Source organism: Vibrio gazogenes, assembly GCF_002196515.1.
GTDB lineage: Bacteria > Pseudomonadota > Gammaproteobacteria > Enterobacterales > Vibrionaceae > Vibrio > Vibrio gazogenes_A.
This window is the reverse complement of record NZ_CP018835.1, coordinates 2,709,489-2,767,159: the sequence shown is the minus strand read 5'-3', so window position 1 is coordinate 2,767,159 and position 57,671 is coordinate 2,709,489. Positions and strand designations below refer to the sequence as shown.

Sequence of the window (57,671 nt, the reverse complement as noted above, 5' to 3'; positions counted from 1 at the left end):
GTATTTTGCAGATGTACTGCCTGCCGAAAAGACTATTGGTGGATCTTCGCCTTCACTTGAAGCTTTTGAAATACAGGAATAATGCTTGTGACCATGTAAAATTAGCCATGGACCTTGATCTACTTTCTGCAATGAGTTAAGTAACTTTTGTCCGCCGCTCATTTGTTGACCGTCATAATCATCATGTGCATGTTCCATTCTTTGTGGATGATGGTGGCAGATAAGAATGTTTATTGCTTTGGGACTTGATTGGTTGGCAAGTCTTTTCTCTATTTGGTCGACTGTTTCGAGAGCCACTCTGCCATGATGTGATTCATTACTAAAGCCATGATAAGCGCTTGTATTTAGTAAAACTAAGTTTGACTGGGGGTCACTATCGTCTAAAACCCAGTTCCATGCCCAAAAATGTGTATTCTTTTCATGACAATCAAACGGGAAAGGTGGTTCACAAAACTGCAATTGATGTTTTGGAGAAAAACCATCTGGGTCATTAAGGTCTGGTCTTGACTGATGGTCATGATTACCTGGTACACATACTAATTTTGCGTTGGGTAACGCTTTACTCAAATTGTTAAGAAACGTCCACCCAGCCATGAAAGATGCTTTAGATCCTTTGTTAGCAATATCCCCGCAGCAGACTATTAAGTCATATTCGATGTTAAGTGTGCTGATGTAATCTATAAGTGCGTTACCCCATTCACCATCTCCATTCTGATCAAGGTGAAGCCTTGAGTTGCTTAGATTTTGGCTGTCATTTTCTAAAACGGCATGTAAATCTGATAGAAGTAAAATTTTCATATAATCTGTCAAATAATAAATTTTTAATAGTTCGCTACATTATTGGTGTCTACAGCCTACAAATTTGATTTTGATATTACTAAAGCAACCCGACTCACAACCTTCACATCACCCTCATCAACAGTAATCGCCATTCCATTAAAACTGATAGATAGTTTTTTACCCAGAATGCGTTGGATTTCGTTTAGGGAGAGCCGGTCGTCCATGTCTACTAGGTAGGTTCCGGCTACGGCTTGCTGTGAACTCTTATCCATGATAAAGGTAGAGTCACCGTCATAGATTGCTATAGCACTCTCAATAGCTGTTTCTTATAAAAGTGCTTTATCGAATGTGAGAGAGTTCGTAATTTCGTTAGTTCGCCATTGAGAATTTTAAATGATTCAATATCGATAAGATATTTCTCTTCTGGACTTTCGAACTACTCTTCAGTCATTTGCCTATTCGGAAATGGCTCACCTTCTACAAGCGTTTCACATAGTCTTTCGGTCACATTTTTACCACCTTCATAATCAAAAGGCAGTAATTGGTACTGTTTTCTTGCATATACGATCAGTAATTCTCGCATTCAGACGTTTAAAGCGGCAGCTCTATGATCCTATATTAAAAATTAAATGACTTACGAGAATAGCACCATGCTTTCATATCAAATAGTAATAAATATGCCTTTTATGACCTATGAACGGTATTTGCAGCTTTTGGGCATGCCGAAATGCACCATCATAGATGGGTGGCAGAAGGCAAACTTCCTCTTAAAATCAAAGATAGAGCAAAAGAAACACCCATGATCAATATGTGATAAAGCCTGATACTCATAGCCAAGCCAAAAATGACTGGTCGTTGATGATTAAGTCGTAAGTAGTCGAATGAGAATTCGAAGGTATAGTCTTATCTGCTTTTGAAAACTGTTCTACTGAATTATGGTGGGTGACTGGTTTCGGCCTACCGATTAGAGGTTTTGCTATATCTCTGGTAATCCGTCAAATGACAGTTTAGTTAAACCCGTAAAACAGTTTTGTCCAGAAACAAGTTACAGCTTCACACTAATCAGCCATATGTATATGGAAATGCGGGCCGGTGCACCATCACCGGCCCGTGTGCTTTCTAACTACTTGCGGCGGCCAGCGTCTCATTTTGTCGATTTGAGCGACCGATCTCGTCATGACCTTGTAAGCACGCCCGGCCAACCTGTTTTGGAATACCTCCATTTTGTCGGCAATGGCTTTCATCTTCGGGCCGTGTCCGGTGTTGTGCAGCCACTGATCCAAAAATAGAAGACCAGCATCACAATGAACATCACTGCGAAGAAACCAATTACCTCCGCAAGGTTTTTAGGAAAGTAAAAAACCATAAAAAATGCCAGTCAGTATTATTCCTGACTGGCATTACATTTATTGGCTTAAGGCTTTAATCGCTATTGATAATCAGCCCTACTCCCACTCAATTGTTGCCGGTGGCTTACCTGAAATATCGTAAACCACGCGCGAGATACCATCGATCTCATTGATAATGCGGTTTGAGACTCGGCCTAAGAATTCGTAAGGCAGATGCGCCCAATGTGCCGTCATAAAGTCGATCGTTTCCACGGCACGTAGCGATACGACCCAGTCGTACTTACGGCCATCGCCCATCACACCGACTGAACGAACAGGAAGGAACACGGTGAATGCTTGTGATACTTGGTTATACAAGTCCGCTGCACGGAGCTCTTCAATAAAGATGGCATCTGCACGGCGCAGTAAATCACAATATTCTTTCTTGATTTCACCTAAAACTCGGACACCCAGACCCGGCCCCGGGAATGGATGACGATATAGCATGTCATATGGCAGACCGAGTTCTAAACCAATTTTACGCACTTCATCTTTAAAGAGCTCACGTAATGGTTCAACCAAGCCCATTTCCATATCTTCGGGTAATCCACCCACATTGTGGTGTGATTTAATCACATGTGCTTTACCGGTCTTGGAGGCAGCTGATTCGATGACATCCGGATAAATGGTGCCCTGTGCAAGCCATTTGGCATTTTGCAGCTTGCTGGCTTCTTCATCAAAGACTTCAATGAACTCGTGCCCGATAACTTTTCGTTTCTCTTCCGGATCAGACTTGCCAACCAGTGCATTGAGAAAACGTTCTTCAGCATCAACTTTGATAATATTCAGCCCGAAATGGTCACCGAACATTTCCATCACCTGCTGGCCTTCGTTGAGGCGTAATAAGCCGTTATCAACGAAAACACAGGTCAGTTTGTCACCGATAGCACGTTGAACCAGCATCGCAACAACCGATGAATCGACACCACCGGAAAGCGCCAAAAGGACTTCATCGTCACCGACAGTCTCTTTAATTCGGGCAACCGCATCTTCAATAATTGAGCTAGGCGTCCACAAGCGTTCACAACCACATGCACCAAAAACGAAGTTTTCCAGCATTTGCAGGCCTTGCTTGGTGTGAGTCACTTCAGGATGGAACTGCACGCCGTAGTATTTTTTCTCTTCATTTGCCATTGCTGCATACGGACAGGTATCCGTTTGCGCAACTTGGGTGAATCCCATTGGAATCTCTACGACTTTATCACCGTGGCTCATCCAAACATCTAACAGCGCGCTGTTATCGTCAGTGACGCTATCACGTAGGCCTTCAAACAGCTTCGATTCCTGAACAACCTTCACCTGAGCATAGCCAAATTCACGCTCAGTCGAACCGGAGACTTTCCCGCCCAATTGTTCTGCCATGGTCTGCATCCCATAGCAAACGCCCAAAACAGGCGCACCACAATCAAAGACATATTGTGGTGCGCGAGGCGAGTTTTCCTCGGCTACACTTTCAGGGCCACCTGATAATATGATGCCGTTCGGATTAAATTCTCGAATGTCGGCTTCATCGACATCCCAGCTCCATAATTCGCAATATACGCCAATTTCACGGACACGACGTGCGACAAGCTGCGTGTATTGTGAACCAAAATCGAGGATAAGGATCCGTTGGTCATGAATGTTTTTGGTCATGTTGAGTCGTCTTCAAAGAAAAGTTTATAGAACGGAGGCGAGTTTACTCGCCTCTCATGTCATCATCAAGCAAAAAGCAAACGTTTTCGTTGCGGGATTATGACCCTAAACGATAGTTTGGTGCTTCTTTCGTAATTTGAACATCGTGGACATGGGATTCTTGAATGCCAGCACCAGAAATTCGTACGAATTGAGCCTTGGTACGCAGATCTTCAATCGTTGCAGAACCGGTCAATCCCATACAAGAGCGCAGACCACCCATTTGTTGGTGAACGATTTCTTTCAGCAGACCTTTGTATGCAATACGTCCTTCAATCCCTTCAGGAACTAGTTTATCGGCCGCATTATCTGACTGGAAGTAACGATCTGAAGAGCCTTTTGACATCGCGCCCAGTGAACCCATACCACGATAGGCTTTATAAGAACGACCTTGATAAAGAACCACTTCTCCCGGAGATTCTTCTGTACCGGCAAGCATCGAACCAACCATCACGCAAGATGCGCCAGCAGCGATTGCTTTACAGATATCACCGGAGAAACGGATACCGCCATCCCCAATCACTGGAATGTCATATTCGTTGGCAACAGATGCGGCATCACCGATGGCTGAAATCTGTGGTACCCCGACCCCCGTGACAATACGCGTGGTACAAATCGAGCCAGGGCCGATGCCCACTTTGACTGCACTGACACCCGCTTCAATCAGCGCACGCGCACCTTCAGCCGTTGCAACGTTGCCACCGATAATATCTAAATTAGGGAAGGTTGCGCGTGTTTCACGAATCCGTTGCAAGACCCCTTCAGAATGACCATGAGAAGAATCAATCAACAACACATCAACACCAGCTTCAACCAATGCTTTGACTCGTTCTTCATTGCCTGCGCCGGCACCGATAGCAGCCCCCACACGCAAACGACCCAACTCATCTTTACACGCATTGGGTGCAATTTCTGCTTTATGGAAATCTTTTGCAGTGATCATGCCTGTCAGTTGGAATTCATCATTCACAACCAGAACTTTTTCAACACGGGCCTGGTGCATTTTTTCCTGAACGTCCGCACGCGATGCGCCTTCTTTTACCGCAGCTAAACGTTCTTTGGGTGTCATGACTACAGAGACTTTTTTGGTCAAGTCCGTCACGAAACGAACATCACGGCCAGTGATAATACCAACCAGCTCATTATTCTCTGTCACGACAGGGAATCCGGCAAAGCCATGTTTTTCAGTCAGAGCCATAACATCAGCGATGGTTTGGTCTGGTTGAACCGTCACAGGAGAAGTAACAACTCCGGCTTCATAGATTTTCACCTGACGAACCTGAGCAGCTTGTTGTTCGATTGACATATTCTTATGAATAAAGCCAATGCCACCTTCCTGAGCCAAAGCAATCGCAAGACGCGCCTCTGTGACTGTATCCATGGACGCAGAAATCATTGGAATGTTCAGCGTGATATTTTTGGTCAGCCGAGTTTTCAGGTCAGCAGTATTTGGGAGAACAGTTGAATGGGCGGGGACGAGCAATACGTCATCAAAAGTCAGGGCTTCTTTGGCGATTCGTAGCATTTGCAATATCTCACAGCTAGGGTGTTAAAAGAAATAACCCAATCCCTCAAATGTTTTTATCAAAGTGAATTGGATTTGATATTGCGGAGGGATTATACCGAGCGATTAATCGTTTTACTACACATTTATTCAATTTTTATTTGCAATTGCCCCCTTGATATGTATTATATTGCGGCTAATTTCCATTCCTACGGCCACGACATTCTCCTGTGCTATCTGCAAACAACCAAAACATTTATACGGTATCCCGCCTTAATGCAGAAGTTCGTCTGCTCCTCGAAAATGAGATGGGCATCATCTGGCTGCTCGGTGAAGTCTCCAATTTTTCCGCACCGGTTTCAGGGCATTGGTACTTATCGCTGAAAGACGCCCGGGCACAGGTCAAGTGTGCCATGTTTAAAGGCAATAATCGTTTTGTCTCTTTCAGGCCCCAAAACGGACAGCAGGTTTTAGTCAGAGCACGTCTGTCGTTATACGAACCACGGGGTGACTATCAGTTAATCATCGAAAGTATGCAAGCCGAAGGTGATGGACGGCTTCAACAAGAATTCGAGCAATTGAAGCAAAAGCTCACTGCGGAAGGGTTATTTGCTCCCGGTAATAAGAAACCTTTGCCTGAGCACCCGCAATGTATTGGTATTATTACCTCCAAAACCGGTGCTGCCCTGTTTGATATTCTCGATGTGTTGAAACGCCGAGATCCGACACTGCCTGTGATTATTTATCCGACGATGGTACAGGGAGAAGATGCTGCAATTCGAATTGCCCAAGCGATTGGCCGGGCTAACGCCCGTCAAGAGTGTGATGTGTTAATCGTTGGACGCGGAGGTGGCTCTCTGGAAGACTTATGGTGTTTTAACCATGAAATTGTCGCCCGAACAATCGCTGCCAGCCAAATCCCGATTGTCAGTGCAGTTGGTCATGAAATTGATATCACGATTGCTGATTTTGTTGCCGACGTGCGAGCTCCGACACCTTCAGCCGCAGCCGAGCTAGTGAGCCGTGACAGTAGTTATAAACGAACCGGCCTGCTCAATTATCGCCACCGTCTGAGCCAAGCGATGCGCTATTATCTGGCAGAACAACGTCAGAAGAGTCAGACACATCAATATGCCTTGGAAAAACAACACCCAAGTTATCGTCTGGAACGACAAATTCAGCAGATGGATGAGTTAAGTATTCGCCTGCAACAAGCTATGCAGCATTATTTAGCCAGACATTCGCAAATGATCGAGCGAACGACCAACCAACTCAGATACAACTCGCCACAACAACAGATTCAGCAACAGCATTATCTGCTGAAAAAATATGAACAGCGTTATATTGATGCGATAGAAAGAAGATTGCTCAGTTCACGTCATCAATTGGCACTCGCAGCCGAGACATTAGATGCTGTCAGCCCGCTTTCGACGTTGAGACGAGGTTACTCCGTCACTCAAAACCAGTCCGGTCAGATCATCCGGAGTCTGAACGATGTCAAACCCGGTGAATGCATCACCACTCGCCTTGCCGATGGCACGATTCGCTCAACCGTCATTCAGTCTGAGTAAACACTATCCTTCAGAGTCTTGGCCTATCGGTTGAAATATCAAGCGTAGTTTAGGATTTCGTTTTGACTTCTGTTCGTTACACTGTGGACAAAAGTAGCTGACCGCACCACAGGCTTGTAATCGCTCCAATTCAGTTCGGCAATCAGGACAGTACGCGACTTTGCGGTAATGTATCGCACATACCGGGCAATAATACTGTCCATCCCATTCAAGAGTTTCATCACACGTTGGACATTGATTCAGGCTCATCTCTTCTCCTCTTTTTTGGAATAGCACGATTTCACTCGCTGTCGATCTGATCCACATCTCAGATCTGTATAGCTGATCGTATATGGAAAAAGATCAGATCTGAAATCACTCGATTGATTGTATACTCAGTGAAGCAGACATGTATAAGTATTTGCTTGCACTGGTAAAACGGAGGATAACGTGGATCCTGACAGCAAAGAGCAAGATCTTTGCTTGATCTCATGCTTTATTCACACTGATCAGCGATCAATACCAAAAAGAACATTTATATAACCACACACCGAAAGCATAAGTTACATGTTCTGTTTTTGAATTTTAAACGATATATTATAAATAAAAATACCTATCAAAACACCGTATAAAGCATTTCATAAAAAGATCATATACCTTACATTGTCTGTTGTTTGTAAAGATTGTCGGTGACAGAGACCAAATGCCAGACATGAAAAAGCCCGGCTTGTTTGCCGGGCTCTTGATACATCTACATAACGAAAAACTATTTTTTGCGATGCTTCATCATCGACATCAAGCGTTTTTTCTGTCTCTCTTGAGACAAGGTTAACTTAGAGGACTTATTCTCATACGGGTTTTCACTGCTCTGGAACTGGATCCGGATCGGTGTCCCCATAATCTCTAAAGACTTACGATAGTAATTCATTAAATAACGTTTGTAAGAGTCTGGCAGCTCATTGACCAAGTTGCCGTGAATGACAATGAGCGGTGGATTATAACCACCAGCATGCGCATACTTTAACTTGACGCGTCGACCACGAACCATCGGTGCCTGATGATCTTCCGTTGCCATTTTCATAATACGTGTCAACACTGATGTGCTCACTCGTGTTGTCGCTGATTTGTAGGCCTCTTCGACAGACTCAAACAAATGACCGACACCTGTACCATGCAATGCTGAAATAAAGTGGATACGGGCAAAATCGACAAATCCCAACCGACGGTCGAGTTCTTTTTTCACACGATCTTTAACATCAATGTCCAATCCATCCCACTTGTTTACAGCGAGAACAATCGAACGTCCGGCATTCAGGGCAAAACCAAGCAAGCTTAAATCCTGATCAGAGATATTTTCCCGGGCATCAATCAACAGCAATACAACGTTCGCATCTTCAATCGCTTTGAGTGTCTTCACAACCGAGAATTTTTCGACAGTCTCATGAATGCGCTTACGACGCCGTACGCCTGCTGTATCGATCAAGACATATTCACGTTCGTGACGTTGCATCGGAATGTAGATCGAATCGCGGGTAGTTCCGGGCATGTCATAAACAACGACGCGTTCTTCACCCAGAATACGGTTGGTGAGCGTTGACTTACCGACATTGGGACGTCCGATAATTGCCAGCTTGATCGGTTGCTCTTGCAAGCGCTGATATTCAGCTTCCGCATCTTCTTCGGTGTAATTCTGTATGGCAGGTTGTTCAACTGTTTCGATGTCAGTCAGGTCTTCGATTTCAGCCTGTGCTTTTAACGATTCAATCGTTGGCGTTAAAACCCGTTCAATCAGTGCACTGATACCTCGTCCGTGGGCTGCCGCAATTTGGAACATTTGCGCCATCCCCAACTGCCAGAATTCAGCACTGGCAGCATCGGCATCAATGCCATCGACTTTATTTACAACCAGAAATGAAGTCTTTTCAATTTTACGTAAATGCGATGCAATCCCTTCATCTGCTGGCGTTAATCCGGCACGGCCATCGACCATAAATAGCACAACATCGGCTTCTTCAATTGCAGCCAGAGATTGTTGTGCCATTTTGCTTTCGACACCTTCTTCACCACCATCAATACCACCAGTATCAATCACGATGAACTCTTGCTCGCCTACTTTGGCATGACCATACTTACGGTCTCGGGTCAGACCGGGAAAGTCTGCAACCAATGCATCGCGAGTACGGGTTAATCGGTTGAATAATGTAGATTTACCGACATTCGGACGCCCAACCAGCGCAACAACAGGAACCATAACAACCTCTAAATCGTTCAATACTCTGTGTATAACCACATGACGGCGTCCATTCATTTTGATGAATCCAGCCGGTATCACACAAAGCACAACTGCTTGGAAAAAGCAGTCTTTCAAAACCACAATAAAATGGCTCCTAACTGTTTCCAGCCAGGAGCCGATTATAAATTATATCACGAATTCTTAGCGGATCGTCAGTTTCTTCAGATCGCCATTTCGAGTGATCGACAGATAACTATTGTCAGGCAAAGCGATAGGAGAAACAGCAAATCCACTGCTATCAACAAACTGTTGAGCAACAAAATCACCACTATTCCGGTCAATCCAGTAGAGGTAGCCTTCGCTATCGCCAACAACAACATAGTTACTGATCACGACGGGAGCGGTCACCAAGCGGTGTTCGAGTTTACTGTTAGTCCACAGTTCTGTTCCGCTACGCGCATCAACTGCGACAATATGGTCTTCATCCGTCGCGATGAACAGACGGCCACCATCCGTTGCGATATTTTTTGCTGAAGAATAGGTACGCTTCCAGACCGGCTTGCCCGAACGGAGATCAATATCAACCAATTGACCATTATAACCAATGGTATAAAGGGAATTGCCGATAACCAGTGGCGATGAATCAACATCCACAAGTCGATCAATTTCTGTCGCCCCTTTCGGTATCCCGATAGGTTGTTGCCAAATCATTTGTCCCCGAGACGTAATCGCGGCAGCCAGACGCCCACCAGCCGTTCCCCAGAATACACCGCCAGATACAGCAACCGGCTCACTCACGCCGCGCAACGTCAGGTTTGGTACCTCGGTACTAATCACCCATTGTTCTTTGCCACTGCTTTGATCCAGTGCCGTTAAGTTGCCATTGCTGGTATTGATGATCAATAGGTTGCTATCAGTTGTCGGGGATGCCAGAACTTCACCGCCGATGTTCTGCTTCCACTTCAGTTCACCGCTTTTCGCATCCAGCGCATAAACCATCCCATTTTCACTACCAACATAAATCTGATCAAATCCAGACTCAATTCCGCCGGCCAAACGAATAGGATCATCCACTTCAAGATCATGATGCCAGAGTTCTTTACCATTTTCCGGATTCAGCGCTTTGACTAAACCATCCCGATCAGCAACAAAAATGGTGTCATAAGCATACTTCGGCTTGAGTTTTGAGAAATAATGACCGACCCCACTACCTACAGAAGCATGCCAATCCGAATGTGGCGTAAACTGACTTTTGACGACAGGAACAGGCGCCATGACGACCGACTCTTCTTCTCCGGAACATCCAACCAACCCGCTCGTCATTGCAGCCATTAAAAATAAGTTGCCAAACCACTTTTTCATTCACTCACGCCCTTATTTGGCAAGATCATCTAACTTCATTTGTAATGTCTGGCTGGCATCTTCTGCCTGCTGAGCTTCAGTATAAGCAACATAAGCAGCTTCCTTATTGCCCTGACGCAGCGCAATATCACCTTTCAGCTCAGCAACGCGACCAACCCAGCCTGAGTCGGTAATCTGTTTCAAAGATGCTTCCGCACTCTCATAATTGCCTTGTTCAGCCTGAATCCGGGCAATTCGGTAGTCAATCAACGTATCCAATGCTTTATCATCGGTATGCGTTTTAGCCCACTCAAGCTGAGCAAGCCCTTCATCCAGATGCTTGGCTTCAATTTGAGATTTCGCTAACTGCATGGCGGCCAGCACGGCATAATTGCTGTCTGAATGTTGTTCAATGAAACTCTGAACAGTTTTTTCTGCGTCGAGCCCTTGCTGAGAAAGTGAAGCAACCACATCAGAATACTGATGAGAGGCAGCCACCTGAGCCGCTTTCACTGATGACTGATAATAATTCCAGCCTAGAATCGCAGCTAAACCGACAACGGTGCCGACAATGACGGCTTTGCCATTCTCTTGCCACCAATTCTTAATCGCTTCAACTTGTTGTTCTTCGGTATCGTAGAGTTCCACGTTTTTCCCTCTTTAATTAAGCATCTCAGCTGAACTGCCAACTATCAGCACTTGAAAAAATAAGCCAGTTTTTCAATGATATCTGACTGTAGAACCGTGTCCTGAGTTCCACCATTCAGATCTTTAAAGACAACCATCTGTTGTGCCATTTCATCCTCTCCGAGAACTAATGCAACAGAGGCGCCGACTTTATCGGCCCGCTTAAACTGTTTCTTGAAATTACCACCACCAAAGTGGTTCATAATACGCAGCGTCGGTAATGATTCCCGGATAGATTCGGCCAATTTCATTCCCGCCGATAATGTGCCTTCGCCAGCCGTCACAACATAAACATCGACTTGACGGGCAATATCATCAGTCAGTTCCAGTGCTTCAACCATCAGAACCAGACGTTCCAATCCCATCGCGAAACCAACCGCAGAGGTCGCTTTACCGCCCATTTGTTCGACGAGGCCATCATAGCGACCACCGCCACAGACCGTGCCCTGAGCGCCGAGACTTTCTGTCACCCATTCAAAAACGGTACGATTATAGTAATCCAATCCGCGAACTAAACGCTCATTGACCGTGTATTCGATACCTGCAGCATCAAGAAGTTCACATAAACCAGCAAAATGAGCACGGGAATCACTATCAAGATATTCGGACAACTTAGGTGCCTCACCCAAAATTGCCTGAATTTCTGGATTTTTGGTGTCCAACACCCGCAGCGGATTGGTATACATCCGACGTTTACTGTCTTCATCCAACACGGATTCATGCTGCTCCAGAAAGGCGATTAACGCGGTCCGGTATTCAGCTCGCGCCTCTGGTGATCCAATTGAATTGAGTTCGAGTTTTACATAGGGTGCGATCCCCAACGCCTGCCACATCCGGGCGGTCATCATGATTAACTCTGCATCAATATCTGGTCCATCAAGACCAAACACCTCGACGCCACACTGATGGAATTGGCGGTACCGTCCTTTCTGAGGTCGCTCATGGCGGAACATCGGCCCCATATACCACAAACGCTGTTCCTGATTATATAGCAGGCCATTCTGAATACCGGCTCGGACACAGCCAGCCGTACCTTCAGGACGTAAGGTTAGGCTATCACCATTCCGATCTTCGAAAGTATACATTTCTTTTTCAACCACATCGGTCACTTCACCGATCGCGCGACTGAACAGATGTGTCATTTCAATGATCGGCATACGAATTTCACTATAGCCGTATGCATTGATAACTTGTTTTACCTTGCCCTCAACCTTTTGCCAGAGCGGTGATTGTGTCGGGAGGCAGTCGTTCATGCCTCGAATTGCTTGAATTGTTTTTGTCACAAGGATTACCGTAAATTCATCATGATATTAATTGTTGTCTTCGACTTGAGTGACCTGAATGCGATTTTGCTGGTCGAGCATTGACGCTTTTGCCCGGATTTTTGCTTCAAGCTGATGAATTAAATCATCATTGTCGAACCGTTCTTTCTGGCGGACCCCATCTTCATAAAATGCACTTTTGCGATTGCTACCCGCAATGCCCAAGTGTGAAGCTTCAGCTTCTCCGGGGCCATTGACAACGCAGCCAATAATCGAGACATCCATTGGTGTGAGGATATCTTCAAGACGCTCTTCCAGTGCATTGACGGTGCCGATGACATCAAATTCTTGACGGGAACAACTCGGACAGGCAATAAAATTAATTCCCCGGGAACGGATCCGCAGAGACTTGAGGATATCAAATCCGACTTTAATTTCTTCGACCGGATTTGCCGCCAGCGAAATACGCAACGTATCGCCAATCCCCTCAGCAAGCAACATGCCCAGCCCAACGGATGATTTAACCGCACCCGCGCGCGCACCACCAGCTTCGGTGATCCCTAAATGTAAAGGCTGATCGATTTTCTGAGCCAACAAACGATAAGAATCAACGGCCAGAAAAACATCGGAGGCTTTCACACTCACTTTAAATTGGTCAAAATTGAGCCGGTCAAGAATATCCACATGACGCATTGCGGATTCCACCAGCGCTTCGGCTGTTGGCTCCCCATATTTCTGCTGAATATCTTTCTCTAATGATCCACCATTGACACCAATTCGGATGGGAATGCCTTTATCGCGAGCGCAATCGACAACGGCACGAATTCGCTCTTCACGACCGATATTTCCCGGGTTGATCCGTAAACAATCCACACCGTATTCCGCAACCTGAAGTGCAATGCGGTAATCAAAATGAATATCGGCAACCAAAGGAATCGATACGCGCTTCTTAATTTCTCGGAATGCTTCCGCTGCATCCATTGTCGGAACTGAAACCCGAACAATATCTGCACCGACTTTTTCCAGTGAATGGATTTGAGCAACCGTTGCCTCGACATCGGTCGTTCTCGTATTTGTCATCGACTGAACTGCGATGGGCGCACCATCGCCGATAGGAACATCGCCAACGTAGATACGTGTCGAACGGCGACGCTTTATTGGAGACTCATATTGCATATTTTTGTCTAAGGTAAGCTAAATCTGGCTACTTTGCCTGAAGTATACCCAGAAAGGTCAACAGGTTCACCTGCAAATGTCATAGAAACACTTTCCGGAGCCCCTAAAATAACCTTAAATGGCGCTTCTCCCTGAAGCTGAACAGATTGATTCGCTTTTTTCAGTCCGATCGCTAACGTTTTACCGTTTGTATCCGTGACTCGAACCCAACAATCATTCTCAAAATTCATGGTCAGAGCCGTCAATGCAGCTGAAGATTGCGGTTCATCTGCGGGAGGCGTGGCAGAATCGGAAGCAACAGGTTCTGCTGACGCGGTATCAGTTTCATCTGCCGCCGCTTCCTGCTCGTCTTGCTGAGGTTGTGCTGATTCACGTTCAGCAGCTGTTGTGTCATCAGCGGCATTGGCTTCTGGCTCTGCAGGTGAGGCAGCATTCTCAGTATCAGATGACTCTGGGGATGACAGAGTCAGATCACGTACCGTCGTAAAATCATCAGTCTTCTCATCTCCCGACGAACTTGCGACCGGATCCTGTTGTGATGATGTCTGAGTCTGAGCTGGAATCAGTGTGTCCTGTTTTTGGTTTTGATACCACCAGACCGATGAAATACCGATCACAATGGCAACAATGCCAACCGTAATCAGATTAATTCGGCTGTTATGCTGCTCTCGGGTGGTTTTTCTTGAAAAGCTGGTCATCAATAAATCAGGAGCAGCCATACCACAATAATGATCGTACGCTGCGAGTATTTCTGGCTCATCAATCCCAACCACTTTGGCATAAGAACGAACATAGCCTCTTGTAAATGTTGATACCTTGTCGATATCAAAATTATTTTCCTCGAGCGACTGTATAATCGTCAGACGTAGCCGAAGCTTGTCCGCGATCTGCTTTTGAGTCAGCCCAAGCGATTCGCGCTTCTGTTTCAGAAGTGTCCCAGGACCGACCTGGTTATCTTCTTCTTTTACTATTTCTGATTCTGTCATCACGTCGCGTCTATCTCTTGTCTCTTTGCTGTAACTCTATAATAAGCATAGCGCTTTATTTATTTTAGTTCTTCTGGGATCGCTTATTTCCGTTCCAGCACCAAATAAAGTTCATCTTAGCGTCAAAATCATCAGTAACTCAAATGATTTTGATACGCACAATCGTCATTCTAAAGGATATTAAAACTGAAACAACAATGAATTAAGGAAGAAGACTCGGCCAAAACTAAGTTTTTCGTAAAATTGACACAAAACAGAGCTAAATGTTAAGTGGAATCGGTAAGAAGACGACTTTTATCAACTCATCGCACTTCTTGAGCAGAGATGAAACACACGCTCAAAAAGTACCAATAAGGCTAATTAAGTATATAAAATAGAAGAGATTTCGACGCGGGAATGTTTTAGCCGTAAAAATAAACACCCGCGTCAGAGAAAGTTATCGGTAATCGCAATCAGTGAACCGCTTTAATCGGAATTGCATTTTCCTGCTCAGTCAATAACCGAGTCCGTTTAGTCCGATCAATGACATCTCCGACAAGCTGGCCACAGGCTGCATCAATATCATCCCCGCGCGTTTTACGGACCGTTACTGTGTATTCATGTCCCATTAAGGTCTTCATGAATCGATCGATACGGGAGTTGCTTGGCTTCCGATATGGCGATCCCGGATAAGGATTGAATGGGATCAGATTTATCTTACATGGCGTATCTTTCATTAATTCCGCCAGTTCGTGAGCGTGCTCCGTGCCGTCATTAACATGATCAAGCAGGATATATTCAACCGTTACTTTGCCACGGTTCGCATTTGACGAGGCGATATAACGACGTACAGAAGACAGAAAATCCTGAATATCCCAGCGGTCATTGATCGGCATGATTTCACTGCGCAGTTTATCATTCGGTGCATGAAGAGAGATCGCCAGCGCGACATCAATCCGTCCGGTCATCTGTTCCAGCCCGGAAACAACACCAGATGTCGATACCGTCACTCGACGCTTGGATAACCCAAATCCTAAATCATCCAGCATAATCTCCAATGCAGGAAGCAGGTTTTTCATGTTGAGCAAGGGTTCACCCATACCCATCATCACAACGTTAGTGATAGGACGTCGGCCCGTCTCTTTTTCCATACCGATTTCACGAGCAGCACGCCAGACTTGCCCAATAATTTCGGAAACGCGTAAGTTGCGGTTGAATCCTTGTTGTGCTGTAGAACAGAACTTACATTCCAGTGCACAACCAACTTGAGATGACACACATAGTGTGGCCCGATCATCTTCCGGGATATAAACGGTTTCAACGTCTTGGTCACCAACCCGCATCGCCCATTTGATCGTACCATCCGATGAATGCTGAGCTTCTGAAACCAGTGGCGCTTTAATCTCACAGCGGTTTTTTAGTTTTTCTCTCAGCTTTTTATTAATGTTGGTCATTTGTTCAAAGTCATCACAACCAAAGTGATAAATCCACTTCATGATTTGATCAGCACGAAACGCTTTCTCGTTCAGCTCTTCAGTAAAAAACTGACGTAAAGCTGTACGATCAAAATCAAGCAGATTAATTTTTTGTGTGGTCATGGCGCCTCTCAGAAAAGCCGTACATCAAATTCAGGGCGCGAATTGTACAGCCTTTGAGCACTGACAACAAGCCCTATGAATAAGCAACAAAACCCCGCTTGAAGCGGGGTTTTCAATTACATCTTTCAGTGATAACAATGTTCAATTATGACTGAGATTCTCTTGGACAAATTTCTGCATCAGGGAAGAAAAAAGCGATTTCCCGGGCAGCTGAATCTTCACTATCACTGCCATGCACAGAGTTCAAACGCATATTCAGCGCATAATCTGCACGTAGCGTGCCGCAAGCGGCTTCTTCCGGGTTGGTTTTTCCCATCAGTTCACGATAGCGAGCAATGGCATTTTCACCTTCAAGTACCTGTACCATGATTGGTCCGGAAGTCATAAAATCTCTGAGCGACTCAAAAAATGGTTTGCCCTGATGCTCAGCGTAGAAACCACTCGCCTGCTCTTCAGTCAGATGCACCATCTTCGCTGCAACAATCTGCAATCCCGCTTGTTCAATACGATGATAAATTTCACCAATCAAATTACGCTCTACAGCATCGGGCTTTATGATAGAAAATGTTCTCTCTAACGCCATAAAATTGTCCTTCTTTTCTTTCTCTATTGTTATTCAAATATCAAGATCTGAATTTTATTTTAGTCAACCAATAAACGAGCCAAAGTACGGATACCAATCCCCGTTGCACCTGCTGCCCACTTATCGGTGGCTGATTTACGGTAAGTCGCGGCACAATCGAAATGTAGCCAACCTTTGCGGTAATCTTTAACAAAATGCGACAAAAATGCAGCTGCGGTACTGGCACCCGGCGTATAGTCAGAAGCGCTGATATTCGATAGGTCGGCAAAACTAGAAGACAACATGTCACGATGGAATGATTCAAGTGGCAGTGGCCATAAACGTTCATCTTCCATTTTCGCGACTGAAAGTGCCTGATGACTCAAGCTTTCGTCAAAACTCATCAGAGCATGATAGTCTACGCCCAATGCAGCCTTCGCCGCCCCGGTCAGCGTTGCACAGTCAATAATCATCTCTGGGTTTTGTTCACTCGCATAGATCAAACCATCGGCCAACACTAAACGCCCTTCCGCATCGGTGTTCATGATCTCAACCGTTTTACCATTCTTATAGGTAATCACATCGCCCAACTTCAGTGCACGTCCGGACACCATATTTTCCGCACAGCACAGAATCAGCTTCACTCGTTTATTCAGACCGCGTAAAATGGCCAACCCTAAGCCACTAGTGGCCAGCGCAGCACCACCCATATCAGACTTCATTGATGACATGAAGTTCGACGGCTTCAGGCTATAACCACCTGAATCAAATGTAATACCTTTGCCGACAAGACAGGCGTACACCGGGGCATTCTCATCACCTGTTGGATTAAAATCCAATTGCAGCATCGCTGAAGTCCGTTCAGAACCCCGCCCGACCGCAAAAATGCCTGCCCAACCATCAGAAAGTAAATCTTTATCTTTAACAATACGATAAGAAACCGACTCAGGCGCGAGAGACTTCACAAACTCAGCAGCCATCGTTGCCAACTGCCGAGGAGCCACCTCTTCAGCACTCTTATTGATGACATCTCTTGCCCAGTCAGATGTTTTGATCCGAGCTTCTAGTTCTCGCTGCTCATCTTCAGCAAGCGCTTCCCATGTCAATGTGTTTAATTTTTTCGGGTCACGATATCCTTGATAAAAAGCCCAAATTCGCTCTAAATCCCAATCACTACCAATTAATGAAATATTACGTAAGCTTTGCCCATCCATTTTTCGGGCAGCTTTCTGAATCGTTGCTAGTGGGGTAGATAATGGATCGATATGAATGGTCACACCGGATTCGGAATAAGAAACTGTCGCCTTTTCTCCCCACTGTTCAGGGGCTTTCTCTTGGCTAATTGATACTGACATATTTACAGACATGGCCTCTCCTTGTCTTTTTTCACTTTTTGCCACTTATTTTTCTGGTTCACTCAGACAATTTACCATTATATCTGGCAAACATGTCAAATTGATAAAAAGCGGACCTGTAAAGATCCGCTTTTGACGAGATTTATTTTACAAGCATTCTTCATGCAAGGATGGCGACCTTAATCGACTTCGTCCATCCAACACAGAATGATTGCTTCCAGAATTTTTTCATTCGAATGATTTGGATCATCATCAAAATCATCCAAATCCATGACCCATTGATGCAAATCGGTAAAGCGTACATTTTTCGGGTCAACATCAGGATAAAGGTCGCATAGTTCGATAGCAATATCCCGTGAATCAATCCACTTCATCATTCGTTCCTATCAGATACGGAGCAACGGTAAAATTAATGCTCTTCCGCTGCATGGTTCAATGTATATTTAGGGATTTCAATGACCAGATCTTCATCGGTCACTTTCGCCTGACACCCCAGACGAGACTCAGGCTCAAGCCCCCAAGCCTTATCCAGCATATCATCTTCCAGCTCGTCACTTTCATCCAGTGAATCAAACCCTTCCCGAACGATAACATGGCAAGTTGTACACGCACATGACTTCTCACACGCGTGCTCAATCCCAATCCCATTTTTCAATGCCACATCAAGAACCGTTTCTCCGGCTTCTGCCTCAAGGACAGCACCTTCAGGACATAGATCTTCATGAGGTAAAACAATAATCTTTGGCATGTTTGTATCTCAACTACTCAATATCATCTACAGACTGACCAGCTAGTGCTTCACGAATTGATTTATCCATACGGCGTGAAGCAAATGGCTGACTCACTTTATCAATATCTTTGATGCCCTGTTCAATCGCATTGGCATCCTCACCATTTCTCAAAGCAATCAGCATTTCAATCGCTCTCAGCAGCTCAGATTTTTCTTGCTCATCCAATAGTTCATCACCATCAGCCTGCATTGCTGCAATTAATCCTTCGATCACACGGTCAGCTTCAACACGCTGTTCCATCAGCGCCCGGACCTGCATGTCTTCGGCTGCATGAGCCATTGAATCTTTAAGCATCGAGGCAACTTCATCTTCACTTAAACCATAAGACGGTTTCACCTGAATCTCAGCCTGAACCCCTGTGCTTTTTTCCATGGCAGTGACAGAAAGCAAACCATCGGCATCAACCTGATAAGTCACTCGGATGTGTGCGGCTCCCGCCGTCATCGGTGGGATCCCTTTTAAAGAGAAACGCGCCAAGGAGCGACAATCAGCAACCATCTCCCGCTCTCCCTGCACTGTATGAACCATCATTGCAGTTTGACCATCTTTAAACGTCGTGAACTCTTGTGCCCGGGCAACCGGAATTGTTGTATTACGCGGAATGATTTTTTCCACTAATCCACCCATGGTTTCAATGCCCAACGACAGCGGAATCACATCTAACAACAACATTTCCGAATCCGGTTTATTACCAGCCAGAATATCAGCCTGTGTTGCTGCACCAATTGCCACGACTTCATCGGGATTAATACTGGTCAGCGGTTCGCGACCAAAGAATTCACCGACCATTTCTCGGACGAATGGCGTTCGGGTCGAACCACCGACCATCACCACTTCGATCACTTCGTCTGCATCAACCTCGGCATCTTTCAACGCACGGCGACATGACATCAGTGTCTTTTTCACCAATGGTTGAATCAGCGCTTCAAACTGTTCACGGCTCAATTGTCCATGCCAGCCAAGCACCGAAATATCAACTGATTCAGCGTCCGACAAATCTATTTTTGCCTGTGATGCTGCATCTAGTAATGTACGATACTCTTCAGCATTGAGCGTTTGTTCAATACCGATACGTTCTTTGAGATGTTCTGCGATCAAATGATCAAAATCATCTCCACCAAGGGCAGAATCACCGCCAGTTGCCAGAACTTCAAACACCCCTTTTGACAAACGCAAAATGGAGATATCAAAGGTTCCGCCACCGAGGTCATAAACCGCAATCACCCCTTCACGTCCTGAATCCAGACCATAAGCAATTGCGGCAGCAGTCGGTTCATTCAATAAACGTAATACATGGAGTCCGGCTAACTGGGCCGCTTCTTTCGTGCCTGCTCGCTGAGCATCATCGAAATAAGCCGGCACAGTAATGACCACACCCGCTAATTCGCCACCCAGTGATTGTTCGGCGCGATGGGCCAAGGTTCTGAGAATATCGGCAGACACCTGAATCGGGTTTTTCTCCCCATGTTCTGTTTGGATGACAGGTAAGCCATTCTGGCTCGATTTAAACCGATAAGGTAAATGAGGATAACGTTGCTGAACGTCATGCAGTGAACGACCGATCAGTCGTTTGACGGAAATAACTGTATTTTCAGGGTCTTGTTGCGCTTTTTTTCGGGCATCAACACCAACGGTGACTGCGTCCTGGGCATAATTCACCACCGAAGGGACAATCGCCCATCCATGTTGATCGGGGAGCGTTTCAGCAGTACCACTGCGGACCGAAGCCACCAGTGAGTTTGTTGTACCTAAATCAATGCCTGCAGCCAGCTTGTGTTGATGAGGTGTCGCACTCTGACCAGGCTCAGCGATTTGCAGTAATGCCATAGGGCTTTCCTTTGTTCTGAACTAGCCGAGAAGTTTCTCTTCGGCGCGTTCGATTTCATTTCTTAGTTTGGCAATAAATTTGAGCTTGCGGACAGTATCCGCAGCCGACTCCCAATGGGATTGCGCCAGTTGCTCTTTCAGGGTCGTCAATTGTGTTTTGTACATTTTGCTGACTTTCCCTTCAAAATCGATCAGTTGTTCCTGAGCATCTGCCGCACTTTCAAGCGCTTCCAACTCTTCACGTAACAACATCTGTTCCATCAGGAATTCAGGATCCTGCATGGTCTGTTGTTCACCCCGTAGTTCAATGCCATGGAGCATTAAAAGATACTCAGCTCGACGGATTTCATTTTTCAGAGTCTGGTAAGCATCATTAATTTCAGAAGCTTTCTGGACCGCGACTAAACGCTCACGCTCTGACGCAGAAGCAAAGTTATCTGGGTGAAAAGTCTTTTGCAACTCTCGGTACTGAGAAGAAAGAAGGCTACCATCCAGATCAAACTGAGTTGGTAGCCCAAATAATTCAAAATAATTCATGTTCATATCAGTCCTGATTCATCGGCTATCCAATTCAACATTCATCAATCCTGACTTCCGATGCCTTAAACATTAAAGCTTTCACCACAACCACATTCACTTTTGACATTTGGGTTGTTGAATTCAAAGCCTTCGTTCAATCCTTGCTTCACATAGTCTAACTGAGTGCCGTCAAGATAAACGAGACTCTTGGCGTCAATAATAATTTTCACACCATGATTTTCAAAGACTTGGTCTTCTTCATTGAGATCATCAACAAACTCCAGCACGTACGCCATGCCAGAACAACCTGTTGTTTTAACACCTAAACGCAAGCCGATTCCTTTTCCGCGATTGTCTAAAAAAGAACGAACGCGATCTGCTGCCGTTTCAGTTAAGGTGATGGACATACAACTCTAACCTCAAATCTAAGTGGGTTTCAGAGGGAGTCCGTCAGACTCCCTCAATCAATGATCAATGCTCGTGTTTTTTCTTATAATCCGCAACAGCTGCTTTAATCGCATCTTCTGCAAGAATCGAACAATGAACTTTCACTGGTGGCAACTCAAGTTCTTCAGCAATTTCAGCATTTTTGATCGCTGCCGCTTCATCAATCGATTTACCTTTCACCCACTCGGTAACTAATGAGCTGGAAGCAATCGCACTACCACACCCATATGTTTTAAACTTCGCATCTTCGATGATGCCTTCCGATGAAACTTTGATTTGCAGTTTCATCACGTCACCGCACGCAGGCGCACCTACCATACCACTACCAATACTTGGATCTTCGTTGTCAAAAGAACCAACATTGCGTGGATTCTCGTAGTGGTCAATTACTTTATCACTATATGCCATGATGATTACCTCATATCCTCTATCGCTGCGAAGAAATTAATGATGAGCCCATTCAACGGAACTCAAATCAACGCCTTCCTTGTACATATCCCATAGAGGAGACATGTCGCGTAATTTATCTACAGCTACACGGATTTGCTCGACCGCGTAGTCTACCTCTTCTTCCGTCGTAAAACGACCAAATGAAAAACGAATTGAGCTATGAGCCAGTTCATCGTCCATCCCTAGCGCACGCAGTACATAAGATGGCTCTAAACTGGCAGAAGTACATGCACTACCAGACGAGACGGCAAGGTCTTTTAAAGACATCAGTAATGACTCACCTTCAACATAAGCAAAGCTAATGTTCAGGTTATTCGGCAGACGCTGCTCAAGATCACCATTGACTGTGACCGCTTCCATCCCTTCAAGGCCAGCTAACATCCGATCACGTAACTTTTTCGCATGATCATAGTCTTGTTGCATCTCTTCCTTGGCGATTCGGCAAGCCTCTCCCATACCAACGATCTGATGTGTAGGAAGCGTTCCTGAACGGAACCCGCGCTCATGTCCGCCACCATGCATCTGCGCTTCAAGACGAATACGAGGTTTACGACGAACATAGAGTGCACCAATCCCTTTCGGACCGTAGATCTTATGCCCGGATAAAGAAATCAGGTCAACCTTAACTTGTTGAACGTCAATCGGTAATTTTCCGGCCGACTGAGCAGCATCCACATGGAATACAATTTTATGCTCACGGCACAGCTCACCGATCGCTTCAATATCCTGAATCACACCGATTTCATTGTTAACATGCATAATGGAGACAAGAACCGTCTCATCACGCATCGCAGTTTTCAGCTTGTTGAGATCGATCAAGCCATTTGGCTCAGGCTCAAGATAAGTCACTTCAAAGCCTTCACGTTCAAGTTGACGACAAGTATCCAGAACGGCTTTATGCTCGGTCTTACAGGTAATGACATGCTTGCCTTTCTTACCATAAAAATGAGCAGCACCTTTAATCGCAAGGTTATCCGACTCAGTAGCACCCGAGGTGAAAACAATTTCTCTTGAATCGGCATTCAGTAATGCTGCGATCTGCTCACGAGCCGTATCAACAGCTTCTTCTGCCTGCCAGCCATAACGGTGAGAACGAGATGCCGGATTACCATAAATACCATCAACCGTCATGTACTGAACCATTTTCTCAGCAACACGATGGTCAACCGGACATGTTGCTGAATAATCAAAATAAATAGGCAGTTTCATTTTCTACTCCAATGTAAAACTAGCAATTATGACCGAGCATTCGCTCTAAGAGACACGGGTTCGGCTCTCACCGAAGGCGGCTTTTGCTGCGTGCGTCCCTGATTGATTGCAAGGTCTACATTCTGTCGATCTGAAATTTCTATTACTTCGTTATCATTCATCAGATCACCCAGGGTGATATTATTGAGAAAATCACTAATACGAGAACTTAAATCGCACCAGAGTGTATGTGTCAGGCAGCGAGTTCCCCCCTGACAATCACCTTTCCCTGAACATTTCGTTGCATCGACGGATTCATCAACAGCGCCGATAACATGTCCGATAGAAATCGCGTAGGCTTCGGTTCCTAAACGGTACCCGCCTCCCGGACCTCGGACGCTTGCAACCAATCCGGCTTTACGCAGTTTTGCAAACAACTGCTCCAGATAGGACAAAGAAATACCCTGACGCTCGGAGATATCAGCCAGCGGCACTGGATTTTGTTGCGAGTGCAGAGCCACATCAAGCATGGCTGTCACTGCATATCTTCCTTTTGATGTTAATCTCATAATCACTTGTATCCACACCGTTTATGTGGATAGGAGTGTGTCATACCCGACTAAATAGGTCAAGTATTTATTTGACCTATTTAGTCGGGTATTTAACCATTCCATAAAGAGGGTTATTTGGCACGCCGTTCAATCGACGTCAAAATGCCTCTTAATATATTGATTTCCTGAGATTCCGGGCGGGCACGACTAAACAAACGACGTAACTTATTCATCACCAGATTGGGCTGTTCTTCGGTAATAAACTGGGTCTGAAACAGCACCTTCTCCAGATGTTGATAGAATCGTTCTAACTCATCATGCCGCGGATACTCTGGTTGTGCTTCTTGAGGAAAAGCCTGTGCTTGCCGATCCAGATAAGCAACTCGAATCTCATAACACAGCGTTTGGACCGCCATCGCCAGATTCAAAGAGCTATACTCCGGATTCGCCGGAATCGCGACATGATAATGGCACTTCTGTAATTCTTCATTCGTCAGGCCCGTTCTCTCCCGACCAAATACTAACGCAACCGGAGCTTGCTCCCCTTCCTGAACAAAACGTTCTCCGTTCTCTCTGGGGGTCAACATGGGCCAAGACAGTGTTCTCGAACGAGCACTACTGCCAACCACTAACTGACAATCTTCTACTGCGGCGTCGAGAGAATCGACGACAGTCGCATTTAACGCAATTTCGCTGGCACCAGCAGCCATTGCAATGGCCTGTGCATCAACCTCACATTGAGGTGCAACCAAAACCATCTGGCTGAATCCCATCACTTTCATTGCCCGAGCCGCTGAACCGATATTACCTGAATGAGAAGTGCCGACGAGCACGATTTTCACTTGACTGAGCATGGGTGATTCTACTTTATTGATTATGGGATGATGACATCATTGAATAGCTGTCGATGTTATCATAAAGCAGATAAAAATGGTCAGGTTCTAAGTGAAATAATCCCCTGTAGAACAGAATTTAACCACTTCCTTTTCTGAATATCTCTGGTATACTTCAGCCCGCTTTTTTCGTTCTTTAACATCCGTTGGGAAACTTGTATGCATCCAATGCTTAATATCGCTATTCGTGCCGCACGAAAAGCTGGCAACCATATTGCTAAATCACTAGAAAATTCTGAAAAAATTCAGTCAACTCAAAAAGGTACGAATGATTTCGTGACTAATGTAGACCAAGAAGCTGAGTCTATGATTGTCGATGTCATCAAAACCTCTTATCCAGAACATGTCATTATCGCTGAAGAAAATGGTGTGATTGAAGGAAAAGATCAAGACGTACAATGGATCATCGACCCACTGGATGGCACAACCAATTTCCTCAGAGGAATACCTCACTTTTCTGTCTCTATCGCTGTACGTATCAAAGGCAGAACAGAAGTCGCCTGTGTTTACGACCCTATGCTAAATGAACTGTTTACCGCACAACGTGGTTCAGGCGCACAGTTGAACAATTCCCGAATTCGCGTCAATGCGCTCAAAGATTTACAGGGTACGGTACTGGCAACCGGTTTTCCTTTTAAACAAAAACAACACGCTGAACCTTACCTGAAAATTGTTTCTGCTCTCTTCACTGAATGTGCAGACTTCCGCAGAACAGGCTCTGCCGCATTGGATTTATGTTACGTTGCCGCAAATCGTGTCGATGGTTTCTTCGAACTCGGATTGAAACCATGGGATATGGCAGCAGGCGAGCTCATCGCTCGTGAAGCCGGGGCTATCGTGACTGATTTCGCAGGCGGAACAGATTACATGAAATCAGGCAATATCGTGGTATCTAGCGCCAAAGGAACCAAAGCGATTCTGAAACATATCCGTGAACAAGGTAATGATGCGATTCTGAAATAATCATTGCTATGCACTACACATAAAAAACCGCTGAATATCAGCGGTTTTTTTGTTTAACTCAATACACGTTAGTTAAGGGCGTTCATCAAACTCTGCACCTTCTTTCTCAACTTGTGGTTGAAGTAAGTGCTCACGTTTAATCCCTAGTTTTAAGGCCAGCGCAGAAGCAACGTAGATTGAAGAGTATGTCCCGACAGTGATACCAAGTAACAGTGCCAGTGCAAACCCATGAATCATCGCCCCACCTTCAACGAACAAAGCAATCACCACAAATAACGTTGTACCAGAGGTAATTAAAGTCCGGCTCAGCGTCTGTGTAATTGAATTATTCATCACTTCGTCAGATTCTCCTTTCCGCATTTTACGGAAATTCTCACGAATCCGGTCAAAGACAACGATGGTATCGTTCAATGAGTACCCCACCACCGTCAGCAATGCTGCGACGATCGTCAGATCGACTTCGATCTGTAAGAACGAAAATACACCGAGGGTAATGGTCACATCATGCGCCAAAGATAAAACTGCCCCGGCAGATAAACGCCATTCAAATCGCATCGACACATACATCAGGATACAAAGAAGCGATACCAGGATTGCCATCCCGCCTGCTTCAGTCAGTTCATCACCCACATTAGGACCGACAAACTCGATACGACGCATTTCAACATGCTGCCCTGTCGCAGTATTGATTGCGCTAATGATCTGGTTGCCTAAAGCTTCACTGGCAACATTATCACGCGGACGGAGGCGAACCATCACATCTTTGGCAGAACCAAAGTTTTGCACCGTTGCATCGCCAAAACCTTTCGCCTCAAGCGCACTCCTGACCTGTGCAAGATCTGCCGGTTGCTCAAAAGTGACTTCAATCAGCGTACCACCGGTAAAATCGAGCCCCCAGTTAAATCCCTTCATCGAGATTGTCACTATAGACGCCACAATCAGTAACGTGGAAAGGACGAAGGCAAACTTCGACCAACGCATAAAGTTGATCGCTTGCTTTGCTTTTAGAATTTGAAACATATCTATTCCCAGCTTTTAATCATGACGACGATTAGATCGACAATTTCTTAATCCGCTTGCCGCCATAAAGCAAGTTCACCACACAACGTGTCCCAATAATGGCAGTAAACATTGAAGTCAGAATACCAATGGACAACGTCACAGCAAATCCTTTGATTGCACCTGTTCCGACCGCAAACAAGATAATCGCAGTGATTAACGTTGTGATATTCGCATCAGCAATGGTGCTAAATGCGTTGGCATATCCCTGATGAATCGCCTGTTGCGGATTACGCCCTTCAACAAGTTCTTCACGGATCCGCTCAAAGATCAGCACGTTCGCATCCACTGCCATACCGACAGTCAATACAATCCCTGCAATGCCCGGCAATGTCATCGTTGCTCCGGGGATCATCGACATCACTCCGACAATTAAGACTAAGTTTGCCACCAGCGCTAAATTAGCAATCAGACCGAACTTACGATAGTAAAGTGCGGTAAACAGCATGACAGCAAGCAGCCCCCAGACACATGCCTGAACTCCCATGTCGATATTCTGTTGTCCCATAGACGGACCGATTGTCCGCTCTTCAACAATAGAAATCGGCGCGATCAGAGCACCGGCACGAAGCAGCAATGCCAGATTGTGTGCTTCTGCAGAAGAATCGATTCCCGTAATCCGGAAACTACGTCCCAAAGCCGATTGAATCGTCGCTTGGTTAATCACTTCTTCGTGCTTCGTCAGGATGACTTTTCCTTTCGGTGTCTTACGACCACTGTCTTTATACTCAGCAAAAACAGTTGCCATCAATTTACCGATATTCTTCTCGGAAAATGCAGCCATTTTACTGCCACCTTCACTATCGAGAGAAATATTCACCTGAGGTCGGCCATATTCATCAGCACTAGAGCTTGCATCGGTAATACTGGAACCACTCAGAATCACCCGTTTTTTCAGCACAACCGGACGACCTTGACGGTCAAGTTTGACCTCTGTTCCCGGTGGGACACGTCCGGCAGCAGCGGCTGCCAGATCAACACTGGTATCAACTTCACGGAATTCCAATGTTGCCGTCGCACCCAAAATCTCTTTTGCGCGAGCAGTATCCTGGACACCAGGCAGTTCAACCACAATACGGTTGGCTCCCTGACGCTGCACTAATGGCTCGGCAACACCAAGTTCATTCACCCGGTTTCTTAAAATCGTAATGTTCTGCTCAACCGCGTAATTACGGATTTCTTGCAGACGAGCTTCGGTATACACCGCTTTCAGCACATAACGACCTTTGCTTTCAGTCGCTGAGATAGTCATGTCCCGATGTTTTGGTTGAAGAATATTGACAGCCTCATTGGCCTGCTCTTCATTACGTAACACGACTTCCAAACGTTTGTTGTCAACCGTATGAACCGCGCGATAACGAATCTTTGCTTCCCGAAGTTCGGTTCGGAAGGCATCTTCTTCCTGAGTCAGCAATTTGTCCATCGCGGCATCCATATCCACTTCCATCAGGAAATGTACGCCACCGCGTAAATCCAGCCCCAGCTTCATCGGTGTCGCACCGATAGACTCCAGCCAATGGGGGGTCAATGGTGCAAGGTTCAACGCCACGATCATATTACGGTCAAGCGCTTCCCGAATCGTATCCCGAGCACTCAGTTGGGTATCGGTACTATTGAACCGGACAAGAACAGAGCCGTTTTCTAAAGCAGCTGATTTGTATGAAAGGTGCGCTTTGTCAAGCGATTGGGTGACAGTATCCAGCGTTGCCATATCAACGGAGGCGCCACGCGCCCCTGTTATTTGAACAGCTGGATCTTCACCGTAAATATTCGGAAGTGCATACAATGCAGAGATGGCAATAATCAATGCCACCATCAGATACTTCCATAATGGGTAACGGTTCAGCACAGCGAGGATCCTCTAGCTGTTATAGAGATTTAAGCGTACCTTTTGGCAACACTGCAGTAACGAAATCCTTTTTAATTACAACAGGATTATTCGGGTTCAATTCGATCGTGATGAAATCATTATCATCAGCAATTTTAGTAATTTTGCCAATCAAACCACCACTGGTTAATACTTCATCACCCTTTGTCATCGAAGACATCAGATTTTTATGTTCTTTGGCACGTTTGGCTTGTGGTCGATAGATCATGAAATAGAAGATGACAGCAAACACAGCCAGCATGATCAGCATTTCAAAACCACCACCTTGTGGTGCGCCTTCGCCCGCCGCGTGGGCAACAGAAATTAAACTCATTGAGAAACGTCCTCTCGGGTTATTGTTGTTAAATCATATTAGTCTTATTGTTGGGGTGCGCCATTGGAATTTCAACCACTTGGTGATTATCTCTCGCTGACGCAACCCGTTCAGGCTTTTGCAAGTGGCGGAACAGCACGCTCTCTACGAGCATAAAATTCCTCGACAAACGCATCAAACCGATCCGCTTCAATCGCCTGACGAATACTTTCCATGAGTCTCTGATAATAGCGAAGATTATGGATAGTGTTCAAACGAGCTCCCAAAATCTCATTACAACGATCCAGATGATGCAAATAAGACTTAGAATAATGTTTACATGTATAGCAATCACAATGTGGATCTAACGGTGTTGTATCCGTTTTGTGCTTCGCATTACGAATTTTTATCACACCACCAGTCACAAACAAATGACCATTTCTGGCATTACGAGTCGGCATCACACAATCAAACATATCGATCCCACGCCGAACCCCTTCGACCAAATCTTCCGGTTTTCCGACGCCCATCAAATAACGAGGTTTATCTTCAGGTAATTGTGGACACGTATGTTCCAGAATGCGGTGCATATCTTCTTTGGGTTCACCGACAGCCAAACCTCCGACAGCATACCCGTCAAAATCGAGCGCTGTCAGGCCTGCAACAGAAACATCGCGTAAATCTTCATACACGCCGCCCTGCACAATACCAAATAGTGAGTTCGGGTTTTCCAAATGGTCAAAATGGTTTCGCGAACGCTTTGCCCAGCGCAATGACATTTCCATCGACTGTTTTGCTTCAGCGTGTGTGGCCGGATACGGTGTACACTCGTCGAAAATCATCACGATGTCAGACCCGAGATCGTTCTGAATTTCCATCGACTTTTCCGCATCCATAAAGATTTTTTCACCATTCACCGGATTACGGAAGTGCACCCCTTCTTCGGTGATTTTACGAATATCACCCAGACTAAAGACCTGAAAACCACCAGAGTCAGTCAGAATCGGGCCTTGCCAATTCATGAAATCATGCAAATCACCGTGCATTTTCATCACTTCCTGCCCCGGGCGCAGCCAAAGGTGGAATGTGTTGCCTAATAAGATTTCTGCACCTGTATCTTTGACCTCTTCAGGGGTCATGCCTTTAACGGTGCCGTAAGTACCGACCGGCATAAATGCAGGGGTCTGTACGGTTCCTCGTTCAAAAGTAATCTGCCCGCGCCGGGCATTTCCTTGTTTCTTTTTCAGTTCAAATTTTAACTTCACAATGCCTCCAAAGTGCCAGAGAAACAATCTGACGGTCTACGAGAAATTCTCTCTTGGATGTTTGTGTTTCACAAACATCATCGACTAGCGTTTGTATACGCTCTGTTCATGTTCTTTCATGCTGACGCTTTTCAATAAACATCGCATCACCATAACTAAAGAAGCGATATTTTTGCTCAACAGCATGACGATACGCTGCCATCACATTTTCATAACCGGCAAAAGCACTCACCAACATGATCAGCGTTGATTCCGGCAGGTGAAAATTGGTAATCAGACAATCAATCACCTGATATTCATATCCCGGATAAATGAATATCTCGGTATCCCCAAAGAAAGGCGCCAACGCTGTACCGTTTTTTAACGCCTGCTGTGCGGCACTTTCTAACGAACGAACCGACGTGGTTCCGACCGCAATGACTCGACCACCTCGTTGACGCGTCGCGTTAATTGCATCCACAACGGCGGGAGGCACTTCAACATATTCAGCGTGCATGTGGTGATCATTGATGTTTTCAACCCGGACAGGCTGAAAGGTACCGGCACCGACATGGAGCGTAACATAAGCCATTTCGACACCTTTTGCCGCAATTTGTTCAAGCAAATCAGTATCAAAATGTAACCCTGCCGTTGGCGCGGCAACTGCACCCGGTTTTTCGTTGTAGACGGTTTGATAACGCTCTTTATCTGCGTCTTCATCAGGCCGGTCAATATAAGGTGGTAAAGGCATGTGCCCGATAGCATTCAAAACATCCAGCACTGTTACTTCAGTCTCCAGACGAATCTCGAACAAGGCATCATGACGCGCAACCATTGTAGCCGGATAGTCGTCATTCTCTCCCAGCAATAATGCACTGCCGGCACGTGGCGCTTTTGAAGATCGGACGTGAGCCAGTATGCTGTGTTCATCCAGCATTCGCTCAACCAGCACTTCAATCTTGCCACCCGAAGCTTTTCGACCAAACATGCGTGCCGGGATAACTCGTGTGTTATTGAACACCAGTAAATCTCCCGGCCGCACCAGATTCAGAACATCGGTGAAGGTTCCATCTTCAACGGCTCCCGTCTCGCCGTTGAGCTGTAACAGACGACTCGATGTCCGTTCCGCTTTTGGGTATCGAGCTATCAGCTCATCAGGTAAGTCAAAATGAAAATCGGAAACTTGCATAACTCTTTTCTGTCTAGTCATTCGCAGCGCGGTAGTATATACGGAAATCAGCGAGGACGGCAGCGTATTCCATTGATTCAGACAAAATCCGGAATAATTTTTTAACAAAAACCAGAAATCGGTTTCGATCTCTCATCTCTGTCTTGCAGAAATAACTATAGTCAGGGTATTCACCTTCTTGTATACGCTACAACAGATGATTACTGCTTCAGTAAGGAGTTCACTATGATCAAGATTGAAGACATGATGACTCGCCATCCACATACCCTGACCCCGACAGATACCATAGAAGATGCCCGGGCATTTATGGAGAAGTATGAAATTCACCATATTCCGGTGGTCGATCAACACCAGAAAATTCTGGGTATCGTGTCACAGAGAGACATTTTACAAGCTCAGCATTCCTGCCTGAATCGTGATATTTCTCCTTCAACAATCTTACTCTCTCATCCATTATCTGAAATCATGCATACGCATATGATCACGGTTTCCCCCGATGCAGGGCTGAAAGAAAGTGCCTTGTTTATGCAAAAACACAAGGTCGGTTGTCTCCCCGTGATCGAAAATGATCGCTTGGTTGGGATCATCACCGACAACGACTTTGTTGCGATTGCCATTAATCTACTCGAATTACAAGAAGAAGCCGAACCCGATGAGATCGAAGGCGAGAATATGGATACCCTTTAGCATGTCCCTTTATCATGAGGAATGGCTGCCAAATTGAACGCGTTACCACAAAACAGATGGGTTATCACAAAAATGGGTTACCACAAAAAAAGAGCAGCCTGAGCTGCTCTCTTTGCAATCAGACGCGATGAATTGCAAAGTAAAATGGCAAGGTTCGTGGTAAAAACCTTCGTTCGTAATATTCAGAATTGATCTTCTTCCGTTGACCCCGTCAGTGCGGTCACCGAGGACTGCCCCCCCTGAATCGTATTGGTCACACGGTCAAAATAACCGGTTCCGACTTCCTGTTGATGAGCAACGAAAGTATACCCTCGCTCTGCGGCTTCAAACTCTGGTCGCTGAACTTTTTCAACGTAGTGGCGCATCCCTTCTCCCTGTGCATAAGCATGGGCTAAATCAAACATGTTGTACCACATGTTATGAATCCCTGCTAAAGTGATGAATTGATAGCGATATCCCATATCAGCAAGAGACTGTTGGAAGTGACGAATCGTTTCTGCATCGAGATTTTTCTCCCAGTTAAAAGAAGGAGAGCAGTTGTATGCCAGTAACTGATCCGGATACTGCTCATGAATCGCCTGCGCAAAACGCCGCGCTTCTTCTAAATCAGGCTTAGCTGTTTCACACCAGACTAAATCAGCGTAAGGCGCATAGGCCAAACCACGAGAAATAGCTTGTTCAATCCCCGCTTTCACCCGATAAAACCCTTCAGCCGTCCGCTCTCCGATAATAAAGTCCTGATCATAAGGATCACAATCAGAGGTCAATAAATCGGCTGCATTCGCATCGGTTCGCGCAATGACCAGTGTCGTCGTGCCAGCCACGTCAGCAGCAAGGCGGGCTGCAATTAACTTTTGGACGGCTTCCTGAGTCGGCACCAACACTTTACCGCCCATGTGACCACATTTTTTCACCGATGCCAGTTGATCTTCAAAATGGACCCCAGCCGCGCCAGCTTCAATCATATGTTTCATCAGTTCGTAAGCGTTAAGAACGCCGCCAAAACCAGCCTCTGCATCGGCAACAATCGGCAGAAAATAGTCGATCCCGCCCTCATCTTCAGGTGTCATATCATTTGACCACTGGATTTGGTCGGCACGCCGGAATGCACTGTTAATTCTTTTGACGACCGCAGGCACAGAGTCCACCGGGTAGAGGGATTGATCCGGATACATTGCTGAAGCGGTATTATTATCTGCAGCCACTTGCCACCCCGACAAGTAAATCGCCTCAATACCGGCTTTGGCTTGTTGAACCGCCTGTCCGCCGGTCAACGCTCCCAAACAGTTGACGTAGCCTTTTTTCGCCTGACCATTAACCAACGACCAAAGTTTATCAGCACCACGCTGTGACAGGGTATACTCCGGCATAACCGATCCCCGTAATGCGACGACTTCCTCGGCTGAATAAGTCCGTTTCACATGTTGCCAGCGTGGATTGGTTGCCCAGTCTTTTTCTAGCGCTTCAATTTGTTGACGACGAGTCAAAGTCATAGTCTTATCCCTCATGTTATCCCGAATGATATCGGTGATCCTTGTTTCTTTTCTCTATCAATTTGCGTTGTTCAACGCCATGTTGAACAATCGACATCGAAAAGCTTGTTTCACGTTTTATTCATTTATTTTTATTGTCTTACGCCAGATAGTCGTATCCCGGCACCGTTAAAAATGCCGTTAACTCATCACTGGTCGTCAGACGTTTCATCAGTTGAGCCGCTTCACTAAATCGCCCCTGATCAAACCGCTCTGCTCCGATTTCTTCGCGCACAATTTCAAGCTCCTCAGCCAGATAACGCTCGAACAAAGCTTTCGTCACAACCTCCCCGTTATCCAATGTTTTATGATGCTGAATCCATTGCCAGATAGACGTCCGGGAAATCTCTGCTGTTGCCGCATCTTCCATCAGGCCATAAATCGGTACACAACCATTCCCGGAAATCCAAGCCTCGATATATTGCAATGCGACCCGAATGTTATGTCGCATTCCCTGTTCGGTTCGCTCTCCTGCACAAGGCTGAAGTAATTCTTCCGCGGTAATCGGAGCGTCATCCTCGCGCATGACGTTTAATTGGTTGGGATGACGACCAAGCACCTCGTTAAAAACAGCCATGGCGGTATCGGCAAGACCAGGATGAGCCACCCAAGTCCCGTCATGGCCATTGGTGCCTTCCAGCAATTTGTCCTGACGAATTTTTTCCTGAACCTGAAGGTTCTGGGCAGCATCTTTGGCCGGAATGAAAGCCGCCATGCCGCCCATCGCGAATGCACCACGTCGGTGGCACGTCCGAACCAACAGACGGGAATAGGCACTGAGGAAAGGCTTATCCATCGTCACGACCTGACGGTCAGGCAATACGCGATCCGGATAGTTCTTCAACGTTTTGATATAGCTGAAAATATAGTCCCAGCGGCCACAATTCAGGCCGACAATATGCTCTTTCATAGCAAACAGGATTTCATCCATTTCAAATACGGCCGGCAGCGTTTCAATCAACACAGTGGCTTTGATCGTACCGGTATTCAGGCCGAAATACGCTTCGGTGAAATGAAAGACATCACTCCACCACTTTGCTTCCTGATGGCTTTGCAGTTTAGGAATATAGAAATAAGGACCACTCCCTTTTTTCAGTAACGCCTGATAATTGTTGAAAAAATAGAGTGCAAAATCGAATAGCGCACCGGGAATCGGCTGTTGTTCAAAAGTGACATGTTTTTCTCGCAGATGCAGGCCACGCACCCGGCATATCAGTACCGCGGGGTCATCACATAACTGATAAGATTTACCGGTTTCCGGTTGTACATAACGGATGGTGCCATTGACGGCATCCTGAAGGTTAATTTGTCCTTCCAGCATTTTGGACCAGACCGGAGACATTGAGTCTTCAAAATCAGCCATAAACACTTTTACATTCGCATTCAGTGCGTTAATCACCATCTTCCGGTCGGTCGGCCCGGTAATTTCAACCCGCCGATCCTGCAAATCTTGGGGAATACCTAAAATTTTCCACTGCCCGTCGCGAATAGACTGAGTTTCCGGTAAGAAGTGAGGTAATGTCCCCTGATCAATGCTTTGCTGACGGTCGAGACGACGCTGCAATAAGGTTTTGACGTGAGGCGCAAAACGAGCACAAAGCTCAGCCAAAAAGAGCTGTGCCGCCGATGAGATAATGTAAGACTGCGCTTCAGGCACACTGCCGTGAATATTGAGTCGTTCAAGTACTTTTTGTTGCTCACAAGAGAGCGTGTTTTCATCAGCAAGTGGTTCCATCATTATTGCATCCCTCTTTTTCCGTCATCATCCAATCACACATTGATTTTCATTTGTAAATTTAAAACAACATTTAAATACCATTCAAACAAGACATTTCAACGTTGATATCATCTACCATGTGCCAGAATGATCCAGTTTTCAACCTTTCCCAAGCTAGACATAAGTCTTAACCAAGCTAGGTAAACTCTAGGAAATAAATAGATAAATGAAAAGACGGTTGAACAGCAAAAAACAAAATTCGAAGTTTCATACTGTGGGAAACAGAGAGACAAAAAGTAATTTAATTTCGTAATTAAATTACCTAAATAATGACACACGAAACCCGCTCATAAAAAGCTATATTTTCAATAGTACTTGGTGAGTCATTGATTTGATTACAATTCATTCAACATGTCAGCCACAACCCTCTTGTAGATTTGTGTAAAATTGACATTGTGAATATTTTTGATTTTATGAAAGCTTCAATCGATAGGTGCTGTAAAATTTGACAAAAAATTGCAATCAATCAAGATAAAAAACTGTGAAAATATTTTTCTACAGTATAAATATCTGGTTAAGACCAATTGCTAAAGGAGTTCTGAAACGACTTCAGATAATTGATGAAAAACCTGAGTGCGAGAAGAGCTCGGCCGCCAGACTAAACCAATCAGACGAAATGCACTTTGACCGGGCGGCTCAACAACCACCAGATTCTGGTTATCCAGCAAACCATGCTGAATAGCCATCTGTGGAATAAACGTCGTGCCCAACCCATTCGCGACCATTTGTACGAGCGTGTGCAAACTGGTTGCCATGAAGGGATTAATTTTTTCTTTTTCCGTTAACTGACAAGCTGACACCGCGTGCTCAGTCAAACAGTGTTCGTTCTCTAACAGAAATACAGATTCATCCGGCAAGTCATCATAACGAATCGGTACCGGAATGCGATCCGCCTGACTTTTACTGATAATCATTCGGAAGGGATCTTTACCGACAATTCGGCTTTCCATATTGCCGATATCAACAGGTAAAGCTAAGACCAGTACATCCAGTTCGCCATGGCGCAGGCCTTGCAGCAAATTGGTTGTGGTATCTTCTCGCAATAATAAATGAAGTTTAGGAAAGCGAATATTGACTTCTTGAACCAGATCACCCAAGAGAAACGGAGCAATGGTCGGGATACAGCCGACTCTGAGCTGGCCTTCCATTAAATCGCCCTGACAGAGTTTCCCCATCTCAATCAAATCTTGCCCTTTGGCGAGTAATTCTCGGCCCTGACGAACCACCTGCTCACCAGCATGAGTAAAGACAAGTGGGCTCTTCTTATCCTTTTTCTCATATAAAGGACACCCAATCAGCTCTTCCAGCGTCTGAATACCTTTACTCAGCGTAGACTGACTGACAAAACAACGTTCAGCGGCTTCGCTGAAATGGCGTGTTTCATACAGGGTTACCAAGTAATGAATTTGCTTTAAACTCGGCCATTTATTCATAAAATCATTAATATATGAGTTAAGTCTGTATAAACGCTAGGATATCCTAGTTCATCGCTTTTTTCGATAAACTTAATCTATTTATTTCTCTTTTTCCTATACAAGGATTTGACTATAGTTGATTGGAAACAAACATGGACCGGGCCGTTTTTTAACAGTCTGGAATTTTTCATATTATTAGGAGCAAAAAAAATGGTACTAGTTGGTCGTAAAGCCCCTGATTTTACTGCTGCTGCTGTTTTAGGTAATGGTGAAATTGTTGATGCATTCAACTTTGCAGAGTTTACTAAGGGTAAAAAAGCTGTTGTTTTCTTCTATCCACTAGACTTTACATTCGTTTGCCCATCAGAGTTAATCGCATTTGACAAGCGCTTTGAAGACTTCAAAGCGAAAGGCGTTGAAGTGATCGGTGTATCAATCGACTCTCAATTCTCACACAACGCATGGCGTAATACCCCAGTTGATAAAGGCGGTATCGGTGAAGTGAAATATCCACTGGTCGCTGATGTCAAACATGAAATCGTAAAAGCATACGATGTTGAACATCCAGATGCAGGTGTTGCTTTCCGTGGTTCTTTCCTGATCGATGAAGAAGGTGTTGTTCGTCACCAAGTCGTGAATGATCTGCCACTTGGTCGTAACATCGACGAAATGCTGCGTATGGTTGATGCATTGAACTTCCACCAAAAACACGGTGAAGTTTGCCCGGCACAATGGGAAGAAGGCAAAGCAGGCATGAAAGAATCACCAGACGGTGTTGCCGCTTACCTATCTGAGCACACAACAGATTTAGATAAGAAATAATACAGACTTGCCAGTTCTCAACACTGGTCAATGGTTGGATAATAAATAAAGAATGACTTACCCCAATCATGAAAAAGTAAAGTCGATACAAAACCGGAGCTTTGCTCCGGTTTTTTTATGTGTCGGAATCAGTGTTTAACACGTCATCCAAAGATTGATCGCCCAAATGACGGACATCTTTTCCTTTCACAAAATAGATAATGTATTCACAAATATTCTGACAACGATCACCGACACGTTCAATCGCCCGAGCCGACCACATCACTTGCAGAATATGCGGGATGTTCTTGGTATCTTCCATCATGTAGGTCATCAACTGACGGATAACCGCTTCGTATTCTGAATCAAGCCGATCATCAAGTTTGTGAACCTGAGCCGCAGCCTCAACATCCATACGAGCGAATGCATCGAGCACTTGATGCAACATGGCAATGGCTTGGCGACACAAGGGCTCCAAAGACACCTGAAACCGCTGCTCTTTCGAAGCCGGGCTTTCGATAGCAACGTGAGCCATTCTCGTCGCAACATCACCAATTCGCTCTAAATCAGTGATGGTTTTGATAATGGCAATAATCAAACGCAAATCTTTCGCGGTCGGTTGTCGCTTAGCAATAATCCGGGTACAGGCATCGTCAATAGAGACTTCCATGGCATTGACTTTGTGATCTCCGCGGATCACCTGACGCGCCAGCTCCAGATCTTGCTTATGCAGCGCCTGCATTGCATAGGATAACTGCTGCTCGACCAATCCGCCCATTGTCAGAACATGAGTCCGGATCGCTTCAAGCTCAGCGTTGAACTGTCCGGAAATATGGCGACCAAACTGCATAATGCCTCTCTTCAATTGTATTGTCGTAATAACAGTCGTAACAACAAACCTTTATCCGTAACGTCCCGTAATATAATCTTCGGTCTGTTTTTTCACGGGCGATGTAAAAATAGTATCGGTATCAGCATACTCAACCAACTTCCCCATATGGATAAAGGCCGTATGATCACTGACTCGCGCTGCCTGTTGCATATTATGTGTGACAATCACCACCGTATATTTGGTTTTCAGATCGTTAATCAGCTCTTCGATCGTCAGGGTCGAAATCGGATCAAGCGCTGATGTCGGTTCATCCAGTAACAGAATTTCCGGTTCAATCGCAATTGCCCGGGCAATCACCAAACGCTGCTGTTGCCCACCGGACAAACCGAATGCATTCTCATGTAAACGATGTTTAACTTCTTCCCACAGCGCTGCTGCCCGCAACGAACGCTCGACCGCATCATCCAATATCCGCGCATTGCGCACGCCTTGTAAACGAAGCCCATAAATCACATTTTCATAGATTGATTTCGGGAACGGATTCGGACGCTGAAACACCATCCCCACTCGCCGGCGCAGCGTTGCAACATCCACGGATGGCGCATAAATGTCCTGACCATGCAGGGTCACTTTCCCTTCGACGCGGCAGCCTTCAACCAAATCATTCATTCGGTTCATACAACGCAATAACGTTGACTTACCACAGCCGGAAGGCCCGATAAACGCAGTCACTTGCCCTTTGGGGATCCGCATTGAAATATGGCTGAGCGCGACTGTTCCCTGATAAAACAGACTGAGATCATCAATCTCAATCGCTGTCTGTTTATCACTGAGGTGATTGACATCAATTGATGGCTGGAACCCAAGCGTATGATTCAGCGGCATTTAATCCTGTCCCATTGTTCTGTATTTCTCCCGCAGATTATTCCGGATACTAATAGCTGTCAGATTGAGCGCAACAATCACAGCCACAAGTAAAAATGATGTCGCAAACACCAGCGGACGAGCCGCTTCAATATTGCTGGTCTGGAAACCGACATCATAAATATGAAAACCCAGATGCATAAACTTTCTTTCTAAATGAATAAATGGAAACTCATTATCGACCGGTAAACGAGATGCCATTTTGACCACCCCGACCAACATGAGTGGCGCCACTTCACCAGCCGCTCTGGCAACAGCCAGAATCAACCCAGTAATCATAGCAGGCGTAGCCATCGGTAAAACCACCCGCCAAATCGTTTCAAATTGAGTCGCTCCCAGTGCCAACGACCCATGACGTACCGCGAGTGGAATTCGACTTAACCCTTCCTCCGTCGCAACAATCACAACCGGTAACGTAAGAACGGCCAGCGTCAACGCGGACCATAACAGACCGGGGGTGCCAAACGTCGGTGCCGGTAAACGCTCTGCATAAAAAAGCGAATCGATAGTCCCGCCAATGGTATAAACAAAAAAACCAAGTCCGAAAACACCATAGACAATTGAAGGAACACCAGCCAAATTCATGACCGCGACGCGGATCAAGTGGGTGAATGCATTGTCTCCGGCATATTCATGTAAATAGATCGCAGCAACCACGCCTAGCGGCATCACGATGACAGACATAATAATCACCAGCAAAATGGTGCCGAAGATCGCAGGGAAAACCCCACCTTCTGAATTCGATTCTCTTGGGTTATCGGCAACAAAATGCCATACCTGTTGCGCCCAATGAACCATCTTTTGCGGCAAGGACATATCGTTGGGATACCATATGTTCAAGATCTGGCTGACCGGAATACGAATCTTATCTCCCCGCATATCCACCACCACCAGCGCCTGCATTCTGAGTTGCTCCCGCAGCGTATCCAAAGTCTGAGCAACCGTGGTTAACTGTTGCTCCAGCGCCGATTTTTGCTGTTCATACTGTGCCAGATAAGCGGCATTGATCTGATGGTTCAATTCCCGCTTACGTTTCTCTAGCCGGAGTTTTTCAAGCTGTTGGCTCCAAACCTGCACTTTGTCATGCATCAGGGTTTGAATCTGCTGATGGCGTTGTTCTGCTTCACGCAGTCCGGTCTGTAAAGCAGCATCAATGTTATCCGCCATCACCCCATCAGCAAGCTGATAACCGATTGGTTTGCCAAAAAACTGACCATCCCGTACCCGATCAATGACAGCCCATCCTTGTGGCTTCGAGGGTTCAGAAAGCTGACGCTTGAGAACGGAGATAAAATCTGACGGATAAATATCCCGGTTCGCAACCTTGATATGCAAACGCGTAATTGAGTCCCCTTCTCCCATGGTTTTGGCATTCTTTGATGAGGATAAATGGGAGGCCAATACTTTGTCCTGGTCATACAGCTGACCAATCACACGCTCACCTGACGATGTCTGCCATGATAACAACGGTGTCGGCCAGAAATAGGTTAACCCTTTCCAGCCAATCAGCAGCAATAGCCCTAATACGGCAAGTAAACTGAAACTCACCGCACCACCTGTCAACCATATCCACGGAGAGCCGGATTTGATCCAATTCACCATTTAATCCAGTCCTAACATTACAATGCCCGATACTTTTCTCGCAGACGCAATCGAATCCATTCCGCCAACGCATTCACTAAAAAGGTGAAAACAAACAGCAGCAATGCGCCCAAAAACAACAAGCGATACTGACTACTCCCGACTTCCGCTTCCGGTAATTCCACCGCGATGGTCGCTGCCAGTGTTCGCATTCCTTCAAAAATATTCCAGTCCATAATCGGTGTATTGCCTGTCGCCATTAATACAATCATGGTTTCACCGACTGCGCGTCCGAGCCCCATCATAATTGCTGAAAAAATGCCCGGACTTGCAGTCAGCAATACAACATGAGTCAAGGTCTGCCAAGGCGTCGCGCCCAATGCAAGCGACCCGTCAGAAAGATGTTTCGGCACAGAAAAAATCGCATCTTCCGCGATAGTAAAAATGGTCGGGATCACCGCAAATCCCATGGCAATACCAACCACTAACGCATTGCGCTGATTGAAGTCGATACCATATTGCGCCAGAAACACTCGGATATCGCCATCAAATAACCAAGTCTCAAGGTTAAAGCCGACAGGCAGCATCAGAGCCATGACACCAGCGAGTACCGGCACCAAAAGCGCCGCGTGCCAGCCTCGCTGCACCGTACTGCGCCATCGTTCCGGTGAAAAATGCCAAATCAGTCCGAACCCTATCGTCGATAGCGGCAATAAGATGATCATGACTACCGCGGCGACCAGATGCCGCTCTAAAATCGGCGCCAGCCACAGCCCGGCCAGAAAGCCGATAATAACGGTGGGCAACGCTTCCATCAGTTCGATTGTCGGTTTCACCTTACGCCGCATCTGAGCAGACATAAAATAAGCCGTATAAATCGCCGCGAGAATGGCCATCGGCACAGCAAAAATCATCGCATACAACGCGGCTTTAATCGTGCCAAATGCAATGGGCACCAAACTAAACTTCGGTTCGAAGTTATCTGAAGCCGATGTGGATTGCCAAACATAGTCCGGCTCCGGATAATTTTCATACCATATTTTCTGCCACAGCGCTGAAAATGAGATCTCCGGATATCCGAGATCAACATGAGCCAGAGTCAGACGCCCCTGATGATAAGCCACCAGATATTTTTCATTTTCAGACAACGCCACACTCTCAGGCATTTGATCAAACAGCTTTTGGCTCAGAACAAGCTTATGATTTGTTGCCTGATAATTGCGTACTTGACCGTCACGATGTAATGAGAAAAATCCCTGATGATAAATATCCGCGACAATCAGGCGAGTCTGCTCACCGGTATTGAATGCGCGGATCGGCATAAACTGTCTTTTTTGATCGCGGATGACGTCAAACCATTGGGTGACCATCCCCTGTTGGTCACGCACTAACAATGAGTCGCCACCCGGCAATAAAACCATTTGAGCAATCGTTCGCTGTGTATCGCCCCGGGTTAGGTCAACCACTTCTCTGACTGGGTATGCATGACCGTGACGCTGGGCAATGACAAGATGACTACCTTCACGGATATATAGCGTATGACCATCCGGTGACAATAATAATGCGTCCGCGGCAACCTGCTCAGGAAAGCGAAAAGCGCTTACTTGCTCCGAATGCCGCGAAAAAGATAAAACCGTCAGTGTACCATTTGGGGCAACCAGTGCGATGGTCACTTCCTGAGCAGACACCGTAAACGTCAAGCGCTGAACATGCTCCGGAAGCACAGAACGGAGAGATGAAGGCAATGGTAATTGTTCAAAATTCGGGACGAAAATCTTCTTTCCCCCACGAAACCGATGGGTGAATTGAGGACGACCAATCACCAGTTGTTTATCGGCACCGAATACTGCAAACCAATGTCCGGCGACCGCACTCTGCTTGGGTTCAAACCCGAGTTGCTGCTGCCAGACCGGAGACGACTGTGTTTTTTGAGTCGGCCAGAAGGTCATTTTTCCACGATGATCGAGCATAAAGACATACTGACCATAATCATCGACAGCGAATTGGATTGGAATCTGCTCAGAGTCTGCAACATGAGGATGAGCGGGAGACATTGTAATTTCAGCGCTGGAAAACAAGGGAAATGCCACCCAAATCAGATACACAAAAATTAAGATCAACGCCCCAAGCACACTGACGCCACCAGCACGAACGGTCAAACGAATCAGCCGGTCTTTAATAAGACGCTTTTTATCCGCTGCTTTGAGAGAAAACTGAGGGTATGACATGTTTGTCCTAATGAATCTGACCGATATACCAATGACACAAACAGAGAATAACACCCGTCCTCAGCCTGCAACAGACCCACGAGATCCCGAGCTTTGATATCTCCGACCCATAAGCATATGTCAATGACGTGACATTTATATTACAACAAGCACCAACCACCTGAAATAACAAGTGGCACACGAACTCGATTCTCTACTTGATTTATCAGCATTTTTTCCGGTGTGTTCCACTCGTCCAGATGAGACAAAATTCAACCACGAAAGGTCAACAGCCCCTAGTCTGCTCCACGAATAAGCAAATGTCTTATATACTTTGAAATAAAAATGTAACACAAAACACCTAACTTTCTTTTTTATTACTGATAGTTATATTTGCATTGTATGAGGTGAACGCCATATACAACGCCATTATCTCACTGATGGTCATTTCACAGTGAATTCGTTGCCATGACGGGTTCTCCTGGTACTGAATAGATCGCCCTGAGTTACATGAAAGGTCTGATTGTATGAGTGTTGAGAAGTTATATATTGAAAAAGAATTAAGCTGGTTGTCGTTTAATGAACGGGTGCTTCAAGAAGCTGCGGATAAGTCAGTGCCACTCATTGAACGGATACGTTTTCTAGGCATTTTTTCTAATAATTTAGATGAGTTTTACAAAGTCCGTTTTGCCGATGTAAAACGGCGGATCCTGATTGACCGGGAACACGGCGGCAACAGTTCCTACAAACATCTCCTCTCGAAAATGCAAAGTAAGGCGCTCAAACTCAATCTGGAATTCGAAGAACTGTATAACGATCTGATCAAGGAGATGGCTCGGCGGAGAATCTTTTTAGTCAATGAAACCCAGTTGGACGAGTTTCAGGGGCGATGGGTCAAAAAATATTTTAAAAGTGAAGTTATTCAGCACATTACGCCTTGGCTACTCAATGAAGAAGCCGACATGCTGCAATTTCTTAAAGATGAATATGCTTACATTGCCGTCGAGCTGAACACCGATGAACACTCTCACTATGCGCTGATTGAAATTCCGACCAACCATCTGCCTCGGTTTATCATGGTACCAGAGCAAAAAGGGAAGCAACGTAAAACAATTATGCTGCTGGATAATATTATCCGCTATTGTCTCGATGATATTTTCAGAGGGTTCTTCGAGTATGATCAACTCAATGGTTACGCCATCAAGATGACTCGGGATGCCGAATATGATCTTAGCCATGAGGTAGAACACAGTCTGCTGGAACAGATGTCGGAAGGTCTCAGTCAGCGTTTAACCGCCATGCCGGTGCGCTTTGTCTACGAAAGTACCATGCCGAAAGAGATGTTACATTTTCTGTGCGATAAGCTCAAAATTTCCAATTATGATAGCTTGCTCCCCGGTGGCCGATATCATAACTTCAGAGATTTCATTTCATTTCCGAATGTCGGGCGGAACTACCTGGAAAATAAGCCGCTGCCACCGCTCAAGTGTTCTGACTTTCTCGGTTTCGACAACAGTTTTGATGCGATTAAAGCGCAAGATATTCTGCTGTATTACCCTTATCACACTTTCGAACATATTTCCGAACTAGTCAGGCAAGCCTCATTTGATCCCAAAGTTCTGAGTATCAAAATCAATATTTATCGTGTCGCCAAAGACTCCAAGTTGATGCATTCCCTGATCCATGCCGTGATGAATGGTAAACAAGTGACCGTGGTGGTTGAACTACAAGCCCGCTTCGATGAAGAGGCGAATATCGAATGGTCCAGAATCCTGACTGAAGCCGGTGTGCACGTCATTTTTGGTGTTCCGGGGCTCAAGATCCATTCAAAATTACTTTTGATCAGTCGTAAAGAGGAAGAAGACATTATCCGCTACGCACACATTGGTACCGGTAACTTCCATGAAAAAACCGCTCGGATTTATACCGACTTTTCATTGCTAACCGCTGATCCGGAAATCACCAATGAAGTCCGCAGTGTATTTGACTATATTGAAAATCCATATCGGCCGGTAAAATTCCGCCATCTGATTGTATCGCCCCGGAATTCCCGCTCTCGTCTCAATGAATTATTGGACAATGAAATCGCCAATGCCAAAGCGAATAAGAAAGCCGCCATTACCTTGAAAGTGAATAATCTGGTTGATCGCGAGTTAACGAACAAACTTTATGAAGCCAGTTCTGCCGGAGTTCAGATCAAAATGGTCATCCGTGGCATGTGTTCTCTGGTTCCGGGCATAGAAGGGATCAGCGACAACATCCAGATCATTAGTATCGTAGACCGCTTTTTGGAGCATCCTCGCGTCATCATTACCCACAATGACGGGGATCCGCAGGTGTATATTTCTTCTGCGGACTGGATGACGCGCAACATCGATCACCGGATTGAAGTTGCGACGCCAATTCGTGACAAGCGCCTGAAAAAACGCATTATTGACCTCATCAACATTCACTTTACCGATACGGTTAAAGCTCGCTGGATAGACAAAGAGATGAGTAACCGATATGTTAACCGTGGTAACCGTAAGAAAATACGCTCCCAGATAGCGATTTACGACTATCTGAAAAATGTCGAAAGACAAACACGCAAGCAAAAGGCAATAGAAGTAAAATCCCATGAAAGCACCCAGTGAACCCCGGCACATCGCTGCAATTGATTTAGGTTCCAACAGTTTCCACATGGTGGTCGCACAGGTCATCGATCAGGATCTCCAACTGGTCAGCCGCCATAAACAGCGTGTCCGGCTGGCATCAGGGCTGGATGCCAAGAAGAAACTCGATAACGAAGCGATGGCCCGTGGGCTGGATTGCCTGGCGATGTTCGCTGAACGTATTCAGGGGTTCGCACCGGAAAATGTCCGCATTGCGGCAACCCATACCTTACGCCAAGCAGCCAATGCTCAGAAATTCATTGAATGTGCCCGAACTATTCTGCCCTACCCGATAGAGATCATTCCGGGTATGGAAGAAGGCCGACTCATTTATCTGGGCGTGGCTCATACCCAACCGCAATCAGACTCAATGCTCGTCGTTGATATTGGCGGAGGAAGTACCGAAATGGTGATTGGTCAGGGATTTGAAGCACAACTGGTCAACAGTCTCCAAATGGGCTGTGTCAGTTACAATCAGCGTTTTTTCCCACAAGGTAAACTCTCCAAAAAACGGTTTGCCCAAGCATTCGTTGCCGCACAGCAAAAGCTGGAATCCGTCGCCCGACAGTATCGTAAAAAAGGCTGGCAAGGTGCGTTCGGAGCGTCTGGTACAATCAAAGCAGTCCGGGAAGTGTTGATCGGCATTGGCTATGACGATGGCATCATCACTACCGAGCGATTGGAGACACTGATCGACAAGCTCTGTGAAAAAACCCAGATTGAAGAATTGGATCTCAAGGGCCTCAGTGACGAAAGAAAACCGGTATTTGCCGCAGGCGTTGCGATTCTGTATGCCATTTTAAAAGATCTGAATATCAAAGAGATGCATTTTTCACAAGGTGCCCTCAGAGAAGGTTTGCTGTATGAAATGGAAGAACGCTTTAAATGTTCGGATATTCGCTTGAGAACAACCGAAAGCCTCGCCCAGAAACATCGAGTCGATCTGGAACATGCCGCAAAAATAAAAGGATTGGCTCGGCAGTTTTTTGATCAAATCCATCACGGAGCCAATATATCGGCTCAGCAACACGAACTGGTCGATTTGCTGGAATGGAGTGCTCTGTTACACGAGGTCGGTCTTAGCATCAGCCTGCAAGGGTATCACCGCCATTCGGAGTATATTCTTCGCTATACCAATATGCCGGGATTTAACAGCGAGCAGCAATTGGTCCTCTCTACATTGGCCCGTTTTCAGAGAAAAGCCTTAAAGCTCAATGAAATGCCGGACTTCACGCTCTACAAGAAAAAACAGATCATCCAACTGATCCGCATTCTCAGATTGGCAATTGTTCTTAACGGACAAAGAAGTGATGAATTACTACCGGAGATCTATCTGACAGCAGAGGACAACGTTTGGACACTTTCCAGCCATGATGCCGAATGGTTGGAAAACAACAAACTGCTTCATGCCGATTTACTCAGCGAGCAGCAATACTGGGAAAATATCGGTTGGACATTGATCTTCTAACCATTGATTTTTAAATATTAAACACAACAACGTCAATGTGTGAAAGGCGATGATGTTGTCACCTCACCGTCTTTTGCATTTCAATTTAATCCGACTTTCGCCAACTCTTGTCTGGCGATTTGTGGCGATACCGGGACATAGCCATCTTTCGCAACCAGCGCCTGCCCTTCCCGGGAAAAAATAAAGCGAATGAATGCTTCCTCAACCGGTGAGAGTGACCGCTCCGGATTTTTATTGATATAAATATAGAGATAGCGTGATAACGGATAGTTTCCGGACAAAATATTATCCCGGTTAGGGAAAATATAATTTGTCCCCTCGCGAGATATCGGAACCAACCGAACCCCGGAAACCGAATAACCAATACCAGAATAACCGATGGCATTCATCGAGGACGCAACCGACTGCACCACAGAAGCAGAGCCGGGCTGTTCGTTCACTCTCGGGCTGAAATCACCGCCACACAACGCATGATTTTTAAAATAACCGTAAGTCCCAGACACTGAGTTACGCCCGAATAACTGGATGGCACGCAGCGCCCAGCGCGCTTTGATGCCGAGCTGAGACCAGCTTGTCAGATGCTGAGTTTCCCCACATCGTAGTGTCGTAGAAAACATCGCATCGATTTGCTGAAAACTGAGTCCCTTAATCGGGTTATCCTGCCGGACGAAAATCCCAATGGCATCAATCGCCACGCGCAGAACCGTCGGTTTATAGCCATATGTTTGTTCAAATGCCCCGACCTCCCGGTGCCGCATTACCCGACTCATCGGACCCAATTGAGCGGTCCCTTGTATCAATGCCGGTGGTGCCGTTGACGAGCCGGAAGCCTGCACTTGAATATTAATATTCGGATAATAAGACTGGAATGCTTCCACCCACAAAGACATGACACCCGCCAGCGTATCGGACCCGACCGACAAAAGGCTACCGGAGACACCAAGCTGTTTCTGGTACTCAGGCAACGACTCAGACAGTGTTGCCGCTTGCAGCGACCAACCACTCCACCAACACACCAGCCCCCCCCATAACCAGCGCTTGACTCGGCTCATGACTGCACAACCAGACGTTTGGGTAATACAAACGAAAACCGACTGCCGACACCAACTTCACTGTGAATATCAAGATGTGAGTCATGATGAGAAAGGGCGTGTTTCACGATTGCCAGCCCAAGCCCGCTGCCACCTGTATCGCGGGAACGCGCTTTATCGACTCGGTAAAAGCGCTCCGTCAGACGGTGTAGGTGCTGCGGTGCGATGCCTTCCCCTGAATCTTCAACTTCCAGACATGCGCCCTGATAACTGGCATACCAGCGCACATGGATATCTGCCTTGGGAGGCGTATATTTCACCGCATTATAAACAAGATTAGAGACTGCGCTTCTGAGCTGATCGTCATCGCCCAACACTTTCAGGGTTTGATCCACTTCAAAATGCAATTGATGTTGATTGTCACCGCTGAGGCTCATGGCTTCTTTCTCCAGCACCTTAAGCATCGCAGGAATATCCACCACTTCATCCAATTCATGCATTGGCGCCGCTTCGATCTTCGATAAAGTCAGTAACTGATTCACCAGACTATTCATCCGACTGAGTTGCTCAGTCATGACCTGATGCGCCTTCTCCCACATCGGGCCACCGAGCATATCGGGATCTTCAGTCATCTCAAGATATCCCTGTAAAACCGTCATTGGCGTCCGCAATTCATGAGAGACGTTGGCGAAGAAGTTTCTCCGCATGCCTTCCAACTGCTTCAACTGGGTCACATCACGCACCACCAGCAAGTGTTCACCTTTGGTGTAAGGCACAATCCGCAGTTCCAGCATGCGATCAACATTCAGCGGAGAATGAATCTCCAATGGTTCGGTAAAATCATTCTTTTCGAGGTATTTAATAAAATCGGGCGCCCGCAAAAGATTCGATATCGGCTGGCCTTCATCTTCGGGCCAACGAAATCCCAACAGGTTCTGAGCGAGGCGGTTACACCAGACGATATTGCCTTCATCACGGAAGACCACCACACCATCGGGCAACGATTCCGCACCGTTACGGAAACGTCGGATCAGGTTTGCCAGCTCTTTGCGTTTTTTACGCTGATGCTGTTGAAGATGGTAGATACCGTTAAAGAGATATTCCCATTGTCCTTTGCCAGATGGCGGACCTAAACGGCGCTCATCCCACAGCCAGGCAGAAAGACGGACTTGATTGCCCAGATGCCAGAGGAGTTGAATGACTGTCGCGATCAACAACAGCCAAGGCATGTAGCCAAAGATCCAGCCGACCAGAACCCAAGGACAGTAAAAAAAAGCCAGCCCCCAAGCCAGCCTTTTCCATGTTAGACGTTCGACCATCTCACTCCTCTACGATGCTTCAACCAAGTCATCAACATCAGTTATGCTTTCGTTGAAAAACGATATCCGGCACCACGGACCGTCTGAACTAATTTATCGTGTCCGGCATCTTCCAGTGCTTTTCTCAAGCGACGAATATGCACATCCACAGTCCGGTCTTCGACATAAACATTCGTGCCCCAGACATTATTCAGTAACTGTTCACGGCTATAGACCCGTTCTTGATGCGTCATAAAGAAATGCAGCAACTTAAACTCTGTCGGCCCCATGTCCAGCGCTTTATCATTGGCTGTCACCCGATGCGACACCGGATCAAGTTTGAGCCCCTGAACATCAATGACATCTTCCAGCGCTGTCGGCGTCACACGTCGAATCACAGCTTTGAGTCGCGCGACCAGTTCTTTCGGAGAAAAAGGTTTCGTAATGTAATCATCAGCACCGACTTCGAGCCCGCGAACTTTATCTTCTTCTTCTCCGCGAGCCGTCAACATCACAACCGGAATATTGCGGGTTAACTCATCTCGTTTCATGTGCTTGATAAAATTAATGCCACTTCCTCCGGGAAGCATCCAATCAAGTAAAACAAGATCAGGGAAAGGTTCTGCCAGTTTGTTAATGGCGGTCTCATAGTCTTCAGCTTCAACCGCCTGATAACCTTTTTGTTCAAGGACAAAACACAACATTTCCCGAATGGGTGCTTCGTCCTCAACCACAAGAATCCTTCTGGACATATCCGATTAGCCTTTGTTTTTCTATCAACGCTTTGCATTATTAAAAATAATTATGACACTTTTGTGACCTTTGAAAACAAATTTTCACATAACGTTCGTCGCAAATTCACAGATAAGTGCTTTCGCAGATAAGCGCTCTGGCGCAACAGCCTGAACTATCGATGTTTATTGTATCGATTCCTACTGTCATGGCGGGTTTTCAACAGTATTAAGGAAGTTAACCGGCTCCAGAGATTGCAAATCGGCTGAGACATTTATTTGCTTTTAGCCTATGATATTCGCCCTTGATTATGGGACAAGAGAGACTTTATGTGGTTTAAAAACTGTATGGTTTATCGTGTAAACAGCGATATCCACTTCAATGCCGATCAACTAGAAAAACAACTTCATGAATTCCGCTTTACACCATGCGGCAGTCAGGATAAGCAGAAATTCGGCTGGACAAGTGTGATGGGAAAAGATGGGGATATGCTGACTCATCTTTCTGAAGACCGCATCCTCGTATGTGCCAGAAAAGAAGAAAAGCTCTTGCCGGCATCGGTGATTCAAGATTCTCTTGCGAGTAAAGTAGAAACGCTTGAGGCGGAAGAAGGCCGCCCCATCAAAAAGAAAGAAAAAGATACGCTCAAAGAGGATATCATCATTGATCTACTCCCGCGTGCGTTTAGCAAAAGCCAATATACCTATTTGCTCATCTTGCCTTCACTAGGGTTAATCGTGGTCGATGCGGGAAGTTATAAAAAAGCAGAAGAAGTCATTTCTCTGCTACGTAAAACCATGGGTAGCCTACCGGTTATTCCGGCAATCCCACAAAATGCCGTCGAAACCACGCTCACCGAATGGGTTCAAGGCGGTCAGTTACCGACAGGTTTTCAATTGCAAGACGAAGCTGAGCTAAAATCTTTACTGGAAGATGGTGCCGTCGTACGTTGTAAAAAACAGGATCTGACCAGTGACGAAATTATGAGTCACATCACTGCCAACAAAGTGGTAACCAAGCTGGCGCTAAGCTGGCAGGAGAGAATCACATTTGTACTGGCCGACGATGCGAGCCTGAAAAGAGTACAATACAGTGATGAGCTGAAAGATCACAACGAAGATATTCCCCGTGAAGATCGTGCCGCTCGCTTCGATGCCGATTTTTCGTTGATGTGCGGTGAACTCAGTGCTTTTCTGCCGAACCTGTTTGAAGCATTAGGTGGCTTACCCGAAGCTGAGTAACACAGACTTCATTCACATGAAATGGTTAAAAAGCCAGCCGTGGGTAAATCCTGCTGCTGGCTTTTGTGTTTTCCAACCCGAACAAGTGTGACCATGTCGCACCGCTTTTGATGACCGCACTGTTTATCGTCTCCCTTTCATTCTCTCAATGAGCCACCAGAATTCATCGCTAAATCCATCCGAAACAAAGCTAGGATCACAACCTGTTTTGACGTAAAATTCGCCCCCTCCGGTACCATCAGGTGGTATCGGCCTGACTTGTGATCAGATTTGGAATAGAAGCAATGACAATAGAAAAAACATTCGTACCAGAACTCCTTTCTCCGGCAGGTAGCCTCAAAAATATGCGTTACGCATTTGCCTATGGCGCAGATGCTGTCTATGCAGGGCAACCCCGATACAGTCTGCGGGTTCGTAATAATGAATTTAATCATGAAAACCTGAAAATCGGGATCGATGAAGCCCATGCTCAGGGAAAAATGTTTTATGTGGTCTGTAATATTCAGCCGCATAATTCAAAACTGAAGACGTTTATCCGCGATTTAAAACCCGTTGTCGATATGGGGCCGGATGCGCTAATCATGTCTGATCCGGGCCTGATCATGATGGTTCGGGAAGCCTTCCCTGACATGCCAATCCACTTGTCGGTTCAAGCAAATGCCGTCAACTGGGCAACCGTCAAATTCTGGTCAATGCACGGCGTCACCCGGGTTATCCTCTCCCGAGAACTGTCTCTCGAAGAGATTGAAGAGATCCGGGAAAAATGTCCGGACACCGAACTGGAAATATTCGTTCACGGTGCACTTTGTATGGCCTATTCGGGTCGTTGTTTACTGTCCGGATACATCAACAAACGCGATCCGAATCAGGGAACATGCACCAATGCCTGCCGTTGGGAATACAAAGTCGAAAAAGGCACAGAAGACGAAGCCGGCCAGATCGTCGAGCAATTTGATCCGAATTCGCCACAAGCGATAGAAGTGCAAAACGAACGTCCGGAAAACACCATTGGTGCGGGCAAACCGATAGATGATGTGGTGTTACTGTCTGAGAGCCATCGGCCAGATGAAAAAATGGCGGCTTTTGAAGATGAGCACGGCACCTATATTATGAACTCAAAAGATCTACGTGCGGTACAGCATGTCGAGCGCCTCACGAAGATGGGGGTTCATTCCCTGAAAATCGAAGGCCGGACAAAATCATTCTATTATTGTGCACGGACGGCTCAGGTGTACCGTAAAGCAATCGATGATGCTGTGGCAGGCAAGCCTTTTGATGAGACGCTGCTAGGCACACTGGAAAGTCTGGCACACCGAGGTTATACCGAAGGTTTCTTACGTCGCCATACGCATGATGCTTACCAGAATTATGACTATGGGTATTCAGTATCGGATAGTCAGCAATTTGTGGGTGAATTTACCGGTAAACGTCGTGGTGATTTGGTTGAAGTTGAGGTGAAGAACAAATTCTGTCTGGGCGATAGTCTGGAGCTAATGACACCACAAGGGAATATCGTATTCACACTGGAAGCGATGGAAAACCGCAAGAGTGAGACAATTGATGACGCCAAGGGAAATGGTCATTTCGTTTATATTCCTGTGCCTGAAGACGTCAAGCTCGATTATGCATTACTGATGCGCAATCTGAACGTTGGTCAGGATACCCGTAACCCGACAGGCAAGTGATATGGCACTTTTGATCACCAGTAAATGCACCAATTGCGATATGTGCGAACCTGAGTGTCCGAATAATGCGATTTCATTTGGTGAACATCTTTATGAAATTAATCCGGATCTTTGTACCGAATGTAAAGGTCATTACGATCAACCGACCTGTCAGTCGGTTTGTCCGATAAGCAATTGCATCATCACAGATCCAGACCATATTGAAACAGAAGATGAACTGCTGGAAAAATTTGTCATTATTCAAGGGCTGACCTGATAATCTGCTCATGCCCCTTGTGTAAATGATGATAGTCTCAGATTGTTCACGAAAAAAAGCCCAATTAAAAAATTGGGCTTTTTTATCGCTGTTATTTTTTGGCTAATCCCTTACTGTTCAGGTAATCCCGAATAAAAGGTCTTTGCTCTTTACTCAGTTTGGTGGTGACTTGATCAGACCATGCTTGCTGCTTTGTATTCGTCGAGCGGTGCTGGTAGTAGTTTTCCATTCTCTGGTCATACTCATTGATCAGCGCGTGATCTAATGGCTGATAGCTGTTTTCATGAACAATGACTTGAGGACTCAGACGTGGTTTCAGCTCTGGATCTTGAGCCGGATATCCCAAACACATCCCAAACAAGATCGCGGTAGATTGTGGTAATCCCAATAACTCATCGACTTCTTTCGGAGCATTGCGCAAGCCACCAATATAAACACCACCGAGCCCCATCGACTCCGCTGCGAGCAAGCAATTCTGCGCCATAATCCCGGCATCAATCGCCCCAATCAAAGTGAGCTCAGTATATTCCGACTGAACATTTGGATTCAGTGAAGCATGACGTTGGTAATCAATGCAAAAAACTAAAAATTCTGCTGCACTTGCCACATAAGACTGATTTCCTGCAAGTTCAGCTAAAACCCGCCGTTTCTCCTGATCCGTAACTCGTATAATAGAGACAGTCTGTAACAAACTTGAAGAAGACGCTGCAATCCCAGAAGCAATAATGGCATCCATCTGTTCTGTTGTGAGTGGTTTCTCTTGAAAGGAACGAATCGAACGATGGTTCTGGATCGTATCAATGACTGGATTCATCTTAAATTGTCTCCATTTTCTCAATTAATAATGTTGCGCATTATCATAGTAATCTGTTTGGTTCAGTGCTGTAAAAATAACAGCAACATCTACCTCTTCTCCTATCACCTCTCTGACCTGTTGCGTAATAACTTGTGCAACCAGATCCTGAGTCTCCTGCCCCCGATCAAACCACAACACTTCAACAAAAGGATAAGCTTGAGAAACCTCCCCTTCTTGGAAGAAGGTGGTGTATATATATTCGAATGTAAAATCTTCACGGGGAGCATTCATCGGGGACGGTAGTTCATCCGCCAATGTTTTTGAAAGGTGCTGAACTGTCTGCGGTTCAACCGCGCGAAATCGAAAATGGGGCATACTGACTTCCTCTTTTTCAGCAAATGATACCATTTTTCCCTAATGCTGTTGAGAGAACGAAGAATAAATAATCATCAATCTTGTTTTCCCCTAAAGCAACAGTTTATGGGAAAGCTTATCTGAGTTGACGTATCGGGCGATTCTGAAACAACAAAGTTTCTATAATGCTCTATTTTGTACCCATCTATTTTATTTTTGTTCAAGACACAAAAAACCCGCTCAATGAGCGGGTTTCGTTTTGCATAATTATGCAATTTGTAATGGCAGGGGTGGAGGGATTCGAACCCCCAACACGCGGATTTGGAAAACCTTTTACCCTACTAATAAATCAATGAGTTACAAAAAGGGGAAATTTCGTTTCAGGCGTATGTGGGCGTATATGGTTGTAATAAGTAATATATAAATGTAAAAATACCAGCATAGAACGGTATTGCATATTTCTTTTAAATGAATAAAAAATACAAAAAATAGCTTTTTATTGATTTTAATATCAGTGTCGTAATAACAAGCGATGATCACTATAATGATGTTATAGATAACGCCATTGTTCAGTGTTAAGTAGAGAAAGGGACAACGATACAACGTCAAGAAGTCAGAGAACGGCTTATCTTGGAAGCTAAGAGGGCAGCTAAAGTCGTCCGCATAGACAGAAAAGCTTTCCGGATACTATTTTATGTGAAGGCAGCGAAAGCCGAGAAAAACAGCCGAAAGCAAAATGCAATATAAAGAATTTGCAAGAAACTATCACTTATAGCGCTTTTGTTCTTGGCGCTGGTTTAACTAAAATCATAAAGTTATTCAGAACGAAATAATCCTCTTGCTCATATGCAAGAGGAAAACTGTTGATTTCTCCGGTTAGAGTTTACCATCCAATTACCTAGAATTGTTAACTCTTCTGCCACGCAAATGATCGACCAACCCTGCCCGGTACTGGTTCGATTTCCCCCCTATCTCTAAGTCGATAAAAAACATCTTTCATAGTGTTTTCAGACTTTATTCCTGTCAATTCTCGAGCAATTGCATTCGTTATGTTTTCATGTCCAGACAAATAATCCATTACCATTTGTTCAGGTGAAGAGAGAGATTCATGCCTTAAAATTACTATAACTGAAGCATCTGTCTCCGTTATCTCAGGTTCCTTGAGACGAAGTTTATTCATTGCTTCAAAGGCTGTCTTCAAACCCTCACCAACATCTTTATTCGGAGGGTTAGGAAACTTATTAATTAAGCGAATAATTTTAGGATTACGTGCACTTTGATCATCAAGGATATTCGCCAATGTAATATGCCCGGGGAGTCTACCCGGGCTTTCAATTTCAATGCGATTATCAAATATTCGAATATGAATATCTTTAGGTATGCTGTAATCACGATGAATTACTGCATTTGTAATGATTTCCTGAAGCGCTTCTTCAGGATACAAAATATTCTCTAAGCCATCAGGCCCTAACTTCTGAATTTTTTCAACAATTTCTTTTACTTTATTTTTGGCTGTTTCTATTAGGGTGTAGATATGACCTTCTACTGTGGTTGGATCGAAAGCCAATGTATCTCTCTCTCCTTCATCATTAGCTGTATGATAACGATAGATTTTTATTGCTGATCTTTTAGGTAGTATAGCTTGAGGTTCCTCTGCAAAAAGCAGTACTCCGGCAACTGTCGGCTTACCATCTATAAATACCAGTTGATTTTTTAGCCAAGACTCAGGTTCTGACATAGGAACAACATTAATCATGAATTCTATAACCACAACCGAGTTTGTTATATACTCATCAGGGATAGATAGAAGACTATCTTCAAATGTCGTAATTCCCTTATCGTATTTGAGCCTTTTTAATGCTTCTGTTGATTCAATAGGTAACTTTTGAGCTCCTCTTCGAATATAAGCTTTTTTGTTTGACGCAAATAAAATGTTACTGGTTTTATATATAGTTAAGTGTAAAATTAATCCTTGTTCACTATCGCAGCTATAAAAAACGGCCTTATAATGGTTGCCTAGTGGCGATAGCCTTTCAATCGCTTGAAGAAGGCCATTTGCTTCTTCAACATCATTAAAACCATTCCAATGCCTATCTTTTAGTGTCAGTATGTCATTTTCTTCAATTCCGACATATATTTCACCTGCACTCGTATTGGCAAAAGCGGATATAGTCTCAGTAAGCTTTGCGGGGCGAATAGCTTTACTTTTGAGGTCTAAAAAATGGCTTTCATCTAAGTATTTGATCCTATCAGCATCTTGTGCTGTAATTTTTTTTGTCTCGATCATTAAGTTTCCTTGCTTAGACCTTAGTTAAGTATCAAGGTGCTGACAGTATATTTTATACAGCTCCACTATTAATTCTTTACATATTACACTCATGACCCAATGAAAACTAATGTGCAATATCCAGTATTTCTCTTGTGTCAGGAAAAAAACAATATGGTTCAATATAACTCTTCAGAGATGGCATCTCTACTGATGCCTATTCAACGGATTCAACTCCACTGCATCACTTAAATGGCTTGGTGCCAAGTGAGAATATCGCATCGTTGTGGTGATCTCACTATGACCGAGGATATCTTTCAGCACTACAATATTTCCCCCTTGCATCACAAAGTGACTCGCAAAGGTATGGCGGAGCACATGAGACATCTGCCCTTTTGGAAGCTGAATCTGTGCTCTGGCAATGGCTTTACGAAATGCACTCAAGCTATGTAAAAATAGTTTCTCATCGCCACTTTTGCCAATATTTTTCAACTCGTTAAACAAAATTTCATTGATCGGGACTGTGCGGTTCTTGCCGGACTTGGTATTGAGGAAGGTAATTTTCCCTCCGGCCACCTGTGAGGCTTTCAGGTTTTCGGCCTCACTCCAACGGGCACCGGTGGCAAGGCAAACTTTAACCACATAAATCAGGGATTCATTACTGGATAGCTGACAGGCATGTAACAGGGTTGCGATTTCATCATGACTGAGAAAACGAAGCTCCCCTTCTCGCTCTTTGAACTGGCGGATATGTTGGACGG

Annotated in this window: 51 protein-coding genes and 1 pseudogene (2 of these 52 cut by a window edge); 9 read left to right on the top strand and 43 right to left on the bottom strand. The window is 45.5% G+C overall.

Annotated features, from left to right (window positions below):
• The 5 genes and pseudogenes from BSQ33_RS12640 to guaB form a co-directional block, all read right to left on the bottom strand.
• On the bottom strand, positions 1-798 hold the 5' portion of the coding sequence (locus BSQ33_RS12640) for a metallophosphoesterase family protein (RefSeq protein WP_088134212.1). The gene continues 387 nt to the left of window position 1, outside the view; the window shows 798 of its 1,185 coding nt (coding positions 1-798); it begins with the start codon at positions 796-798; the stop codon falls past the left edge of the window.
• Between the two features lie 56 nt (positions 799-854).
• A complete protein-coding gene (locus tag BSQ33_RS22005) occupies positions 855-1,052 on the bottom strand; it encodes a bacteriocin (RefSeq protein ID WP_232471923.1) in 198 nt (65 codons plus the stop codon).
• Positions 1,053-1,880: 828 nt separating this feature from the next.
• Positions 1,881-2,146, bottom strand: a pseudogene (locus BSQ33_RS22000) (hypothetical protein).
• A 79-nt stretch (positions 2,147-2,225) separates the two neighbouring features.
• A complete protein-coding gene (guaA, locus tag BSQ33_RS12625; protein WP_088134211.1) occupies positions 2,226-3,803 on the bottom strand; it encodes a glutamine-hydrolyzing GMP synthase in 1,578 nt (525 codons plus the stop codon).
• Positions 3,804-3,900: 97 nt separating this feature from the next.
• The gene (guaB, locus tag BSQ33_RS12620; RefSeq protein ID WP_021020782.1) at positions 3,901-5,367 is read right to left on the bottom strand and encodes an IMP dehydrogenase; all 1,467 of its coding nucleotides are present in this window, start codon (positions 5,365-5,367) and stop codon (positions 3,901-3,903) included.
• A 209-nt stretch (positions 5,368-5,576) separates the two neighbouring features.
• Here guaB and xseA point away from each other — a divergent pair, with 209 nt between their 5' ends.
• Positions 5,577-6,917 (top strand): exodeoxyribonuclease VII large subunit, encoded by a 1,341-nt coding sequence (gene xseA, locus BSQ33_RS12615; protein WP_088134210.1) that lies wholly within the window; start codon positions 5,577-5,579, stop codon positions 6,915-6,917.
• Positions 6,918-6,920: 3 nt separating this feature from the next.
• Here xseA and BSQ33_RS12610 read toward each other — a convergent pair whose 3' ends face one another.
• From BSQ33_RS12610 to trmJ, 19 genes are all read right to left on the bottom strand, one after another.
• Positions 6,921-7,166 carry a zinc ribbon domain-containing protein gene (locus BSQ33_RS12610; RefSeq protein WP_088134209.1) on the bottom strand — a complete coding sequence of 82 codons (246 nt, stop codon included), beginning with the start codon at positions 7,164-7,166 and terminating at the stop codon, positions 6,921-6,923.
• A 496-nt stretch (positions 7,167-7,662) separates the two neighbouring features.
• Positions 7,663-9,147: a ribosome biogenesis GTPase Der gene (gene der, locus BSQ33_RS12605; protein ID WP_088134587.1), complete on the bottom strand. Its 1,485-nt coding sequence runs from the start codon at positions 9,145-9,147 to the stop codon at positions 7,663-7,665.
• A gap of 183 nt (positions 9,148-9,330) precedes the next feature.
• The gene (bamB, locus tag BSQ33_RS12600; protein WP_021020778.1) at positions 9,331-10,491 is read right to left on the bottom strand and encodes an outer membrane protein assembly factor BamB; all 1,161 of its coding nucleotides are present in this window, start codon (positions 10,489-10,491) and stop codon (positions 9,331-9,333) included.
• Positions 10,492-10,503: 12 nt separating this feature from the next.
• Positions 10,504-11,118 carry a YfgM family protein gene (locus BSQ33_RS12595; protein ID WP_021020777.1) on the bottom strand — a complete coding sequence of 205 codons (615 nt, stop codon included), beginning with the start codon at positions 11,116-11,118 and terminating at the stop codon, positions 10,504-10,506.
• A gap of 44 nt (positions 11,119-11,162) precedes the next feature.
• The gene (gene hisS, locus BSQ33_RS12590; RefSeq protein WP_021020776.1) at positions 11,163-12,440 is read right to left on the bottom strand and encodes a histidine--tRNA ligase; all 1,278 of its coding nucleotides are present in this window, start codon (positions 12,438-12,440) and stop codon (positions 11,163-11,165) included.
• Positions 12,441-12,467: 27 nt separating this feature from the next.
• Positions 12,468-13,595 (bottom strand): flavodoxin-dependent (E)-4-hydroxy-3-methylbut-2-enyl-diphosphate synthase, encoded by a 1,128-nt coding sequence (gene ispG, locus BSQ33_RS12585; RefSeq protein ID WP_021020775.1) that lies wholly within the window; start codon positions 13,593-13,595, stop codon positions 12,468-12,470.
• 8 nt (positions 13,596-13,603) lie between these two features.
• Positions 13,604-14,581, bottom strand: a complete 978-nt coding sequence (gene rodZ / locus BSQ33_RS12580; protein ID WP_088134208.1) for a cytoskeleton protein RodZ — start codon at positions 14,579-14,581, stop codon at positions 13,604-13,606.
• Positions 14,582-15,033: 452 nt separating this feature from the next.
• Positions 15,034-16,158, bottom strand: coding sequence for a bifunctional tRNA (adenosine(37)-C2)-methyltransferase TrmG/ribosomal RNA large subunit methyltransferase RlmN (locus tag BSQ33_RS12575; RefSeq protein WP_021020773.1), 1,125 nt, complete (start codon positions 16,156-16,158; stop codon positions 15,034-15,036).
• 145 nt (positions 16,159-16,303) lie between these two features.
• A complete protein-coding gene (gene ndk / locus BSQ33_RS12570) occupies positions 16,304-16,741 on the bottom strand; it encodes a nucleoside-diphosphate kinase (RefSeq protein WP_021020772.1) in 438 nt (145 codons plus the stop codon).
• 59 nt (positions 16,742-16,800) lie between these two features.
• Positions 16,801-18,087 (bottom strand): aminopeptidase PepB, encoded by a 1,287-nt coding sequence (gene pepB, locus BSQ33_RS12565; protein ID WP_088134207.1) that lies wholly within the window; start codon positions 18,085-18,087, stop codon positions 16,801-16,803.
• Between the two features lie 167 nt (positions 18,088-18,254).
• Positions 18,255-18,449, bottom strand: a complete 195-nt coding sequence (iscX, locus tag BSQ33_RS12560) for a Fe-S cluster assembly protein IscX (protein WP_021020770.1) — start codon at positions 18,447-18,449, stop codon at positions 18,255-18,257.
• Positions 18,450-18,484: 35 nt separating this feature from the next.
• On the bottom strand, positions 18,485-18,823 hold the full coding sequence (fdx, locus tag BSQ33_RS12555; protein ID WP_021020769.1) for an ISC system 2Fe-2S type ferredoxin: 339 nt from the start codon (positions 18,821-18,823) through the stop codon (positions 18,485-18,487).
• Between the two features lie 13 nt (positions 18,824-18,836).
• Complete coding sequence (gene hscA / locus BSQ33_RS12550; protein WP_021020768.1) at positions 18,837-20,693, bottom strand: Fe-S protein assembly chaperone HscA; 1,857 nt, start codon at positions 20,691-20,693, stop codon at positions 18,837-18,839.
• A 21-nt stretch (positions 20,694-20,714) separates the two neighbouring features.
• Complete coding sequence (gene hscB, locus BSQ33_RS12545; RefSeq protein ID WP_027694257.1) at positions 20,715-21,230, bottom strand: co-chaperone HscB; 516 nt, start codon at positions 21,228-21,230, stop codon at positions 20,715-20,717.
• 65 nt (positions 21,231-21,295) lie between these two features.
• Positions 21,296-21,619 (bottom strand): iron-sulfur cluster assembly protein IscA, encoded by a 324-nt coding sequence (gene iscA, locus BSQ33_RS12540; RefSeq protein ID WP_021020766.1) that lies wholly within the window; start codon positions 21,617-21,619, stop codon positions 21,296-21,298.
• 64 nt (positions 21,620-21,683) lie between these two features.
• On the bottom strand, positions 21,684-22,067 hold the full coding sequence (gene iscU, locus BSQ33_RS12535) for a Fe-S cluster assembly scaffold IscU (RefSeq protein WP_021020765.1): 384 nt from the start codon (positions 22,065-22,067) through the stop codon (positions 21,684-21,686).
• 36 nt (positions 22,068-22,103) lie between these two features.
• The gene (locus BSQ33_RS12530) at positions 22,104-23,318 is read right to left on the bottom strand and encodes an IscS subfamily cysteine desulfurase (RefSeq protein WP_021020764.1); all 1,215 of its coding nucleotides are present in this window, start codon (positions 23,316-23,318) and stop codon (positions 22,104-22,106) included.
• Between the two features lie 26 nt (positions 23,319-23,344).
• Positions 23,345-23,866, bottom strand: coding sequence for a Fe-S cluster assembly transcriptional regulator IscR (gene iscR, locus BSQ33_RS12525; protein ID WP_027694256.1), 522 nt, complete (start codon positions 23,864-23,866; stop codon positions 23,345-23,347).
• A 113-nt stretch (positions 23,867-23,979) separates the two neighbouring features.
• Complete coding sequence (trmJ, locus tag BSQ33_RS12520; protein WP_021020762.1) at positions 23,980-24,702, bottom strand: tRNA (cytosine(32)/uridine(32)-2'-O)-methyltransferase TrmJ; 723 nt, start codon at positions 24,700-24,702, stop codon at positions 23,980-23,982.
• A gap of 198 nt (positions 24,703-24,900) precedes the next feature.
• Here trmJ and suhB point away from each other — a divergent pair, with 198 nt between their 5' ends.
• Positions 24,901-25,704 (top strand): inositol-1-monophosphatase, encoded by an 804-nt coding sequence (gene suhB / locus BSQ33_RS12515; protein ID WP_021020761.1) that lies wholly within the window; start codon positions 24,901-24,903, stop codon positions 25,702-25,704.
• 72 nt (positions 25,705-25,776) lie between these two features.
• Here suhB and secF read toward each other — a convergent pair whose 3' ends face one another.
• The 5 genes from secF to queA form a co-directional block, all read right to left on the bottom strand.
• The gene (gene secF, locus BSQ33_RS12510; protein WP_021020760.1) at positions 25,777-26,724 is read right to left on the bottom strand and encodes a protein translocase subunit SecF; all 948 of its coding nucleotides are present in this window, start codon (positions 26,722-26,724) and stop codon (positions 25,777-25,779) included.
• A gap of 31 nt (positions 26,725-26,755) precedes the next feature.
• On the bottom strand, positions 26,756-28,612 hold the full coding sequence (secD, locus tag BSQ33_RS12505) for a protein translocase subunit SecD (RefSeq protein ID WP_021020759.1): 1,857 nt from the start codon (positions 28,610-28,612) through the stop codon (positions 26,756-26,758).
• Positions 28,613-28,631: 19 nt separating this feature from the next.
• Positions 28,632-28,964: a preprotein translocase subunit YajC gene (gene yajC, locus BSQ33_RS12500; RefSeq protein WP_021020758.1), complete on the bottom strand. Its 333-nt coding sequence runs from the start codon at positions 28,962-28,964 to the stop codon at positions 28,632-28,634.
• A 110-nt stretch (positions 28,965-29,074) separates the two neighbouring features.
• A complete protein-coding gene (tgt, locus tag BSQ33_RS12495; protein ID WP_021020757.1) occupies positions 29,075-30,208 on the bottom strand; it encodes a tRNA guanosine(34) transglycosylase Tgt in 1,134 nt (377 codons plus the stop codon).
• A gap of 106 nt (positions 30,209-30,314) precedes the next feature.
• Positions 30,315-31,376, bottom strand: coding sequence for a tRNA preQ1(34) S-adenosylmethionine ribosyltransferase-isomerase QueA (queA, locus tag BSQ33_RS12490; protein ID WP_088134206.1), 1,062 nt, complete (start codon positions 31,374-31,376; stop codon positions 30,315-30,317).
• Positions 31,377-31,601: 225 nt separating this feature from the next.
• Between queA and BSQ33_RS12485 the strand changes: the two genes are divergently transcribed.
• The gene (locus BSQ33_RS12485; protein ID WP_021020755.1) at positions 31,602-32,063 is read left to right on the top strand and encodes a CBS domain-containing protein; all 462 of its coding nucleotides are present in this window, start codon (positions 31,602-31,604) and stop codon (positions 32,061-32,063) included.
• Positions 32,064-32,245: 182 nt separating this feature from the next.
• On the opposite strand, the gene aceA is transcribed toward BSQ33_RS12485, so the two are convergent.
• From aceA to BSQ33_RS12470, 3 genes are all read right to left on the bottom strand, one after another.
• On the bottom strand, positions 32,246-33,556 hold the full coding sequence (gene aceA / locus BSQ33_RS12480) for an isocitrate lyase (RefSeq protein WP_088134205.1): 1,311 nt from the start codon (positions 33,554-33,556) through the stop codon (positions 32,246-32,248).
• 139 nt (positions 33,557-33,695) lie between these two features.
• Complete coding sequence (gene aceB, locus BSQ33_RS12475) at positions 33,696-35,333, bottom strand: malate synthase A (protein ID WP_088134204.1); 1,638 nt, start codon at positions 35,331-35,333, stop codon at positions 33,696-33,698.
• Positions 35,334-35,899: 566 nt separating this feature from the next.
• Entirely contained in the window at positions 35,900-36,805 is a 906-nt protein-coding gene (locus tag BSQ33_RS12470; RefSeq protein WP_021020752.1) for a hydrogen peroxide-inducible genes activator, read from the bottom strand.
• A gap of 192 nt (positions 36,806-36,997) precedes the next feature.
• On the opposite strand from BSQ33_RS12470, the gene BSQ33_RS12465 reads away from it, so the two are divergent.
• Entirely contained in the window at positions 36,998-37,609 is a 612-nt protein-coding gene (locus BSQ33_RS12465; RefSeq protein ID WP_021020751.1) for a peroxiredoxin C, read from the top strand.
• Between the two features lie 115 nt (positions 37,610-37,724).
• Here the strand turns inward: BSQ33_RS12465 and phoU are convergent, their stop codons facing one another.
• The 4 genes from phoU to BSQ33_RS12445 are packed head-to-tail and all read right to left on the bottom strand — an operon-like array spanning position 37,725 to position 43,153.
• Positions 37,725-38,438 (bottom strand): phosphate signaling complex protein PhoU, encoded by a 714-nt coding sequence (gene phoU / locus BSQ33_RS12460; RefSeq protein ID WP_021020750.1) that lies wholly within the window; start codon positions 38,436-38,438, stop codon positions 37,725-37,727.
• Between the two features lie 51 nt (positions 38,439-38,489).
• The gene (gene pstB / locus BSQ33_RS12455) at positions 38,490-39,305 is read right to left on the bottom strand and encodes a phosphate ABC transporter ATP-binding protein PstB (protein WP_021020749.1); all 816 of its coding nucleotides are present in this window, start codon (positions 39,303-39,305) and stop codon (positions 38,490-38,492) included.
• A complete protein-coding gene (gene pstA / locus BSQ33_RS12450; protein WP_021020748.1) occupies positions 39,306-40,946 on the bottom strand; it encodes a phosphate ABC transporter permease PstA in 1,641 nt (546 codons plus the stop codon).
• A 17-nt stretch (positions 40,947-40,963) separates the two neighbouring features.
• Positions 40,964-43,153 carry an ABC transporter permease subunit gene (locus tag BSQ33_RS12445; protein WP_088134203.1) on the bottom strand — a complete coding sequence of 730 codons (2,190 nt, stop codon included), beginning with the start codon at positions 43,151-43,153 and terminating at the stop codon, positions 40,964-40,966.
• A gap of 506 nt (positions 43,154-43,659) precedes the next feature.
• Between BSQ33_RS12445 and ppk1 the strand changes: the two genes are divergently transcribed.
• Both ppk1 and ppx read left to right on the top strand, forming a co-directional pair.
• On the top strand, positions 43,660-45,765 hold the full coding sequence (gene ppk1, locus BSQ33_RS12440; protein ID WP_021020746.1) for a polyphosphate kinase 1: 2,106 nt from the start codon (positions 43,660-43,662) through the stop codon (positions 45,763-45,765).
• Positions 45,749-47,251 carry an exopolyphosphatase gene (gene ppx / locus BSQ33_RS12435; protein WP_088134202.1) on the top strand — a complete coding sequence of 501 codons (1,503 nt, stop codon included), beginning with the start codon at positions 45,749-45,751 and terminating at the stop codon, positions 47,249-47,251. Before ppk1 ends, ppx begins: the two co-directional genes overlap by 17 nt.
• An 80-nt stretch (positions 47,252-47,331) precedes the next feature.
• On the opposite strand, the gene BSQ33_RS12430 is transcribed toward ppx, so the two are convergent.
• From BSQ33_RS12430 to phoB, 3 genes are read right to left on the bottom strand one after another with little or no spacing between them, the layout of a single operon-like run.
• Positions 47,332-48,303, bottom strand: a complete 972-nt coding sequence (locus tag BSQ33_RS12430) for a PstS family phosphate ABC transporter substrate-binding protein (protein WP_021020744.1) — start codon at positions 48,301-48,303, stop codon at positions 47,332-47,334.
• On the bottom strand, positions 48,300-49,601 hold the full coding sequence (phoR, locus tag BSQ33_RS12425; RefSeq protein WP_021020743.1) for a phosphate regulon sensor histidine kinase PhoR: 1,302 nt from the start codon (positions 49,599-49,601) through the stop codon (positions 48,300-48,302). Before phoR ends, BSQ33_RS12430 begins: the two co-directional genes overlap by 4 nt.
• A gap of 41 nt (positions 49,602-49,642) precedes the next feature.
• Positions 49,643-50,332: a phosphate regulon transcriptional regulator PhoB gene (gene phoB / locus BSQ33_RS12420; protein WP_021020742.1), complete on the bottom strand. Its 690-nt coding sequence runs from the start codon at positions 50,330-50,332 to the stop codon at positions 49,643-49,645.
• A 309-nt stretch (positions 50,333-50,641) separates the two neighbouring features.
• Here phoB and rdgC point away from each other — a divergent pair, with 309 nt between their 5' ends.
• The 3 genes from rdgC to BSQ33_RS12405 all read left to right on the top strand — a co-directional run bounded on the left by rdgC (position 50,642) and on the right by BSQ33_RS12405 (position 53,494).
• Positions 50,642-51,553: a recombination-associated protein RdgC gene (gene rdgC, locus BSQ33_RS12415; RefSeq protein WP_088134201.1), complete on the top strand. Its 912-nt coding sequence runs from the start codon at positions 50,642-50,644 to the stop codon at positions 51,551-51,553.
• A 284-nt stretch (positions 51,554-51,837) separates the two neighbouring features.
• Complete coding sequence (yegQ, locus tag BSQ33_RS12410; protein ID WP_021020740.1) at positions 51,838-53,238, top strand: tRNA 5-hydroxyuridine modification protein YegQ; 1,401 nt, start codon at positions 51,838-51,840, stop codon at positions 53,236-53,238.
• A gap of 1 nt (position 53,239) precedes the next feature.
• A complete protein-coding gene (locus BSQ33_RS12405) occupies positions 53,240-53,494 on the top strand; it encodes a YfhL family 4Fe-4S dicluster ferredoxin (protein WP_021020739.1) in 255 nt (84 codons plus the stop codon).
• 91 nt (positions 53,495-53,585) lie between these two features.
• Here the strand turns inward: BSQ33_RS12405 and nfsA are convergent, their stop codons facing one another.
• From nfsA to BSQ33_RS12385, 4 genes are all read right to left on the bottom strand, one after another.
• Positions 53,586-54,308: an oxygen-insensitive NADPH nitroreductase gene (gene nfsA / locus BSQ33_RS12400; protein ID WP_088134200.1), complete on the bottom strand. Its 723-nt coding sequence runs from the start codon at positions 54,306-54,308 to the stop codon at positions 53,586-53,588.
• Positions 54,309-54,332: 24 nt separating this feature from the next.
• Positions 54,333-54,665: a DUF1904 domain-containing protein gene (locus tag BSQ33_RS12395; RefSeq protein ID WP_088134586.1), complete on the bottom strand. Its 333-nt coding sequence runs from the start codon at positions 54,663-54,665 to the stop codon at positions 54,333-54,335.
• 886 nt (positions 54,666-55,551) lie between these two features.
• Positions 55,552-56,931, bottom strand: coding sequence for an ATP-binding protein (locus tag BSQ33_RS12390; RefSeq protein WP_088134199.1), 1,380 nt, complete (start codon positions 56,929-56,931; stop codon positions 55,552-55,554).
• 186 nt (positions 56,932-57,117) lie between these two features.
• A protein-coding gene (locus BSQ33_RS12385; RefSeq protein WP_088134198.1) for a tyrosine-type recombinase/integrase crosses the window boundary here: on the bottom strand, positions 57,118-57,671 show its 3' portion. Its footprint extends 400 nt past the window's final position; 554 of the gene's 954 nt are visible here — the last part of the coding sequence; its start codon lies beyond the right edge, outside the window — the gene reads right to left on this strand; the stop codon is at positions 57,118-57,120.

Excerpts from the sequence above, each read along its gene's own strand:
- BSQ33_RS22005 (WP_232471923.1), bottom strand. The coding sequence starts at position 1,052 with ATGGATAAGAGTTCACAGCAAGCCGTAGCCGGAACCTACCTAGTAGAC.
- guaA (WP_088134211.1), bottom strand. The coding sequence starts at position 3,803 with ATGACCAAAAACATTCATGACCAACGGATCCTTATCCTCGATTTTGGT.
- guaB (WP_021020782.1), bottom strand. The coding sequence starts at position 5,367 with ATGCTACGAATCGCCAAAGAAGCCCTGACTTTTGATGACGTATTGCTC.
- BSQ33_RS12610 (WP_088134209.1), bottom strand. The coding sequence starts at position 7,166 with ATGAGCCTGAATCAATGTCCAACGTGTGATGAAACTCTTGAATGGGAT.
- der (WP_088134587.1), bottom strand. The coding sequence starts at position 9,147 with ATGGTTCCTGTTGTTGCGCTGGTTGGGCGTCCGAATGTCGGTAAATCT.
- bamB (WP_021020778.1), bottom strand. The coding sequence starts at position 10,491 with ATGAAAAAGTGGTTTGGCAACTTATTTTTAATGGCTGCAATGACGAGC.
- ispG (WP_021020775.1), bottom strand. The coding sequence starts at position 13,595 with ATGCAATATGAGTCTCCAATAAAGCGTCGCCGTTCGACACGTATCTAC.
- rodZ (WP_088134208.1), bottom strand. The coding sequence starts at position 14,581 with ATGACAGAATCAGAAATAGTAAAAGAAGAAGATAACCAGGTCGGTCCT.
- BSQ33_RS12575 (WP_021020773.1), bottom strand. The coding sequence starts at position 16,158 with ATGACCACACAAAAAATTAATCTGCTTGATTTTGATCGTACAGCTTTA.
- ndk (WP_021020772.1), bottom strand. The coding sequence starts at position 16,741 with ATGGCGTTAGAGAGAACATTTTCTATCATAAAGCCCGATGCTGTAGAG.
- pepB (WP_088134207.1), bottom strand. The coding sequence starts at position 18,087 with ATGTCTGTAAATATGTCAGTATCAATTAGCCAAGAGAAAGCCCCTGAA.
- iscX (WP_021020770.1), bottom strand. The coding sequence starts at position 18,449 with ATGAAGTGGATTGATTCACGGGATATTGCTATCGAACTATGCGACCTT.
- fdx (WP_021020769.1), bottom strand. The coding sequence starts at position 18,823 with ATGCCAAAGATTATTGTTTTACCTCATGAAGATCTATGTCCTGAAGGT.
- hscA (WP_021020768.1), bottom strand. The coding sequence starts at position 20,693 with ATGGCATTACTGCAAATCGCTGAGCCTGGTCAGAGTGCGACACCTCAT.
- hscB (WP_027694257.1), bottom strand. The coding sequence starts at position 21,230 with ATGAATTATTTTGAATTATTTGGGCTACCAACTCAGTTTGATCTGGAT.
- iscA (WP_021020766.1), bottom strand. The coding sequence starts at position 21,619 with ATGTCCATCACCTTAACTGAAACGGCAGCAGATCGCGTTCGTTCTTTT.
- iscU (WP_021020765.1), bottom strand. The coding sequence starts at position 22,067 with ATGGCATATAGTGATAAAGTAATTGACCACTACGAGAATCCACGCAAT.
- BSQ33_RS12530 (WP_021020764.1), bottom strand. The coding sequence starts at position 23,318 with ATGAAACTGCCTATTTATTTTGATTATTCAGCAACATGTCCGGTTGAC.
- iscR (WP_027694256.1), bottom strand. The coding sequence starts at position 23,866 with ATGAGATTAACATCAAAAGGAAGATATGCAGTGACAGCCATGCTTGAT.
- trmJ (WP_021020762.1), bottom strand. The coding sequence starts at position 24,702 with ATGCTCAGTCAAGTGAAAATCGTGCTCGTCGGCACTTCTCATTCAGGT.
- suhB (WP_021020761.1), top strand. The coding sequence starts at position 24,901 with ATGCATCCAATGCTTAATATCGCTATTCGTGCCGCACGAAAAGCTGGC.
- secF (WP_021020760.1), bottom strand. The coding sequence starts at position 26,724 with ATGTTTCAAATTCTAAAAGCAAAGCAAGCGATCAACTTTATGCGTTGG.
- yajC (WP_021020758.1), bottom strand. The coding sequence starts at position 28,964 with ATGAGTTTAATTTCTGTTGCCCACGCGGCGGGCGAAGGCGCACCACAA.
- queA (WP_088134206.1), bottom strand. The coding sequence starts at position 31,376 with ATGCAAGTTTCCGATTTTCATTTTGACTTACCTGATGAGCTGATAGCT.
- BSQ33_RS12485 (WP_021020755.1), top strand. The coding sequence starts at position 31,602 with ATGATCAAGATTGAAGACATGATGACTCGCCATCCACATACCCTGACC.
- aceA (WP_088134205.1), bottom strand. The coding sequence starts at position 33,556 with ATGACTTTGACTCGTCGTCAACAAATTGAAGCGCTAGAAAAAGACTGG.
- aceB (WP_088134204.1), bottom strand. The coding sequence starts at position 35,333 with ATGATGGAACCACTTGCTGATGAAAACACGCTCTCTTGTGAGCAACAA.
- BSQ33_RS12470 (WP_021020752.1), bottom strand. The coding sequence starts at position 36,805 with ATGAATAAATGGCCGAGTTTAAAGCAAATTCATTACTTGGTAACCCTG.
- BSQ33_RS12465 (WP_021020751.1), top strand. The coding sequence starts at position 36,998 with ATGGTACTAGTTGGTCGTAAAGCCCCTGATTTTACTGCTGCTGCTGTT.
- phoU (WP_021020750.1), bottom strand. The coding sequence starts at position 38,438 with ATGCAGTTTGGTCGCCATATTTCCGGACAGTTCAACGCTGAGCTTGAA.
- pstB (WP_021020749.1), bottom strand. The coding sequence starts at position 39,305 with ATGCCGCTGAATCATACGCTTGGGTTCCAGCCATCAATTGATGTCAAT.
- pstA (WP_021020748.1), bottom strand. The coding sequence starts at position 40,946 with ATGGTGAATTGGATCAAATCCGGCTCTCCGTGGATATGGTTGACAGGT.
- BSQ33_RS12445 (WP_088134203.1), bottom strand. The coding sequence starts at position 43,153 with ATGTCATACCCTCAGTTTTCTCTCAAAGCAGCGGATAAAAAGCGTCTT.
- ppk1 (WP_021020746.1), top strand. The coding sequence starts at position 43,660 with ATGAGTGTTGAGAAGTTATATATTGAAAAAGAATTAAGCTGGTTGTCG.
- ppx (WP_088134202.1), top strand. The coding sequence starts at position 45,749 with ATGAAAGCACCCAGTGAACCCCGGCACATCGCTGCAATTGATTTAGGT.
- BSQ33_RS12430 (WP_021020744.1), bottom strand. The coding sequence starts at position 48,303 with ATGAGCCGAGTCAAGCGCTGGTTATGGGGGGGGCTGGTGTGTTGGTGG.
- phoR (WP_021020743.1), bottom strand. The coding sequence starts at position 49,601 with ATGGTCGAACGTCTAACATGGAAAAGGCTGGCTTGGGGGCTGGCTTTT.
- phoB (WP_021020742.1), bottom strand. The coding sequence starts at position 50,332 with ATGTCCAGAAGGATTCTTGTGGTTGAGGACGAAGCACCCATTCGGGAA.
- rdgC (WP_088134201.1), top strand. The coding sequence starts at position 50,642 with ATGTGGTTTAAAAACTGTATGGTTTATCGTGTAAACAGCGATATCCAC.
- yegQ (WP_021020740.1), top strand. The coding sequence starts at position 51,838 with ATGACAATAGAAAAAACATTCGTACCAGAACTCCTTTCTCCGGCAGGT.
- BSQ33_RS12405 (WP_021020739.1), top strand. The coding sequence starts at position 53,240 with ATGGCACTTTTGATCACCAGTAAATGCACCAATTGCGATATGTGCGAA.
- nfsA (WP_088134200.1), bottom strand. The coding sequence starts at position 54,308 with ATGAATCCAGTCATTGATACGATCCAGAACCATCGTTCGATTCGTTCC.
- BSQ33_RS12395 (WP_088134586.1), bottom strand. The coding sequence starts at position 54,665 with ATGCCCCATTTTCGATTTCGCGCGGTTGAACCGCAGACAGTTCAGCAC.
- BSQ33_RS12390 (WP_088134199.1), bottom strand. The coding sequence starts at position 56,931 with ATGATCGAGACAAAAAAAATTACAGCACAAGATGCTGATAGGATCAAA.